Consider the following 55,843-nt stretch of genomic DNA (forward strand, 5'->3'; position numbering starts at 1 on the left):
AGGTCCGCATCGCGATCGTCTGTGACAACTTCTCCCCGCACCTGACCACGAAGAGGTGCCAGCGGGTCGGCACCTGGGCCACCACAAACAACGTCGAGATCGCCTACACCCCCACCAACAGCTCCTGGCTCAACCGCATCGAGGCCCAGTTCACCGCCCTGCGTTACTTCACCCTCGACGGCACCGACCACGCCAACCACAAGGAACAGGGCAGCATGATCCGCCGCTACATCATCTGGCGAAACCGCCACGCCGACGACCGGCACCTACGCGCCCTCGTGGACAGGGCAAACGTTGCCTGATGCGGCACTAGCTTCATGCGCGGCCAGCCAGTCATGCGCGCGCTGAACGCCTACGACCACTAAAACCACCATTAGACGAAGATCAACAGCCACCCTGTGTACGCGACCGCACGAAGTGGGCCAGAGCCCGTTGAGAGATACGCAGCCGGTGGGCGCCAGTTCGTCTCATCCACCGAAGGGGGGTCGCGGCTTCCCTCCGCGCATCTTGCGCGACGTGCGCACCCCCGCTTGGGCGTCCACCCGTGCAGCCCGGTCCGCCATTGCGGGAACGGCGTCGGGCGGCCGGCCTGATCAGGCGTCCGGTCGGCGGCCGACGAAAGTGCTCAGCACGAGGTCGATGAGTGCCTGGGCCGCAGCGGACGGACGGCGGTCGGCCGCCGTGATGAGCGAGATCACGAACGCTGGTTCCGGCTGCACCGGCCGAAGGGCGACCGCGCGGGAACCGACGGTCAGCGATTCGCTCAGAAACGCGAAGCCGAAACCCGCTCTGACCAGTTCCACGACCGTGGGGACGTCGGCCACTTCGACGGTGACCAGCCGTCGCACCCCGGATTCCAGGAACAGCCGGTCGACGCTGAGCCGGGTGCCCCATCCCGGCGGAAAGTCCACGAACGGCTCGCCGTCGAGTTCGGTGAGCGGGACGACGCGACGCCGGGCGAGCGGGTGGTCCTCCGGGCAGGCGAGCAGCATCGGCTCGGAGGCCAGCGGATGCACCGTCAGACCGGCTGGATAGTCGCTGGGGAAGGCGGCGAAGGCCAGATCGAGCCGGCCGTCGATCACCTGGTCGGCCAGCTCCGTGGATCCGCCCTGGGCAGCGCTCGGGACGATCTGCACCTGCGGTCGTTCCTGGTGATATCGCGTCAGTACGGCGGCCAGGTCGATCAGTGTCATCGAGTGCATGATGCCGACCCGAACGGTGCCGCGGAGTCCGCCGTGCGCGGCCGCGACGGCGTCCCGGGCGGCGTCCACCGCGGCCAGTGCGTTGCGCGCCTCGATGAGAAGCGCCCGACCGGCGTCGGTGAGTTCGACGTAGTGGGTGGTGCGATTGAACAGCCGGCCTCCGAGTTCGCGTTCCAGCGACCGGATCGAGACGGACAGCGCCGACTGCACAAGGTGCATGCGGGCCGCGGCGCGGGTGAAGCTGCGCTCCTCGGCCACGGCCACGAAGTGCTCCAGATGCCGCAGCTCCACGTCATGCCCCACATTCATGACTGTGATGAAGATTCTTCGTTGGACAGCATAACCGTGACGGACGGACGCTGAACGGGCCGGGCGTGGCAACCAGACCGCGCCCATTCATCGGGCAAGCGACAAGGAACCACTTCATGTCTTCCGCCATCACTGCCACACGCGAACAGGTCGGGCGCGCTCATACGCACGCGCGGCGACGCCGGCACCATTCGTTCGGATTCTGGGCCGCCACGGTGGCCTTCCTGGCGAACATGGGATTCTCGGCAGTGCCGACGCCGCTGTACGTGCTGTACCAGCAGCGCGATCATTTCTCCACGATCATGCTGACGGTCGTCTACGCGGTGTACGCGGTCGGAGTGATCGCCAGCCTGTTCTTCGGCGGCCACGTGTCCGACTGGGTGGGTCGCAAGTGGGTGTTCGTGCCCGCGCTGCTGGTCAACGTGGTCAGCGCGCTGATCTTCCTGTCGGCGCCGAGCCTGCCCGGACTCCTGGTGGCCCGGATCATCAGCGGGATATCCATCGGCCTGACGACCGCGACGGCCACCGCCTACCTTGCCGAACTGCACCTCGGAGCGTCAGGCGGCGAAGGGGGCTCGCCGCGCCGCGCCCAGGTGGTGGCCACCGCGGCCAATCTGGGTGGGATCGGCGTCGGGCCACTGGTCTCCGGAGTCCTGGCCCAGTACGCGCCCGGGCCGTTGCGGCTGCCCTACATCCTGTTCGGGGCCGTCCTGTTCGTGCTGGCCGTACTGGTCGCGGTCGCGCCGGAGACCGCCGACCGCCCGGTCCCCGCGCCGCGGTACCGGCCGCAGCGCGTCGCGGTGCCGGGGCACGCTCGCCGGATGTTCATCGCAGCCACCGCCGCGGGCATGGCCGCGTTCGCCGTCTACGGCGTGTTCAACTCCCTGGCTCCGACGTTCCTGGCCGGCACGATGCATCAGAGCTCGCACGCGGTAGCCGGCGCCGTGGCCTTCATCGCGTTCGCCGCGGGCGCTGTCGCCCAGATCGCGATGGGTCGAGCCGACTGGCACCGCACTCTCCGCGTCGGCCCGCTGATCCTCATCCCGGGCCTCGCCCTCCTCGCGGGCGGGATGTGGCTGCCCAGCCTGACGATGTTCGTGATCGGCGGACTCATCAGCGGCGCCGGTGGGGGCCTGGCCTTCCGCGGCGCGCTCACCGCCGCCGGGTCGAGCGCCCCACCGGAGTCCCGCGCCGAGGTGCTCGCCGGCTTCTTCCTCGGCGCGTACATCGGACTGTCGGTGCCCGTCATGGGCCTGGGAATCGCCACCCAGTACGTGGCCGCCCGCACGGTGATGCTGGTGTTCGTGGTGGTCGTGGCCATCGCCGTGGTGCTGTCCACCCGTGTAGTGAGCGCAGAGCATGCCCGGAGCGAGATGCCGGTTCGGCACGAATAGCCGTGGCCCTCTGAGTACATCCGCACCCGAAGGGCGTACGGCCATGGCCACCCGCAGGTTCGCCAAGGCCGGGGAACCCTCGGACGATTCCAACGGAAAGGAATACCGATGCCTCGGTCCACCATCTCTCGGATCACCACACGGAACAGGACGTCGACGGCAGATCTCGGCACGGGTCGACACCGTGGGCAACCCGCCGACGGCGATGCGCCCGTGTCCGCCGCAGATGCGATCGCCGGGCGCGGCCGTCATCGCCGCACCTCCCCCACTACCTTTTCTGGGGCCCCGCAACGGGGCTCCCGGCTTCCGGGTCCGGAATGACTGCTTCCCCCTGTTGACCATGACAATGCCGTTGCTTTTGGTGGTTACTGCCATCTGTGGTTCACGGTGATGACGGCTGGTGGGCGGCGGTGGCTAGCAGGTTCGTCGGGGGTCTTGCTGCTGAACGGGGTGATCGACGACTTCAATTTGCGGGGGCAGTCGCGTGAGCGTCGTCGGGGCAGGAGGGACCAGCGAATCTCGGCGAGGCCGAGAAGGCGGTCATGCTTTCGGGCCGAGGGGGGGAAAAGCCGCTCGGCGTGATCACCGAACGGCGGACAACATGCAGGGCCCGGGTAAACGATGTCCGCTCAGCGGAAGTCTGCGCGATCCGGGCCACATCGTTGAGCAGGTCGCGAGTCGCGTGGTGGACGATCAGGTGGGCATAGATCTCCTGCCTGACACCGTCCGGGGTCTGCGAGCGCAGGACCGGTCTGCCCCGCTGGTGAGTCTTGATCTCGTCGAAGACGATCTCGATCTCCCAGCGCCGGGCATACAAGGTGGCGAGTTCGGCGGCCGGACACTCCTCATGGTCCGTCAGACTGGTGACAAGCCGGATCACGTCCGCCTGACCGTCGACATCGAAGCGCTCGGCGTGGTAACGGGGCACTGGTACCACCGAATCCACGGTCGATCTGTACGCCGCGATCCACCGTGCCGTGCGGTTTCTCGAACGGGTCGATCCATTCGGGTTGCAGTGCCCGGTGTGCACAGGGGGCGTGCCGTGTTCATCAGCACGTTGCCGTTGTCCTTCCTCTGCCCACCCAGGGAACGGACCGGTGCGATCGCGGGTGTGCCGCCGCCTCGCTATCCTGATCAAGGATTCATACATATGTGCAAATGCTGCATCTGGCGTCGTTGTTGCCCCCACCCTGTAGGGAAAGGAAGGTCAGCATGACTGCAGTGCTTCCCCCTCCCACTCCAGTCCTGGAGCCCGCGGCGAAGGACCTTGCCGAGGCGACCTCGCCGCACCCGCGGATCTACGAGGTGCCGCCGGATCAGGGCCGTGACATCCTCTCCGGCCTGCAGACCGGAGAAGGTGTCGCGAAACCCGACGTCGAGGAGGAGTGGGTGACCGTCGACGCCGGCAGGTGGGGGCAGGTACGCACCCGCATCGTGCGCCCGCGCGGCATCTCTGGGACGCTTCCGGTCATCCTCTACATCCACGGAGCCGGGTGGGTGTTTGGCGACGAGAACACCCACGACCGCCTCGTACGCGAACTCGCCGTCGGCGCCGGCGCGGCTGCGGTCTTCCCCGTCTACGACCGGGCCCCCGAGGCCAAGTACCCCACTCAGATCGAGCAGAACTACGCCGTGGCCCAATGGTCGGTCAGCGAAGGCGCCCAGCACGGCCTAGACGCCTCGCGCCTCGCCGTGTGTGGCGACTCCGTGGGCGGAAACATGTCCGCGGCCCTCGCCCTGATGGCCAAGGACAGGGGCGATGATGTTCGGGTCGGCTGCCAGGTCCTGCTCTACCCCGTCACCAACGCCGACTTCGACACCCCGTCCTACCTGCAGTTCGCGGACGGGGACTACCTGACCCGGGACGGAATGATCTGGTTCTGGGACCAGTACACCACCAATGCCGCCCAGCGCGCCGAGCCCTACGCTTCGCCGCTGCGGGCCAGCATCGACCAGCTGCGCGGCCTGCCCCCGACCCTGGTCATCACCGACGAGGCCGACGTCCTGCGTGACGAGGGTGAGGCCTACGCGGCCAAGCTGCGTGAAGCCGGCGTCGACGTCACCGCGGTCCGCGTTCTGGGCATGGTCCACGACTTCCTGATGCTGGACCTCCTGCGTGACACCAACGCCACCAAGGTCGCTCGTCACCTCGCCATCGACGCACTCAAGACCGCCCTGCACGACTGACAGTGAGGATGTCCGTGGTGACGCCTCGGCGGTTCCTACTTCGCCGATGAGCGTGTCGCTCCCGAGATCCCGGCGGACAGGGGCAGACCGGTCCGTGTAAACACCACGGGCGGAGCGGCCCCTGTACGCCTCACACGTACCCCCGTCGCTGTACGAATCCCAGGGCGATCCCGCCCAGCGGAACGTTCAGCCAAAAGGTGAGCAGCCGGTAGACCAGGACCGCGGAGGTGGCCGGGCCGGCCGGAACACCGAGGGCGGTCAGGGCGGCGATGAGGCCGGCCTCGAAGGCTCCGAGGCCGCCGGGGACAGGGGCCGCATTGGCGAGCAGGCGGGCCGCCATGTAGGCGGCGCCCACCTGCACGAAGGGGAGGGCGCCGCCGAGCGCATGGAGGCTCAGCGCGAGGCCGACGATCTGGACGAGCGGCAGGCCGAGCGCGCCGACGACTCCAACGGCGAGTTTGGTGGGGTTGGTGGCGATGCCGGTCAGCGTGGAGGCGGCCGCGCGCAAAAACGGCCAGACCTTCTCACGCAGGAAGCGGCGGCCAGGCGGGGTGAGGCCGAGCAGCCCCCCGGCGGCCAGTACGAGTGCGATCACGGGCAGGGCGTATTTACCAGCGGGCACGTCCAGATGCACCCCACCGTGGTGCTGTCCGGCCGCAGCGAAGAATACGGCGGCGACCACGGTGTTGGAGACCGCCCCGGCCAGGCTCTGCACCCCGATGGAGGCTGTAGCCGCCCCGGTCTCGATCCCGGTCTTCTGCAGATAGCGCAGGTTCAGCGCCATGCCACCGACGTTGCCCGGGGTGATCCGGTTCAGGAAACTGCTCGCGAACTGCACCTGATACGTGGGCCGGAAGGGCAGCCGCCCGGGGACGCTGCCCAGCTGCACGCAGGTCGAGAACGCCTGCGAGATGAACGTGACGGGCACGACCGCAAGCAGCCACCACCAGTCGGCGCCGCGCAGTGCGCCGAGCGCAGCCGGGGCGTTGGCGAGCTGCGGCAGCACCAGGTGGAGCACCAGGAACGCGCCCACCAGCCCGAAGACGTTCTTCCAGGTGAATCGGGCGAGCTGGGCCGGCTTGGCCGCCGGGGCTTCGCACGCCGTGCGCACCTCGTCAGCGAGGTCGTGCATCAGGTTCGGTCGGCCGCCTGGACGCAGGGTGCGCCGCCGGGCGCCCTTCGCGGCCTCGCGGGCGCGGGCCTGGTCGTAGCGGGCCACCTCGCGTCTTGAGGGGCCGACCAGGGCGAGCGGTTGCAGATACGGCAGGGCTGTCGCCAGCGTCTTCGGGCCGAGGCCGGCCAGCGCGCAGGCCGTGGCGCGGCTCGGGCCAACCCGTACGGCGATCGTGGCGAGGAGTTCGGCCAGATCGGCCCCGAGGACCCCGGGCGGCGCATTGAGCTGCGCCCGCGCGAAGGCGGTCAGCCGGGGCTTGCCGTCCGGGTCGACCACAATGTGCTCGGGGCGCAACGCCCGGTGCGCCAGCCGATGTTCCTGCAGGCGTGCCACCGACGTCCACACCGCGCCGAGCAGCGCGTCGGTCCACTCCTCGTCGCGAAGTGCCGCCAGCGGGAGGGTGTCCTGCCCGACGGTCACCAGGAGCGCGCCCGAGCCGGTCACGGGATAGGCGATGACGGGTTCAGCGACCCGGGCGCCGGTGCGGCCGGCGAAGACCAGCATGAGCAGTTCGTGCTCGGCTGCGCCGACCGGCGTCTGCTCGCCGGGGTCGGCGGGGCGGCGCAGCAGCAGGCGCCGGGCGAGCCGGTGGAACAGGTCGCGGTTACGGTCCTCGGCGGCAAGGACGCGTACGGTGAGCCGCGCACCCTCGGTGGTCTCGGCGCCGTAGAGCATCCCCTCGCCCGCAAGCTGCCGCTCGGTCGGCAGTTCGCGCAGGGCGGCGAGCGGGATGCCGCAGGCGACGAGCGCGTCCGCGACGGCCTGGGGCGGCGGGCGGTCGGACGGGCCGCCGGCCATGAGCAAAACGGCCGATCCTGCGGTGCCGCCCACGGCGAGGGCACCGAACGCGTCCAGCGCGACGAGCGAGGCGGCCAGCACGCCGAGTGCGGCACAGCCGACGATCAGAGCCCACAGGGCCCGCCGCCATGGCCGTGCCAGCCAGGGCCCCGCGGCGACGACCGCCGAGGCGCAGGCCGCCAGGTACACCGCCGACGGCCAGCCCGCCTGCACTAGCCCGCCGCGGCCCACCAGGACCTCCGGCCACAGCTCGGGGCGGCTGCCGGCCAGCGCGAGCCGGGTGAGTGTCCAGGCGATCGCGGCGCCCAGTGCCGCGGCGGGCAGCACGCGCAGCACCGCGTCGATGCGCCGCCCCACGGCGAGGACGACCAAGGCGGCGACCGGCGCCAGCATGGCGATTGCCTGCACCGTGCCGACGAGGCCGTCACGCAGCCCCGGTGACAGCGCGGTGGCCGCGGAGAGCAGGCCCTGCTGGGCCTTGCGGGCGAAGTCACGGGTGGCGACCGCGAGCAGGACCGTTAGTCCGAGCGCGGTCAGGGACACCAGCAGGCGCAGCACGTCGACCGCCCGCCGCACGTCGTGCGTCGCGGGGGCATCGACATCGGGCGCGGCCCCGCCCTCCGGCGTGCCCACGAGGTCGGAGGAGAGCAGCGAGCCGTGGTGGTCGGTCATGTCGGGCCGCCGGCTGAGGTGCGAGAACGACCCATGCGCTCACTCCCTCGGTGCACAGGTCCGGCTCGACCGGACATACCTCCATGCTTCCACGCGGCGGCGGCCCGCGTACGGCGACGACACCGTGGGATCCCCGGCCTTCAGCCTCCCTGGGGAGGCCGGGCGGTCCCGTCCAGGCGGGCGCGGTTCTCCGCGAGCATCTCCTGGACGCGCCGCTCGACCTCCACTGGGTCGACGCCGAGGGCGCGGCCCATGTGGATCGACCACACCTCGGAGCGCACGTTGGTCTCGAAGTCCAGGTCGGCGCGGACGTTCTCACGGGCGGCCTGGCGGTTCTGGCTCACCATGACGAAGGTGGACAGAAAGATGGCCTCCAGGCTGACGATCATGGTGAGCAGTCCGAAAGGGAACGGATCCCAGATCGCCCCGTCACCGAAGACCCCTTCGTTGCACCCGATCCACACCATGAACCAGGCGGCGTGCAGATACACGAACGTCATGGTCCCGGAGAAGGCGGTGATCGCGTCCGCGATCCTGTCCTGGGTCCCGCGCATGCGCGCGAGAACGTCTTGTTCGTTGACGATCCGTACGCCCGGCCGCTTCGGTGCAGTGCCCATGGCCTCTCCCTGCCCGGTGTCCGACGAGGAATCGTCGTCAGCGTACGGCGGCGCAGGGGGTACTGCGCGGCATCGCGGTGTCGACAGCAACGGCATTGTTGACCACGATTTGGGGGGTGTCACCGACGACGAGCACCCCCTGCCGCCATCGGATAACCGACGAAATGCGCCTCGTGAGGTGAGGAAACGGTCGTCCGTCCGCCTTTCCACGCTGAACGCTGAGGTGGGGCTGGTCAGGAGCCTTCAACCACCGGGTAGGGCGCGATTGCCCGCAGGCCTCTCTCCGCGGTCGAGCCGGGGTAGGCGGCGGATGTGAGAACGGTGCGGAGGTCGATGACGGTATAGCCACGGGCAGTGATCGCAGCAAGGATCCGCGGCAGGGCCTGGGCGTCGATCACCTCGCTGTGGCCGTCAGGCACGCCAGCGTGCATCTGCAGGATCGCCCCTGGGCGCAGGGCGTCCAGCGCCCTGCGCACCGCGCCGTCCACGGTCATGCCGCCCTCGGCGCCCATCCACCCGTTGGTGTCGGTGGTGAATTCGATGTCCGCGAACCCCAGCCCGTTGACTTCCCTGATCTGGTCAGGACTGGTCTCGCTGTAGGGAAACCGGAAGAACGGGGTCAGGGCCTCTCCTGCTCCAGCCGCACGCAGGGCCTGGTCCGCTGCCCGGACCTCGCGGCGTCTTCCAGCTGCGGTCAGGTCCTTGAAGTAGGGGTGGCTGTATGAGTGATTGCCCAGCCCGTGTCCCGCTGCCGCGATCCTCTTCACCACCTGGGGATATCGGTCGGCGAAGTCGCCGGTCAGGAAGAACGTGGCAGGTTTACACCGCTGGGAGAGCTCACCGAGGATGCGGTCCAGGCCGGCGTCGTTCCAGGCCGCGTTGAACGTCACCGCGACCACTCGTTTGCGCGTACGGATCACACGGTTCTCCGATCCGAACAGCGCCCGCAAACCCTCGTCGTCCGCAGTCGCCGCCAGGCGCGGCGAAAACCCCTTGGCCGCCATGGTCAGGGGCCTGGGCACCACCGCCCAACGGACAGCGAACAGCCCGGCGGCCACCCCGAGCAGGCGGCGGAACACAAGACGGCGTGGGACGACGAGAGAACGCGTTTCCATGCCATCGCCATCGGCCGACCGGTGCCCTCCCTTGAGCCCGTACCGCAGCGACAACGGCGGGCCAGCTCCATATTTCCGCAGATCAGCGAGTTGCGTCGGTTCCCCCCATCCACTCAACCCGGCAGGCGCCCGAATGGTGACCCGGCCGTGGATTAAGAAACTCCGCTGATCGCCGCGTTCGCTTTCTTCTGTTGGACCGAAGGCCCCGGCCGGCGTGAGCATGGAGTGGCACCACAACATCACATGATGAGGAGTAACACGCCATGCGATCGGTCACGCTCGGTTCGACGGGGCTTCGGGTCTCCCGCATTGCCTTCGGTACCTGGCAACTGGGAGGGCAGTGGGGGACGTTCGACGAGGACGGGGCCATCAGGGCCATCCGCGAAGCCCGCGAGCTCGGGATCAACTTCTTCGACACCGCCCAGGCCTACGGGTTCGGTGCCTCGGAGCGTGTCCTGGGCAGGGCCTTGCGCAAGGAGATCGCCGGGGACAGGGACAGCGTGGTGATCGCCACCAAGGGCGGCGTCCTGCCGGAGGGCGGGCGTGACGCGTCCGCCGCCTACCTGCGCCAGGGCGTGGAGCAGAGCCTGCGCAGCCTGGGAGTGGAGACGATCGACCTCTACCAGGTGCACTGGCCGGACCCGGACGTGACCGCCGTCGAGACGGCCGGTGCGCTCCAGGAGCTGGTCGACGAAGGCAAGATCCGCTTTGTCGGCGTGTCCAACTACGACGCCCGGCAGATGGCCGAATTCGCCGCGGTCCGCCCGGTGCAGACCTTGCAGCCTCCGTATCACCTCTTCCGCCGCGGCATCGAGGCGGAGGTTTTGCCCTACACGATCGAGCACAACATCGGTGTTCTGGCGTACAGCCCCCTCGCCAGCGGTCTGCTCACCGGCCGGTTCGACGAGAGCACCTCGTTCGAGGAGAGCGACTGGCGCGCCAAGTCCAGTGCGTTCACCGGGGACACCTTGAAGCGCAACCTGGCCGTCGTACGGCGACTTGCGGACTTCGCCGAGAAGCGCGGGATCACGGTCAGTCAGCTGGCGATCGCGTGGGTGCTCGCACGGCCGGGCGTGCACGTGGCCATCGTCGGCGCGCGCAGCAGTGCCAATATCCGGGCCAGCGCCGCGGCCGCCGACGTGGAGCTGAGCGCCGAGGACCTCTCCCTCATCGACGAGCTCACGGCCGACGCCGTCTCCGTCGAGGGCGCGACGCCCGAGGGGGTGTTGTGATGCTCGGCGCTGACTCCTGAGGGCTAGGGACGCAGCGGTCCGCCTCCCGGAACGCTGTACTCCGGGCTCGGGGCGCGATCGAGGCCGGGCACCATGCTCAACAGCTGCCGCGCGGCCGGCGCAGTCCGTGCCAGATCCGGCAGGGCGACCGAAGACCGCCAGACAGCGGTGTCTGCGTCGGCCAGGCGCACGACGCTCAGAGTGTCTGCCTGGGGCTTGTCCGCAATGTGCCGGGGCACGAGGGCCACTCCGAGTCCGTGTCCGACCAGGTCCAGCAGACTGTGCACATCGTTGACCTGCAGAGCGACGACTCGATGGCACCCGGCCTCGGTGAAGGCGCGACTGGTGACGGCACGCGCACCCCAGTCGGGAGCGAAGTCCACGAAGGTCTCGCCGTCCAGTTCCTTCCACTCCACTTCTCCGCGTCCCGCCAAAGGATGAGCCGGGTGGCACACGAGGACCATCGGTTCCGTCGACAGCGGCAGGAGACGCACTCCGACCGGGGGCAGGCCGCTCAACGCGACGAACGCCAGGTCGAGTTGGCCGGCGGCGACATCCTCCGCCAGGGCCTGTGAGCCGTCCTGCCGCATGTGGATCTCCACACCGGGGTGCCGGCCACGGAAGCCGGCCAGCAGAGCAGACACATGAACCGCGCCGAGGCACTGCTCGGTGCCGATGGCCAAGGTGCCGCGCAGGAGCCCCTGCACGGCGGCGACCGCGTCCTTCGCGGCTCGCGCACCAGCGAGGGTGCGGCGGGCCTCGTCGAGCAGCGCCCGGCCCGCCTCGGTCAGATCGACGCTGCGGGTGTTGCGCCGGAAGAGCTGGGCGCCCAGTTCCTTTTCCAGGGAACGCACCGAGGCCGACAGACCCGACTGCGACACCAGCAGCCGCTCGGCGGCGCGGGTGAAATGCCGTTCCTCGGCGACGGCGACGAAGTACTCCAAATGACGAAGTTCCATGATTGACAACCTTATTCAATGAATGAAAGCAAATCCATCGATTTTGCAATTCAATTGAAGGAGTGATCCATCGTGCAGACCCGCCGCATCGGACCGTTCGAAGTGAGCGCCGTCGGGCTCGGGGCCATGCCCCTGTCCATCGAGGGAAGGCCCGACGTGGGTCGCGCGATCGCGACGGTCCACGCCGCTCTCGATGCCGGAATGACGCTGATCGACACCGCCGACGCGTATCACGTCGGCGCGGAGGAGATCGGTCACAACGAGACGCTGATCGCAAAGGCCCTGTCCCTCTACGGCTCTGCGTCCGAAGTGCTCGTCGCCACCAAGGGTGGCAGCCTACGGCCGGGCGACGGCTCGTGGACGGTCGACGGAAGACCTGAGTACATCAAACGCGCGTGCGAACAGTCCCTGGCCCGGCTGGGCGTGGAGGCGATCGGCCTTTACCAGTTCCACCGCCCGGACCCCCGGATTCCCTACGCGGAGTCGGTCGGAGCGCTCGCCGAGCTCCTCGACGAGGGAAAGATCGTTGCCGCGGGCATCTCCAATGCCGACCCGGAGCAGATCCGCACCGCTCAGGAGGTCCTGGGCGGCAGGCTGGCCAGCGTACAGAACCAGTTCTCACCGGCGTTCCGTTCCAGCCGTCCTGAACTCGACCTGTGCCATGAACTGGGCATCGCATTCCTGCCCTGGAGCCCGCTCGGCGGCATCTCTCGGGCCCGGCGCCTCGGCACCCGCCATCTCCCGTTGACCTACGTGGCCCAGCAGCTGGACGCGACACCCCAGCAAGTGTGCCTCGCGTGGATGCTCGCTCTGTCGCCGGTGGTGGTTCCCATTCCGGGCTCCAGCCGTCCGGAGACCGCCCGCAGTTCGGCGGCAGCCACCGAACTGCAGATCCCCGCGGGCGAGTTGGACCTGCTGGACGCTTCTCGGCCTGTCACCGTCTGAGGAAACTCCCATGCCGGCCGACGCCGGCATGAGGACAGGTCTCGTCAGCGGGATCGGTCGCGGTTACCGCCGCCGCGCCCGTCGGTCACAAGCTCTTCCGCAGCCCGCACGGATTCAGCGAGCAGACCGACGAACACCTCACGGCTCCACAGGGACAACCCCAGAGCCGCTGTGCAGGCGGCCAGTGCGTCGAGGGTTCCGAGCGTGTCCGCCGGGATCACCTGACGCCCCGCGGGTTCGCCCCCGAGGGCCCAGCCGCGCACCGCTTCGGATACCGCGAACTCGTAGTGCGGGAGAGCCACCGAGCTCACCCCGTCGACCAGATGCACGAGTCGGTCGGCGGGAACGCGCCGACCCGCGATGCCCGCGATGGCCGGCGTGGAGCGCATCAGCCCGTCGACGATGACGCACATGTCCGCCAGAGCCGGCTCGTCCGCCTCATCCACCGCCGCCTTCACCGCGGGAGCATGGTGAATCGCATATCCCCGCACGATGGCCATGGCCCGCTGCTGGGTCGTGCTGTGGCCTGCTTGATGTGAACAATCCCGAGACCACCCGGACCACCTATCTGTTGGCGGCCGCGCAGCCGACACGGTGCTCGGGAGGAGTACTCGCCGGATCCGGACCCCGACGCGGCACCGGATGACCTGGACGGCGGTGACACACAAGCCCGCTCACGCAGAACCGCTTTCCATCTGACGGGCGTTCGCGCCAACACAAGCGCCCCCGGGCCAATCCGCGCGCCCAGTCCCAACCGCCTTGCACACGCCGCCCGCCTTCGGTGCCATGCCGTGATGCACTGAGCGCCCTCGGCGGTCAGGGAAGGTGGCACACCTCGAGGAGGGTGTCAGCCATCGCCATCGCGGCCGGGGGCACCGGGAGTTGGGCCGTGGTGGCGAGCGCCAGCGTCCACGTGATGGTGGGGATGATCGGAACGGCGCGGAGGTCCGGATACCGGCCGGCCGGCGTGGCGGGCATCAGGGTGATGCCGAGCCGGTTACGGACGAGACCGGCGGCGGTGTCGTAGTCGGCCACCTCGTAAGGGGCGTCCGGGGTGATGCCGGCGACGGCGAGGGCGTCGTCGGTCTGGCGGCGAATACCCCAGCCTGCGGCGAACCGCACGAATGTTTCCTCGGCAAGGTCGACGACGTTCATCTGGCTGTGGGTGGTGAGTCGGTGGTCGGATCGGCAGAGCAGAACCATGGGTTCGCGGGCGATCGGTTGAAGGGTGACCTGTTTCGGTGCCTTGGCCGCCGCGACCAGGGCGAGGTCGAGCGAACCGTCCGCGACGGCGGCGAGGTGCCCGGCAGTGCCGGCGACGCTCTGGTGCAGCCGGATCGACACCAAGGGATATCGGGTGTGGAACTGGCCCAGTGCCGCCGGCAGGTCGAGCGGCCCGGAGGACATCAGCGTCCCGAGGTCAACACTGCCGGAGAGCTGCTCCCGGTACCGGGTCACTGAGTCCTTCGCGCGCCGGGCCGCGGCGAGGGTGCTGCGGGCCTCGGAGAGGAATGCGGCACCTGCCGGGCTCAGCCTGATCCGGTATCTGGTGCGGTCGAGAAGCTGGATGTCGAGCTCGCGTTCGAGCTTCGCGACTGCTGTGGACACCGCTGACTGCACGACATGGACCCGCTCGGCACCGCGAGAGAAGCTGCGTTCCTCGGCTACGGCGACAAAGTACTCCAGCTGACGTAGATCCACCCGATGACTATCTCACATCGAGATGACCTGCATCTAGATGTTTCGTTAGACGAGATGGACTGGACGCGCCATGCTCGTCAGTACCGGCCGCGGAACCTGTCGCGAACGAAGGAGACGAGCGATGTCGACCGATCTGACCGAGGAAACGATCACAGCCGCCGTCCAGCAGACCTTCGACGGGTCCACGAACGAGCGCATGCGTGAGGTCTTCGTGGCGCTTGTCCAGCATCTGCACGACTTCGCCCGCGAGGTCCGCCTCACCAGTGAGGAATGGTTCACTGCCGTGGACTTCCTGGAGCGGGTCGGTCACATCTGCAGTCCCACCCGACAGGAGTTCGTGCTGCTCTCGGACATCCTTGGGCTGAGCGTGCTGGTCGACCAGATCAATCACGGCAACGGCTCCGCCACCGACTCCACCCTGCTCGGACCGTTCTACGTGGAAGGCCGACCCCGCGCCGAGAACGGCGCCGACATCTCCGGCGATGTCACGGGCATGCCCCTGTTCTTCAGCGGCACGGTCGTGGACCCCGAGGGACGGCCCGTGGCCGGTGCGGACGTGGACACCTGGCACAGCGACGGTGACGGCTTCTACGACGTGCAGCAGGCGGACAAGCTGAACGGCGAACCGGCCATGCGGGCTCTCCTGGCCACGGGCGACAACGGTCGGTTCTCGTACCGCTCGATCGTGCCGCGCTACTACCCGGTGCCGACCGACGGACCCTGCGGCGAGATCCTCCGCGCCGCCGGCCGCTCCCCGATGCGGCCCGAGCACATCCACTTCTGGCTCCACGCCAAGGGCTACGAACCGCTCGTCACGATGCTGTTCCGCGGCGACGACCCCTATCTGGAGCGGGACGCGGTGTTCGGCGCCAAGCGTTCGCTGATCGCCGACTTCGTCCAGCACGGGGCCGGTGAGACCGCGCCCGACGGCACCAGGATGACCGAGCCGTTCCAGACCGTCGAGTGGACCTTCATCCTGGCCCCGGCCCGACGGTGACGACACCGCGCCGGACATGCCTGCCCCACTGAGCATCAGCCCAGCCCCAGAAAGGACACCAACGTGCGCGCGCTACGTTTCGACCAGTACGGCGGTCCCGAGGTCCTGCGGGTCGCCGAACTGCCCGACCCCCTCGCCACCGAGAACACAGCCGTGGTCGCCGTCCGCGCCGCCTCGGTCAACCCCTCCGATCTGAAGAACGTCGCCGGCATCATGGAAGGCACCGTGCTGCCCCGCGTGCCCGGCCGTGACTTCGCCGGCGTCGTCGTCGACGGTCCACGGCAGTGGCGCGGCGCGGAGGTGTGGGGCACCGGCGGCGACGTCGGCTTCACCCTGGACGGCTCCCACGCGGAGTACATCCGCGTGCCGGTCACCGCGCTCGCCCGCAAACCGGCCCAGTTGAGCTTCGAGGAGGCCTCGGCGGTCGGGGTCAACTTCGTGATCGGCTGGCTCGGTGCCGTCGAGATCGCACACCTGAAGCAGGGTGAGACCGTCGTGGTGTTCGGCATTTCCGGCGGGGTGGGCGGCGCCGTCGCCCAGATCGCCCGGGCTCACGGGGCCCGGGTGCTCGGCGTCGACCTGGTCGCCCCCGCAGATGGCACCCCGGCGGCGGAGATCATCGACGCGTTCGTTCCCTTCACCGCCGGCTCGCCCTTCAGCCCCGACTCGGCCGAGGTGGCCGACGCCTTGCTGGCGCACACCGGCGGCCGGGGAGCCGAAGTCGTCTACGACGCCGTCGGCGGGGTCACCACCGCGGCGGCCCTCGCCTCGCTGGCCCAGCGGGGCAGGCTGGTGGTGATCAGCGCGGTCGGCACGAAAACAGTGGAGATCAACCTGCCGGACTTCTACCACCGCGAGGCTCGGATGCTGGGTGCCGACAGCCGCAAGCTCGACGTCTCCGAGTCCGCCGAGCGCCTGACCCTGCTCACCCCCTACTTCGAACGAGGCGACTTCCGGCCGCTGCCGGTCGCGCACCAATTCGGCCTCGACGAGGGCCACAAGGCCTATTCCGCGGTGGCGGACCAGGTGTCCGGTCGCGTCGTCATCGTTCCAGAAGGCCGTCCCTGACCACCGAGAAAGGCGACACCATGACACGCTGCGCAGGCGCCCGTATCACCGTTCTCGACGAGAACTTCATCGACATCCTCCTGCCCTCGACCCCACGGGTGCGCCGTTACAACATGGATCAGCACTTCAACGCCCGGTACGGCGAACTGCTCGCCGAGAACGGGCTGTGCTACCTGGTAGAGACGTTCACCGAGGGCGGCTCCACGACGATTCTGTTCGACGCCGGACTGACCGCCGAAGTGGTTCTGCACAACGCACAACGGCTCGGTGTGGACCTGCACGACGTGGAGGCGGTGGTGCTCAGCCACGGCCACCCCGACCACTTCGGCGGCATCAATGGAGTGGTCGAGGCGATCGGCCATCCGACCCCGGTGATCGCACACCCCGACGCGTTCGACCCGCGGATGATCGTCAAGCCGCACACCACCCTCCCGATGATCAATATCGGGCTGACCCGGGAGGGAATTCGGGGAGCGGGCGGGCACCTCATGGAAGCGCGCGACTCCGTCCCGCTCGGTCCTGGCCTGTTCACCTCGGGCGAGATGCAGACCACCGCCGACTTCGAGTTCGAAGCCCCCTCGGGGCGGCTCTGCGTCCACGCGGACGGCCGCGTCGAGGCGGACGACATCAACGACCACCAGGTACTCGGCATCGACGTCGAGGGCCACGGGCTGATCGTGATCGACCCGTGCGGGCACCGCGGCGTCGTCAGTTCGATCGACCACATGCGGGCCCTCAGCGGCACCGACACGCTCTACGGCGTCCTCGGCGGGTTCCACACCGGCCACCCCGGCATCAGCGCCAACCGGATCGACAACACCGCGAAAGCACTCGCCGCCTACGAGCCGCGGCTGGTTGCTCCCATGCACTGCAGCGGATTCCCGCTCAAGAAGGCCGTCGCCGATCTCATCCCGGACGCCTTCGAAATCGTCACCGCAGGCACCGTACTCACGATCGGCGACGTGCCACCCGACACCCGCACCTGGCGATGACGCCACAGCCGTACGAGCAACGAACACCAGAGGTCAACGATGACACACAAAACCCTCATCAAGGGTGGCACCGTCTACAGCGTCGACCCCGGCATCGGGGAACTCCCGTGCGGTGACGTGCTGGTGGAGGGCGACACGATCCTGGCCGTCGACGAGCACATTCCCGCGGCGGACGCGCGCGTCATCGACGCCACCGGCCGCATCGTGCTGCCAGGGCTGATCGACACTCACCGGCATCTGTGGCAGGCGGCGTTGCGGCAGATCGCGGCGGACTGGACCCTCGGCCAGTACATCGACCACATGCTGCTGGAACTCGGCCCGAAGTTCTCCCCGGAGGACGTGCACGTGGCCGAACTGCTCGGCGCGATCGAGGCCATCGACGCCGGCGTCACCACCGTCATGGACTGGGCACACATCATGCGCAGCCCGGATCACGCCGACGAGGCGGTGCGCGGGCTGCAGGAGTCCGGCGTCCGGGCGGTGTTCGGCTACGGAAACCCCGGAGGACCCCCCGCCGACTGGTACGCCCGCGACGTGATCCGGGTGGGCGAGCGCTATTTCTCCTCCGACGCCGGGCTGGTCACGTTCGCGCTGGCCAGCATGGGTCCGGAGTTCGGACCGGTCGAGGACACGCTGGCCGACCTCGAACTGGCCCGCAAACTGGGCATCCGCGCCTCGATGCATGTGGGCGTCGGCGCGCTCGGCGCCCAGCGCTCGATCACCGAACTGCACCGACGCGGCCTGCTCGGCCCCGATTTGATCTATGTCCACTGCAATACCTGCACGGACGCCGAACTGCGGCTGATCGCCGACACCGGAGGACATGCCGCCATCTCGCCGCGGGTGGAGATGCAGATGGGGCACGGCTATCCGGCAACGGGGCGGCTCTGCGCGGCCGGGGTGGTGCCGAGCTTGAGCATCGATGTCGTCTCCGGGGTGGGTGGCAGCCTGTTCGCCGAGATGCGTGGCACGCTCGAGGCCGAGCGCGGCTGGCAGCACCATGCCGCGCTCTCCCGGGGCGAGACGCTGCCGGAGCTGACGATCAGCACCCGGGACGTGGTCCGCATGGCCACGATCGAAGGCGCGCGCACGCTCGGCCTGGACGGCAGGATCGGGTCGCTGACCCCGGGCAAGCAGGCCGACATCATCCTCCTCGACACCGACCGGCCGAACCTGTCACCCGTGAACAACCTGTCCGCGGCGATCACCCTCGCGGACAACGAGAACGTCGACACGGTGCTGATCGCAGGCCGGGTGGTCAAACAAGGCGGACGGATAGCAGGGCACGACCTGCGGGCCCTCCGGGAGCGCGCCCGCCATTCCCGGGACCGACTGCTTGAGTCCTGGTCCGGTCCCGGCGCCACCACGGCCCGGCCTCGCGCCTGACCCGTACCCAGGCGACACACGAACGACAACAACGAGGTTGTTTTGATGGGCACTTCACCCGGCACCGCACACGCCGACCACATCTTCCTCAACGGACTGGTCTGGCCGGGCGGTGTGCGACGAGACGGACCCGAACCAACCGCACTGGCGGTGCGCGACGGCAGAGTAGTGGCGTACGGCAGCGACGCCGAGATCCGCGCGGCGGCCGGCCGGCGTTCGACCGTGGTCGACCTCCACGGCGCCCGGGTGATACCGGGCCTGATCGACGGTCACATGCACGCCGTGCGCGGGGGCGCGACCTGGGCGAGCGAAGTCCGATGGACGGACCTGCCCGACCTCGGGACGGCGCTGGCAACGATTCGCGCCGCGATCGAGGGGGCACGCCCGGGGGAATGGATCCGGGTCGTCGGCGGGTGGCATCCCTGCCAGTTCGCCGAATCGCGAGAGCCCACCCGAGCCGAACTGGACGCACTCGCGCCGGACCATCCGGTGTACGTGCAGGCGCTCTACGAGGTCGCGGTGCTCAACTCGGCGGCGCTGCGCGCGGTCGGTATCGACGCCACCACCCCCGATCCGTCCGGCGGACACCTCGAGCGGAACCCGGCGACCGGCGAGCTCACCGGCCGGGTGTTCGGTATGGGCGCGTTCAACCGGATCCTGGGCGCGATTCCACCCCTCTCACCGGACCGGGAACGACGCTCCACCGCGGCGATGCTCGCCGACCTGCACGCGCTCGGGCTGACCGGAATCGTCGACGCCGGCGGATTCGGCATGCCGCCGGAACGGTACGAACCGCTGTTCGCTCTCTGGCGCGACGGCCGTCTGTCGATGCGCATGCGGCTGCAGTTGTCCGCAGCAGACCCCGGGCAGGAATACCAGCAGTTGGAGGAGTGGATGCGGCACACTCCGCCCCGGTTCGGGGACCCGCTGCTGCGGTTCCTCGGCATCGGTGAGGTGGTGCACTACGGCTGCCACGACTTCGAAGGGCTCGAGGAGTTCTCGATCTCCGACGACGCTGCCAAGGAGCTCCAGCGGATCTCCTTCCGCGCTGCCGAACAGGGTTGGCCGGTGAACATCCATGCGGTGCTCGACGAGTCGATCGACCGGATCCTCACCTGCTGGGAAGCGGTGAACGAGCGGATCCCGCTGAACGGGCTGCGGTTCTCGCTGTCCCACGCCGACCGCGTCAGCCCGCGCAACCTGCGCCGGCTCGCCGCATTGGGCGTGGGCGTGGTGCTGGACGACCACCAGGTGTTCAAGGCCGGCTTTTCGGAGGCGGCCTGGGGCGACGGCTCGATGAGTGAAACCCCGCGCCTCGCGGACATGATCGCCGCGGGGATTCCCCTGGCGGCCGGGACAGACGCCACCCGCGCCTCCTCCCACAATCCCTGGTTGTCGCTGTGGTGGCTGATCGCCGGGAAGTCCGCGGACGGCGTCGTACGGCGCGCCGCCCGCCACCGGATGTCCCGGGAGCGTGCGCTGGAGTGCTACACCGCGGGCAGTGCGTGGCTCAGCTTCGAGGAAAACAGCCGCGGGCGTCTCCTACCAGGCGCGCACGCCGACTTCGCCGTGCTCAGTGAGGACTACTTCGCCGTGCCGGAGGACCGCATTCCGTGGATCCGCTCCGAGCTCACCGTGGTGGGGGGCGAGATCGTGCACACCACCGGAACCGTCGCCTGACGGCCCTCTTCACGGCATGTGGCATCGGGACATGGACTGCTGGATCTGCTCGAACTCGACGGCGCATCCATCTCGGCTCCCGCTGCATCGTCGCCGAACAGGTCACGCTGACCGCCGGTCGCCGCCACGCGTGATCGAACCTTCGAGGAAGGCCGGACCATCGCGACGTGGTCCTCAACAGCCCGGCCTGGGACCAGGCGGATCGGGACCAGGCAGGAACGGTCGACGAGACGCCCTCCTGGCGCAGCACCCAGGCGATGACCAACTGGGCCATCGACAGCCCTGACCGATCGGCGACCGGGCACAACTGCTGGAGACGCTCCAGGTGTTGGCCGCCCATGACCCGGCTGATGAACCGTGCTCGGCGTTGGCGTGCTCGACGCAGATCCGCGCGGAAGACTGGTGGCGCCGTTGCTCACGCCACGCGTACTGCTCGCCGAGTACCGCGCCGTCCTTCGGCCTCTTCGGCGGCGCGGTGACCTGGCCGGGCAACTCGTTGTCCAGACCCCGGTAGCCTTCGTCGACCTCGGCTTCGACGTCTGGACAGAGGCGGAGTTGCTCGGCGGTGCCCTCGGTCCGCATGGCAGTCTGATCGTGCATCCGGCCGGGCGGGTCGTCCCCGGACCACAGAGTGCGGCCCTGGCCGTCGCCAATCGTGATGGTCTTCATGGTGGTGTGCCTCTCCTTCCCGGACGCGAACGCGCACCGCCCGGGCTGGTGGGTCTTCGGCGCCGGACCTGGGTCTCGGTGCCGTCGATCCGAAGCTTCAGGTCCTCGGCGTTGGCGTGGGCGAAGTCGTCAGCCGGCGTCCGCAGCCGCAGACCGGGCCGGTCCGGGACGGCCAAGCCGCGGTTGGCGAGCAGCGAGCGGACCTCTCCGATGGCCTCGGTGACCCTGGAGCGATCCGCCCAGTACGACTCGGCGAGCGCGGCATGCGGCAGCCGGGTGCGTCCAGGAACCGGAGCACATCGGCCCGCATGAGTTCGAAGGAGTAGTTCCCCGGCCAATCGCTTCGGCCGTGACCGCGAAGATCGAGGGCGTACACGCGTCGGCTGCGGGTGAAGACGGGCGCCACCGCGTCCCAGCCGGTGGCGTCCTCGCCCAACGCGTGCAACAGGACGAGCGGTGGAGCATCCAGCGGACCCGACGCCTGATAGGCCAGCAGGACCCCTCCCACGTCGAGCGAACGGTGCTCAACCATGTCCGGAGTATGCGGAAAGGCCCTGCCGGAGACCGGCGTTCACCAGCGGCCGAACCACCATCCCCAGTCAGCACCCCGGATCCTCCAGCCACACGGCCCTCACCCCGATCAGCCGACCACGTCGTTGGTGCCCTGCGACTGTGATGGGCTACTGCCCCTCGGTCGTGCGGCCGCTGTTCAGCGTTGACTCGATTGCGGACGGGTAGGACCGCGAGACCGAGAAGGACGGTCTGGCGCAGGACCGACTGCACCGGTACATGAGATTGGGAGGCGTCGACGGCGCGTCGTGTTCGATGTTCATGAGAAACGACATCGCCCCCCAGCACGCCCCGCCGTCGCAGGGCCTAGGCACGAGAAGCCGCGATGAGGCCCCAAGGAGCTCTGCGTTGTGTTTCGACTCCTTGGCATCCGGCCACGGACCTCGCGCAAAAACCCGTTTGGCGGACCATCGTGACCACTGCTACGTTTCCGGAGGCCGTGCGAGAGATTGAGGAGGTGGTACCCGTGAACGCAGTATCGACATGGGTGCTCCCCTCCGGGGTCACGGTCGGGCGGTAGGTCGTCCGGGAGCGCCGTTCAGTGCACTCCCGAAAGGCACGACCATGCGTTTCACTTCTGAACAGCGTCTCGACGACGGTGTCCTCGAGCGCGAATTCACCCTCGGCGAGATCCCCGGCACCCTGTGGACGCCCGCGTCCGCGTCGGCACCGGCGCCGCTGATCCTGCTCGGCCACCCCGGCGGACTGCACAAGATGTACCCCCGGCTGGCGGGGCGGGCCCGGCACTCTGCGACGGAGGGCTTCGCCTCGGCCACCATCGAGCTCCCCGGCAGCGGTGAACGGCCCCGTTGGGCCGCCGCCGAGCAGGCCCGCGCCGACCTGCGCCGGGCGCTGGAGGCCGGCGAGCCGGTCGACGACGAGATCATCGACGCCCTCATCCTCCCGCTCGTCGAAAAGGCGGTCCCGGAATGGCAGGCCGCCCTGGACGCCCTCCTTTCGCTGCCCGAGATCGGCGGCCCGGTCGGGTACTCGGGGGGAGTGATCTCCATCGGGATCCGGCTGGCGGTGGTCGAGCCGCGCATCTCGGCCGCCGTTCTGTTCGCCGGGAGTTTCGTACCTCGCGCCATGTTCGAGGAGGCCCGCCAGGTCACCATTCCGCTGCACGTCCTGCTGCAGTGGGACGACGAAGGGAACGACCGGCAGGCGGCCCTGGACCTGTTCGACGCCTTCGGCACCAAGGAGAAAACCCTGCACGCCAATCTCGGCGGGCACACCGGCGTCCCGCAGTTCGCAGGGGACGCCGCGGCCCAGTTCTTCACCCGGCACCTGAAGTGAAGCCGGGCCGTCAGGCCACCAGCAGACGGTAAGCCGCGCTGACCAGAATGCTGCTCGTCGAGGGAAGGTCCCGGCGCTCCTCTGCTGTGTGTACCGTGGGCCCCTGTCAACTCGGCAGGGGCCCACGCTGCCCGAAGCCATGAACAGTTCGATTTCTGCAGTGCTTCGAGTGCTCTCGTGTCCATGTGCTGCCGGTTCTCGTGAACAAAGCCATTTGATCCCCTTGTGCATGCTGTGCGGACGCATCAGGGCTTCGTCGCGGTGCCCGGCCGATGCCTTGTCTTCATCGGCGTGCTCCCGCACGTTGAACGAGACACGGCGAAATCGTTGCGTCCGACCGCAGTCGGTGATGTGGGGAGACGTCGACGCGCAGGCACGGCGAGCCCCGCGCGCACCCGGCTGCCGACGACCAGTCGGCTCAGTCTCTCTGCGCCGAGGGCGGACCAAGACGGGGCACACCCAATCCTCCTGCTCGCTCAGGGCGGTTCACCATCACTCCCGTCACTCCGCAGCCGCCGGTCTCGCTAAGTACCCCAGCACGTATGAGCTGTTCAAGCGGCTCGCCAGTCGTGCGGGGTTCCGCGCCCGGCCGCACATGCTGCGGCACTCGGCGATCACGCGGTGGGTCCGCTCCTGTGTGGCCCGCGATGTGGCGGCAGGTCGTTCAGCGTGGAGTCCTCGTGTCAGTCGTCTCCTGACGGCATCGGGTCTTCCCCGAAGCCGAGTATGGCGGTGGACTCAGCGCCAGTCGTCGATCACGTAGGCGTCTGGGTGGCTGTAGCCAGGTTCGTTGGGCTTGTGCATGGTCACGCCTTGCAGCCAGGTACGGAAACCGCGGTCGACCATGCGCCGGTAGGCATCCTGGCGGGCCAGGTTCATTCCGGCGTCCAGTTGCCCCAGTCCCTTCTCAGTGGCCAGCTGCTCGCACGCATTCAGCAGTCGTTCGAACCGGTCCGCGGCGTCCGGGCCAGGGCGTACGGCGCCGAATTTGACGAAGCACACGTCCTCACCGGCCTCCGACCCCGCTCCGCAGTGGCAGACAGCCAGACCGTCGAGGTCGGAGTCGGCGCCCTCGAGGAGGATGGTGTCACCGAGCCCCTGCGCCTGTGTGGCCATGATCTCGCGCTCCAAGCTCAGGCCCTCGTACACGGCCCCCGTCAGTACGCGACTGAGGCTCAGTGCGTCGGGCCGCTCAGCGGCGGTCAGCTCGCCATACAGCACTCGGCCGGGGACTGCGGCACTGACGGCGACCTGTTTCTTCATGATGGCTGTAAGGAATCGGGGCCAGAAACCGTACCGGCGGTAGAGCTCGAGGTGCTTGGGACTGTGCGAGAAGGTGAACAGGCCGAGGTGGCGGTTCTCCCAGGTGTCGAAGCAGGCCATGACCGGTTCCATGAGGCGCCTGCCGATGCCCTGGTCCCACAGATCCGGACGTACGGTCAGCGGGCCGAAGAACCCGACGCTGCCCCAGTTGGCGGCGAAGTTCGATCCGACGACCTCGCCCTCGACGGTCGCTGCGAAGGCCGCGTGTGGATCTGCCGCCCAGCGGGTGCGGACATAGTCGGCGGTCCCGAAGAACGTCTCCGGCTCAGGGGCCCCGAGGAAGGTTCCGAAGGCGACCCTGAAGATCTCGTCGGCCCGATCCAGGTCCGGCTCAACCAGCGGGCGGACCGACACCGAGGCGGCGACACTCGTTCGCTTCACTGCGGGCATGATCGCTCTCCTTTCCGCCCCCAGTTCCATCGCACCACGGACGTGCGCTGCGGGCGAAGCGACAGGTCCGGCGGTACCTCAAGGATCGAGCGGCCGCGTTCCCCGACGACCGGGCGGCCCCGTCTTCCTGCCGATCGACGACCCGCTGGGCCCCGGTCCGCCGGGCGCCTCCGAGGAGCCGGAGGAGCGCCGACTGTGCCGGCTCTACCGCCTCGCCCCGCCATGGTTATCACCGCCGTCGACAAGTTCGCCCAGCGAACTATCGAAGCCCGCCATGGCTACTGACCTTAAATGCGTGATGTCGTCATGGTGGCTGGCGTCGGAGGCCGGTGCCGGTGAGGCAGCCGTCGAGGACGTCGTGGCGGTACTGGAGCTGGCGGAGGCCGCGTCGTACGGCAGTGATCAAGTCATCGGGGTCGGCGAAGGCACGATTGGCCACGGTGTGCGTCGCAGGACGGACCAGATGCCCTCGACCGGGTCGTCTGGGACGGCTACAAGGTCCACCTCACCGAGACCTGCGAGCCGGACAGCCCGAACCTGATCACACACGTCGCCACGACCGACTCCACTGTCCAGGACGTGCGGGTGGTCGCCCCGATCCATGCCCACCTCGCCGAGCGCGACCTCCTGCCCGACCGCCACCTGGTCGAGGCGGGCTACGCCACAGCCAGGGATGTGGTCACCGCCCGCAGGAATCACAAAGTCAACTTGGTGGCCCGATTCTCGCGTCCACGAGCTGGCAGACCAATGACGGCGGCTTCTCCCAGGCGGACTTCGCCATCGACTGGGAGAACCGGCAGGTGACCTGTCCCAACGGCGCGACCAGCAGCCGTTGGGCCGAAGACCGCTGCCAGGAAGGGGCAGCGGTGGTCCGGGCACGGTTTCCGACGGCTGCCTGCCGTCCCTGCAAGACCCGAGAGCAGTGCACCCGCCCCAACAACAAGTCGGACATGGGCCGTCGGATCACCTTCCGCCCGCAAGCGGAGTATGAGGTGATTCAGCGGGCACGGACCCAGGAAGAAACCAAGGAGTGGAAGGAACAGCACGCACACCGGGCCGGTGTCGAAGGCACGATCTCCCAAGGTGTTCGAGCCTTCGGCCTGCGGCGATGCCGCTATCACGGTCTGGCCAAGGCCCGACTGCAACACCAACTCACGGCCACCGCTATGAATTTCCACCGCCTCAACGCCTGGTGGATCAACACTCCGCGGGCCCGGACGCGCGTTTGTCATCTGGCAGCCCTCCGGCCCACTGCGCAGAACTCCTGCTCGTAGGCGTTCGCCCCAGCGGCGACGGTTCAGGCATAGCGGCTGAAAAGGGACTCAATGTATCCCTCCAGCCTTTGAGCCAGGACACTGGCTGTCAGATCGACGCGGCCCAGTTCACGCCAGGGGACAGCGACCTTCTCCGCGTCCGGAGCGAATCCCAGCGCGTCCAGCAGCCGCCAGTAGAGATGGGCGGTGCCCTCTTCGGCCAAGGTTCCTCCCGCAGCGACGTAGCGATCGGCGAAGCGCATGCCTGCGGGAATCCCGTGCAGCAGGGCGAGGGCCGTCGAGCAATGGGCCACGTCCAAGTCAGCCGGCCCCCAGGATGTCTCCACCCAGTCGACGACACCACTGATCTGAAGATCATCGTCGGTGCCTGTGAAGAGGACGTTGCCGGGATGGAAGTCCCGGTGCAGGAAGCAACCCTGATAGGCCGGGGGCTCCCGGCGGATGACGTCGACGGCCCGCCGCCAGAGCTCAGGCCGCTCGGTGGCTGCGGGCAGAGTCACTCGCTCGGGAGAGGCCCAGGCCTGGTAGGTGCGAGGCCGTTGTTGCGTGGTCACCGGCAGCTGATGGACACGCACCAGTTGCCGGGCCAGCTGTTCAGCGCGGTCATCAGCACCCTGATCGCCCAGGCGCACGGTCCCCGGCAGCAGGGACATCAGCAAGGAGGGGTGATCGCAGTACTGCGCCGTCGCATCCACCGCCGCGAGTGTGGCCGCGGGCACGTCCGTGTCACCGAGCAGGCGCAGGATAGTCGCCTCACGGGTCAGCAGGCCCTCCGCGTGCCGAACGAAGAAAGGCTTGACGAAGGACCGCAGGACGAGTGAGCGCCGACCACCCGGACCACAGAGGTCCAGGCGGCGCATCTCCGACGTCCAGCCGCCGCGCAGTCGCACAACCTTTTCGATGCGCTCCGCCTCGGATAGCCCTTTCTCCACCCAGGAGCGCGTGGCACCCCAGCCCTGACTGTCAAGATCCGCGCCGATGCCATCGGCCCCCTCGCACGAAACCATTGAGGCAGGCTATCCGTCTCCCGGCGAACGCATCGCGTGAACTGAATCCGCCAACAGTGTCGTTCGAATGCCGAGGACGGGCCGCTGTTGCTTTCAGGGTGAGTCAGCCAAGCCACGACGTCCACGACGTACAGGCATCCAGCCGAGCGGTTGATCCAGTAGACCGCGGTGAGCTGTCCGACCGAGGCGGCGCGGACGTGCTCGCCTTCGGGGTCGCGGGCGTCGAAGGGCGGGGAAGGACCACGGGTCGCGCCCGGCGATGTCCAGGACGTTCCGGAGCATCTCGCGGGCATGGTCGGACAACTCGCCAACGGTGCCTGCTGCCTGGGCCGACAGGCGTGCAGTCCAGGGCGGCAGATCGCTCACGTACGGGCCCCGAGGACCTGGTCCAGGTCGATGCCGTCGGAGTCGTCGCAGCCGCCGGCGAGGAACGCGTCGACGGCCGGAGGGGCAGCGAGCCGGGCCCGCCAAGTACGGACGACGTCGTGGACCGGGGCGAGGCTGTAGCTGTGCCGGGCGTCGTCCAGGGCGCGCGCCCAGTCCTGCTCGAACGCGGGCACCCACGTGTCGGCGCGGCGGTCGGCGCGGAGTTGGGCGAGCAGCTGGGCGGCGGCGGCCGGGGCCGGCGCAGTGGGGGCTTCTTCGGGCTGCGCGCTCATCGGCTCCTCCAGGGTCGTATCGCCACCGTACGCGCGGTGCGGGGTGGTGAGGACGGACATGGGGTGATCCCTTTCCAGTGGGCGTCAGCCGACGCCGGTCTGTGTGTTGGCCCTCGGTGCTGGCGTTCCTCACGGCGGAGTTCACCAACCCAGAGGGCCGACATCACGCGAAGGGCCAGAAGCTCCTGGAGCGGGTAGGAGAGGGCCATCGCCCCTTTCACGGTTTCGAGTCCTACGATCTCCCGGCGGATGAGGGCGTAGCGCGGGTCCTGGCGAGCAAGGTGCCAGTCCGCTACGGGCGCGGGCAGCCCGCCTCCTCGTCCGCCTCACCACGTAGGACACGGTCTTACTGCGGCAGCTCACTGTCCGGGATGCACTGCGTGCATCGTCGCCGCTTTCGATTGGTCGTTCACTAAAACGAATGGACAGATCACTGCCTGTTGCGGCCTTCGGCAGGGTGATTGTGACATTCGCGAGCCGCCGCTCGTCACCAGGGCCGTAGGCTCCCTGGTCATGCGCATACCAAGACCCGCATGGTTCGCCCAGCGCCGCCTAGTAGCCGCCGCCGTCCTGGCTGCCGTATTCGCAACCGGCTGGTATCTGGGACAGCCCGTCGTGCCCTCACGGTGCGAGGTGTCGGCGGTGCCCGTGCGGTACAGCGACTACCTGGCGGCCGACAGACTTCAGGGCTGTGCCGACAGGTCGCGCCTCCTGGCTTGGCTCGCAGGAGACTTCCGCTAGGAGCGGGACGGGCCGAGGCCATGGCGGCGCCGGCTGTGGCAACGCCCTGACCGGCGCACTTAACGTTTAATGAGACGAACTGGCGAGGAACGTACTAGTAGATAAAGGGCAATCCACCTACATCAAACGCCCACTAAGGGGCGGCGGAGTGAGGGCGGTCAGAGGCCCAGGAGGCGAGGATGCGCAGGCGGTCGTGGGTGACGCTGTTTGCGGGGGCCGCCCAGCTGACGACCTGTTGGTCGGGGGCGGTGCTGGCGGTGAGGGTGTCCCAGTCGAGTGAGAGTCCTGATCGTGCACTGACGCCCGGCCCGAGAAGGCCAATGCGCCAGCGAGGCCGGTGCGGTGGCCATGTTTCGCTGGAAGCTGCCCCGAGGCGATGCCCCGCCGGAGGCCACGGCCGTCGACGCAGCGGTGTTGGGCGGGGCCGTGGCGGCCGAGAGCAGTGTCCCTCGCGCTGGTCGACATGACGTCGGCCGTCTGATGCGCTCGGCATGGCCTATGTCAGCGTCGGCGTTGGTCGGCGCGCAGTTCGAAGTCGCCGTAGCTGTTGTCGGCGCGGTTGACGGTCACCCCGGGTGCCACGATCTCGTCGATGCGGTCAAGGACGTCGGCCGCGAGGGTGACATCGGCGGCAGGCAGGAATGCCTCCAGTTGCTCCATGGTGCGCGGGCCGATGATCGCGGAGGTGACGCCCGGATGGTTGATGACGAAGGCGACGGCCAGCTCGATCAGGGTGAGGCCGGCCTTCTCCGCCAGGACCGCAAGCTGTTCGACAGCGTCGAGCTTGCGCTGGTTGGCGGGGCTGGTCATGTCGAAGCGGGCCGCGGGGCGCGCCGTGGAGGCCGGGGCGGGGGTGTTGTCCTTGCGATAGCGGCCCGAAAGCCAGCCTCCGGCGAGCGGGCTGTAGGTGAGGGTGCCCATGCCGTGGCGGCGCACGGTGGGCAGCACGTCTTCCTCGATGCCGCGGACCAGGATCGAGTACGGCGGCTGCTCGGTCACGAACCGCTCCAGACGCCGCTCCCGGGAAGCCCACTGGGCCTCGACGATCTGGGAGCCTGAGTAGGACGAGGAGCCGATGTAGCGGACCTTGCCCTGCTGTACGAGGTCGGAGAGGGCGCCGAGGGTCTCGTCGACGTCGGTGTCCGGACTGGGGCGGTGAACCTGGTAGAGGTCGATGTGATCGGTGTCCAGGCGCCGCAGGGAGTCCTCGATCGCGCGCATGATCCAGCGCCGCGACCCTCCGCGCTGGTTGGGGTCGTCCTGGCTCATCGGCATGAAGAACTTGGTGGCCAGGAAGACGTGCTCGCGGCGGCCCTTGAGCGCCTTGCCGACGATCTCCTCTGAAACGCCGGCGGAGTACACGTCGGCGGTGTCGATGAAGTTGATGCCCGCATCAAGGGCTCGGTGGATGATCCGGATCGAGTCGGCCTCGTCTTCGTTGCCCCAGGGGCCGAACATCATCGCGCCCAGGCAGAGGGGGCTGACCTGCACACCGGTGCGGCCGAGCGGTCGGTACTGCATGAAGCTGTTCTCCTCGTTCGTGTCCGTTTGTTTAATCGTTCCCTGGCCGGTCGTTGCTGGAGGAAACGGCTGTTCCGGTGCTCGCCCAACTGGCGAGGAGACCGAGTGCCTCCCGCTCTCGCGAGTCCGGTTCAGGGGTATAGAAGTTGAGCCGGAGGCCGGGGTCGGCCGGCAGCTCCATCGCCTCGTAGGGCAGGGCGAGAGCGCCGACCAGCGGGTGGTGCAGGTGTTTCACGCCGGAGCGGTGGAACTTCACGTCGTGGCGGGCCCACCGGCGGGCGAAGTCGCTGCTCCTCGTGGTCAGCTCTCCGATCAGATCGGTCAGCGCCTTGTCGTGCGGTGCCCGGCCCGTCTCGGTCCGCAGGAAGGCCACCGCGTCGTCGGCGCCCTTGTCCCAGTCGACCCAGAAGTCCGTGCTCGCGGGGTCCAGGAACATGAAACGGGCGCTGTTGACCGGACCGCGCTGCGCGAACAGCGGTGAGTCGAAAACGGGTGCGTACAGCGCGCGGCCCAGCCCGTTGGTGGCCAGGATGTCGAACCGGGCGTTGCGGACGTACGCCGGTACGTCCGTCATGGAGTCGAGCAGCCGCAGGATCGTGGGCCGCACCCGGGAAGCGGTCACTGTGGGCCGCTGGCCTGAGGGAGTGGCCGCGCGGGCCAGGTCGTAGAGGTGGGTGCGCTCGGCCTCGTCGAGTTGCAAAGCGTGCGCAAGGGCTTCGAGGACCGAGTCGGAGGCTCCACTGAGGTTTCCGCGCTCCAGCCGGACGTAGTAGTCCACGCTCATGCCCGCCAGCAGAGCGACCTCTTCACGGCGCAGACCTGCGACCCGGCGTTTCCCGCCGAAGACTGGCAGCCCGGCCTGCTCCGGAGGGATCCGAGCGCGCCGGGTGCTCAGGAACTCGCGGACCTCGGCGGCCAGGTTCTTCTTCTTGTCACGCTCAGTCATGGTCGGACCTAGGAAGCTTGATGGGCGATGCGTCATCGGGCGTGTCCCCGGGCCGGTCGGCGTCGAACGTGGGATGAGTGAAGGCTTCGGCGTGGGCAGCCAAGTGCACTGGGACCTCCTCTTGCTCGGGCGGTGTGGATCTGGCCTGCACCCTCACGGTAGGTCCGTCGGTGAGCGCCTGCGAGGTACTGCCATTACCTGGAAAAGGAGTGACTCCCACCTGCGCGTCCGCCCGCGGTTTCCTGGAGAAAGCCAAGGGCTGCGAGTCCTGAGTGGGCCCGATGAAACCGACCTCAAGGAACACCGTGCGCGCAGCACTCATGTACACAGTCGGCGATGCCCGCGTCAGGCATGGCGCCGACCCGCGCCTGAAGGAAGCGCAAGGCCCTCAAGGTGCTGGTGCGGCTGTGAACAGGCAGCCTGTGGTCAGCACGGTGGACGCCTCTGCCCGCCTCGGCGGCGCATCGTCCGCCGCCTGGACAATCACCGGAACCGACGGCAGAACGACGCTGACGATGGGGCTGGTGACGCGATGACCACCACCGCACTGCGCGCGTCGGCACCTGCGTCGGAGGGGCGACCCGAGGGGACTCCGGTCCACGCGACGCTGATCCTTACGATCATCTGCGTCAGCTACCTCATGGTGATCCTCGACAATTCGATCGTCTTCACCGGGCTGCCGCAGATTCGCTCCGACATGGGGTTCTCCGAGACCGGCCTGTCCTGGATCACCAATGCCTACGTCCTGGTCTTCGGCGGGCTGCTGTTGCTGGGAGCCCGGGCTGGTGACCTGTTCGGACACCGCAGGGTGTTCCTGTTCTCCCTGGTCGTCTTCTCGCTGACCTCGCTCCTGGTGGGCGCCGCGCAGACCCAGTGGTGGCTGATCGGCGCCCGCGCGATCCAGGGCATCAGCGCCGCGGTCCTGGCCCCCTCCGCGCTCTCGCTGCTCACGCGCAGTTTCGCCGAGGGCCGGGCCCGTAACCGGGCGATGGCCGCCTACAGCGCTGTCGCCGGTCTCGGCGCCGCTTTCGGGCTGGTCGTCGGAGGTCTCGTCGCCGACCTGATCTCCTGGCGGGCGGGGTTCTTCCTCAACGTCCCGGTCGGCGTCGTGATGATGGTGCTGGCCCTGCGGTTCCTGCCCGGGACCGAACGCCGGCAAGGCCGCTTCGACATCGCCGGGGCAGTGCTGGCGACACTGGGTTCGACCGCACTGGTCCTCGGCATCGTAGAGGCCGCCGACTTCGGCTGGACCGCTGTCTTGACCCTGGTGCCGCTGGTGGCTGGCGTGGTGATGCTCGGGCTGTTCGTCCAGGTGGAGCGGCGGGCCGCGCAACCGCTCGTGCCGCTGCGGCTGTTCGCCAGCCGGGAGCGCTCCGGCGCCTACCTCGCCCGGATGCTCTACATGGGCGCGATGATGGGGTTCTTCTTCACCGCCCAGTTCGTGCAGAGCGTCTACCACTGGACACCGCTGCAGGCCGGCCTCGCGTTCCTGCCGATGACGCTGGTCAACTTCGTCTTCGCCGTCCAGGTTCCCCGGCTGCTGGAACGGGTCGCCAGGCCGCCCGTGCTCCTGACCGGGGTTGTCCTGACCACGCTGGGCATGGCGTGGCTCAGCCGCCTCGACCTGCAACCCCCCTACCTGACCGGCGTGGCCCTACCGATGGTGCTCATCGGCGCCGGCCAGGGCCTGACGCTGGCCCCGCGGACGCCGGGGCCGGATCGGGCCTGGTCAACACCGTGCACCAGATCGGCAGCGCACTGAGCCTGAGCATCCTGACCGCCGTGGCCGCCTCCGTCTCCACCGGGCACGCGGCCGCGGATATCGCGGCCCGCTCGGGAACGGCCCTGACCGGCTCCGCCGTCCTGCTCGCGTTGGCGGCCGTGACCGTCCTCGCCCTCATCGTGCCCGCACGGGCTACTCACAACGAAAGGACTATGTGATGCAGACCCTCACCCTCAACAACGGCGTCAAGATGCCCGCCCTGGGACTCGGTGTCTTCCAGACTCCGCCCGACGAGACCCAGGCCGCCGTCAGGGCAGCGCTCGACCTCGGCTACCGGCACATCGACACCGCCGCCGCCTACGGCAACGAACGCGAAGTCGGCCAGGCACTGCGCGACGCCGGTGTGCCCCGCGACGAGATCTTCATCGAGACCAAGATCTGGATCAGTGACTACGGCTACAACGAGACCCTGCACGGCTTCGAGAAGAGCGCTGCAAAGCTCGGTGTCGACGGGATCGACCTGCTGATCCTGCACCAGGCTCTGCCGTCCGAGTTCGACAAGACCCTCGCCGCCTACCGCGCCCTGGAGAAGCTGCTGGCTGACGGCAAGGTCCGCGCGATCGGTGTCAGCAACTTCATGGTCGACCACCTGACCACGCTGCTCGACGCCACCTCCGTCGTCCCGGCGGTCAACCAGCTGGAGATCCACCCCTACTTCCAGCAGCGCGCCGTGCTCGACTTCGACGACCAGCACAACATCCTCAACCAGGCGTGGTCCCCGATCGGAGGGATCACCTTCTACCCGGGCTATGGCGAGGACCGCACGAGCGTCCTCGAGGACCCCGCCGTCACGCGCATCGCCGAGGCGCACGGCAAGAGCCCCGCCCAGGTGCTGCTGCGCTGGGGTCTGCAGCGGGGCCGCTCGGTCATCCCCAAGTCCACCAAGCGCGCCCGCATCGCCGAGAACATCGACGTCTTCGACTTCGAGCTCACCGCAGACGAGCTCGCCGCCCTGGACGCGTTGGAGACCGGTCGGCGTGGCGGCCCCGAGCCCGAGAACGTCACCCTCGCCGCCTACGGCCGCGCCATCCCCGAAGCCTGACTCGCCCCCTCAGCACAGCTCCGCTCGAAGGATTCACCGTGTCCACCACCGTCAAGGCGTTCGGCGCCCCCGACGTACGTCAGCCGCTCGTCCCCCTCACCATCGAGCGGCGCGACGTCGGCCCGCACGACGTCAAGCTCGACATCCTGTACTGCGGCATCTGCCATTCCGACATGAACTTCGTCGGCGGCGAGTTCGGCCCGCTGCCGACCAGCCCGCTCGTTCCCGGCCACGAGATCGTCGGCCGTGTCACCGAGACCGGGTCCGACGTCACCCGCCACCAGGTCGGTGACCTCGTCGGCATCGGCTGCATGGTCAACTCCTGCCGCGAGTGCGCGAACTGCCGAGCCGGTCAGGAGCAGTACTGCCTCAACGGCCACACGCTGGTCTTCGGCAGCCCCGACCCGGCCGAGCCCGGCGTTCACACCCAAGGCGGCTACTCCGAGGCGATCGTCGCACCCGAGGACTTCGTCGTCCGCGTCCCCGACAGCCTCGACCCGGCCGCCGCGGCACCGCTGCTGTGCGCGGGCATCACCGTCTACCCAGACATCAACACCGCCTACGAGCGGATCCTCGCCTCCGACGTCCGCTACCGGTTCGTCATCGACGGAGCGACCTTCGCCGAACTGAAGGCCTGAGCCACCGTCCTCAGGGCGCCCGACCACGGACGCCGGCCCCACACCGTCCTCGGAGACCCGTCCCCGAGGCCCGTGACCAGCTGGGAGGAATGACCATGACGCACTGGAGCGACCCCGACCTGGCCAAGGTCAGTGCGGCAGAAGAACTGGACCTGGAGTCCGAGCGCGCCGACGGCACCCTGCGCGACCGCGTGACCATGTGGGTCGTCCGCGCCGGCGACCACCTCTACGTCCGCTCGGTCAAGGGCACCGACGGCCCCTGGTACCGGGGCACCCAGTCCCGCCACCAGGGCCACATCGATGCCGGCGGCGTACGGCGGAACGTCACCTTCCGCGAGGCCGATCCCGCAGAGTACGCGGCCGTGGACGCCGCCTACCGGGAGAAGTACGGCCGGTACCCGAGCATCGTCGAGCACGTGCTGACCGACCGCGCCCGCGAGTCCACCCTCCGCCTCGAACCCCGCTGACACCAGCTCCCCCCTTCCCCTGTCAGACGAGATCCGCTCATGCGAGCCACCCTGATGTACACGGCCCAAGACGTACGCGTCGAGGACGTCGCCGACCCCACGATCCAGCAGCCGACCGACGCTGTCGTGCGGATCGTGCTGTCCTGCGTCTGCGGCAGCGACCTGTGGCCCTACAAGTCCCTGGCATCCACAGACAATCCCCGCCACATGGGTCACGAGTTCATCGGTGTCGTCGAGGAAGTGGGTTCCGAGGTACGCACCCTCAAGCCCGGCGACGTGGTCGTGGCCCCTTTCGTCTGGGCCGACAACACCTGTGCGTACTGCCGCGAGGGCCTGCAGACCTCCTGCCCGCACGGCGGACAGTGGGGCGTGAACGGGGTCGACGGCGGACAGGGCCAGGCCGCCCGCGTTCCGCAGGCCGACGGCACCCTGGTCAAGATGCCCGTCAGCGAGGATTCCGAACTGCTGCCGGACCTGCTGACCCTCTCCGATGTCCTGTGCACCGGCTACCACGCCGCCCACACCGCAGGCGTACAGCGCGGCGACAACGTCACCGTCATCGGCGACGGCGCCGTGGGACTGTCCGCCGTCATCTCCGCCCGGCTGCTGGGCGCCGAGCAGATCATTCTCATGGGCCGTCACCGCGCCCGCACGGACCTGGGCCGCGACTTCGGCGCCACCGACGTGGTCGCCGAGCGCGGCGACGAAGGCGTCGCCAGGGTCCGCGAGCTGACCGGCGGCGAAGGCACCCGCAAGGTCCTCGAATGCGCCGGGCTGAAGGGCGCACTCGCGCAGAATTTCGGCGTTGTACGCGACGGCGGCACCGTCAGCCGGGTCGGGGCTCCCCAGTTCACCGACGTTCCGTTCGGGTTCGCCGACTTCATGCGCAACATCACCCTCACCGGCGGCGTCGCACCTGCCCGCGCCTACATCGAGGAACTGATGCCCCACATCCTCGACGGTACGATCCGGCCTGGCCGCGTCTTCGACCGCAACGTCAGCCTGGAGGACATCGCCGACGGCTACCGGGCGATGAACGACCGCGAGGCCCTGAAGGCGCTGGTGCGCCCGTGACCGCCCGCAAGCCGAACACCGAACCGGCTGCAGCCGCCGATCACTCCGGAGGAGTCTTGGCGTACCGCGCCTATCTCCAGGCGATGACCGACGGGGACAGCGAAGCCCTCGACGCCCTGCTCGACGACGAATTCACTTTGACGCATATGACGGGCTACGTGCAGTCCAAGACCGAGTGGCTCTCCCAGATGCGCGCCGGGCAGTTGTCTACCACAACATCAAGGAGAAGGGCCTCGATGTGCACACCGACGCCGCCGGCGCGGTCCGGCTGGTCGGCCGCACGCTGATCGGCGCAACGGTCTACGGCACACGCGCCGAGTGGCGCCTGCGTCTGACCGTGGACTTCACGCGACACGACGCCACCTGGACTGCTGTGCGGACCGTCGCCACCACCTGGTGACCGCACCTCCCCCTCCGTACCCACCGGCTCTGCCACCTGCGGCAGTGGTCCAACTGCACCCCTGCAACAAGCTGGGTGAAATGGCGCACCCGTCGCCTCCTCACCGACACGGCAGCCACAGGCAGAGGATCACGTCCGGAAACCAAACCGGCAAGCACTGGGTCTGGGGCAAGAATGGGTCGATCAGCAGCGGCAAGGCCGGTGTCTTCTACTCCAAGTAGGCGCGGCCGGCTGATCGCCGGAACGGCGCTGCTGATCGCGGCGGCGGCCCTGGTGGCCTGGCTGGTCCGGCAGGGACGAGATGGCGCAGGTACACGGGACGGTCACGCGCTCGACGGAGGCACGGCCTCCCAGAGTGATGTGGGGTACGAGCATCTGCGGATCGGCAAGCAGTACTGGCTGAACCTGCCACAGGCGACCAACGTCAGCGGTGAACCGGTGACCATACTCAGGGCCCGGTTCGTCAGCCTGCCGAAAGGATTGGAGCTGATCGGCTAAGACGACGCCGTCGGCTACCTGAAGAACAAGGCCGCCTACCTGCGCTACGACCTCGCGCTGGACGAAGGCTCCCCGATCGCCACCGGGATCATCGAAGGGGCGTGCCGTCACCTGGTCAAAGACCGGCTCGACAACACCGGTGCCCGCTGGGGCCTGGCCGGCGCCGAGGCAGTCCTGAAACTCCGCGCCCTGCGCAGCAACGGCGACTTCGACACCTACTGGGCCTGGCACGAGCAGCAGGAGTTCACCCGCAACCACCAGGCCCGCTACCGCGACACGCTCATACCCGCACCTTGATCGCCACCCTCAGCTGAGGGTGGCGACGATCGGAGAACGACCGGAGAATATAGAGAGAGGTGTGCCTTCTGGAAGGAGCTTCCGATGGCATGGCAAATTGAAGGGACGTATTTCGAGAACTGCAATTGCGATATGGTCTGCCCCTGCTCCACCTCCGGCCTTTCCGCCCCGGCGGACAACGACCGCTGTCATGTGGCGTTGGCATTCCACGTCGGATCCGGCCAGGTTGACGACGTCGATGTGAGCGGATTGACGATCGCCGTGGTGGGCGATGCCCCGCAGCTGATGAGCGAGGGCGGTTGGCGGATGGGCCTGTTCGTGGACGCCGCCGCCTCGCCCGAGCAGGCCGAGGCGCTGGGAGCGGTGTTCTCCGGTCAGCGAGGCGGACCGATGGAGGGCCTGGCCCCGCTGATCGGCGAGATGCTGGGAACGGAGACCGCCCGGATCGACTACAGCGATGACGGCCGGAGCCACCGAGTGAAGATCGGAGACGCGATCGACATCGCCGTCGAGGACTTCGTCTCGCCCCTGGATTCGACCGGAAAGGGTGTGAGGGTCAGCGGAATCGGCTTCCCGGCGGACACCCTGGCGGCGGGAACCGCGACCAGGTCGCGGGTGAACGCCTTCGGGCTCACCTGGGACAACGAAGGGAAGAACGCCTTCTCGGCGCCGTTCGCCTGGTCGGGCTGAGTGTCGACCTCGTCGGCCCGACGGGCCGTCGCCCCCGCCGCCTGGGCCGCGCTGCTCGTGGCGGCGGCGCTCGCCTGGGTGCTGACCGTCCGCAGCTCGTCCGGTATGTCGGCGGGACCGGGCACCATGGGCCGGGACCTGTGGGAGTTCCTCGCCCTGTGGGCGCTGATGATGGCGGCGATGATGCTCCCGGCGGTCGCGCCCGTCGTCTCCCTGTATCTGCGTACGCTGCGCGCCCGCTCGAACGGCTGGACGCGCGGCTTCCGCAGCGCAAGCCTGGTCGCAGGCTACCTCCTTGCCTGGCAGGCCTTCGGCCTCGCGGCGTTCGCCGCGGCCTGGGCGGGCGGCGAACTCGCGGTCCGGGCGCCGCATGTCGCCCCCTGGATCGGCGCCGTCGTGCTGGCCGCCGCCGGCCTGTACCAGGTGACCCCGCTGAAGGACCGCTGCCTGCGCCACTGCCGCTCCCCGCTCGGCTTCCTGGTCCACTTCGGCGGCTACTGCGGCCGCTGGCGCGACCTGCGGGTCGGCCTCTACCACGGTGGTTACTGCGTCGGCTGCTGCTGGGGCCTGATGGTCGTGCTGGTCGCGGTCGGCGTGATGAACCTCGCCTGGATGGCCGGGGTCGCCGCCGCCGTGTTCCTGGAGAAGACCTGGCGCCACGGCAAGGCACTCAGTGTCCTGATCGGCCTCGGCCTGATCGTCTATGCCTGCTTCGTGCCCTGGTACCCGGATCTGGCCCCCGGGCTGCACATGGCCCAGATGTCCTAGGGCCCGATCGGCGCCACCCACCGCCGCGTGTACGGCCACGCCAAGCAGGGTGCCGAGGTCGGCCGCTTGAAGGGGCAGCGCACCTTGCACCCAATCCTGGCCACCTTCTCGACCCCGCCGGCCCGACCCGTGATCGGCGCCGTGCGCCTGCGTCGCGGCAAGGCCCCCGACGTCCGCGGCGCGGCGGGCTTCGTGGCCGAGGCCCTGGCCACCGGGAAAGACACGGGCGGCACCGGAATCCGCCTGGCCCACGCGGACCGCAAGTTCTACACGGCCGATGTGGCCGCCCCGGCCGCCGCGCCGACGCACGCTTCTCCCTGGCCACCGGCATGAACCCCTCCATCGCCGCCTCAATCGGCCGCATCGGCGAGAACACATGGAGGCCGATCCGCTACCCAGACGCCTTCGTCGACCCGGGCACCGGCACGCACTCTCCCTGGCCTCCAACGCGGCCATCAACGACGGCACCACGCCACCCCGCCCTCAACCGGCACCCGCCCCGCGGCGGGCTCACCCCGCCGACGCTAAGAACTTCGTCCTGCGTGGCGATCCGCCCAGCACTGCTCCCACGCTCGAGAAGGTGGAATGGGCAAACGGGAAAGCTCTCACCCGCCCACTGATCGGGGCGAAGAAGACGTATCAGTCGTTCACCCTCAACCGCAGTGACGGACCCCGGCTGACCGCGACTGGGCCCGCGTACCGGGGCCATGCAGTGGACGCCTGAGGACGCGATGCTCGTGAACCGCGCCCAGTTCGACAATTCCCACGAGACGCGCGACCGGATCCGGGAGCGCACCCCGGCCGTCCGGAAGATCCAGCACACCATCGAGTACCTCCACCTGGTCGGCCGTTGCCACGGGTTCGTGGCCACCCTGGGCAGGCTGGTCCCGCAGCTGTGCGGGCAGGAATTCCCCGAAGACGAGCGCGAGACAGTCCGCAGGCAGATCGGCCGGGTCCGCGCGGCGGCCGACTGGCTCGAAGGCGCCCTCGACAACGGCGAGTTCACCCTGGACGAGCAGCTCGTGCAGTTCCTCAAAGGCGAGGAGTAGCCGTGCCACGGCGCCGGGAGGCCCGGCCGCCGGCCGAGCACTACGGCGACCTGGTCCGCGTCGCCCTGATGGAAGCACGCCCCGCGGGCCTGCACACCTACCAGCTCATCGCCGCAACCCGCCTCACCCCCTCACAGGTCGGCCGCGGCATCCGACACGTCCGCGACGTCGTCGCCACGGAGAACCTGACGCCGATCACGTGGACCCGCCAGGACGGCTACCTGTTCTCCGACGACCCCGCCGACTGGATCGAGTACGACAAACGGCAGTGCCGTCAGATCCTCGGCCGGCTCACCCGGTGATCACGGGCACCTTTGGTGAGTCTGCGGTAGCAGATGAGGGTGCAGGCGATGCTGGTGAAGGCGAGGAAGCGGTCAGCCTTGCGCTCGTAGTAGACGGTCTCCCACAGGGTCCGCGGGCATAGCCCTCATGCCACCGGGCTGAGTGCCGCGTATTCCGCCGCGCTGAGACCACTTCGGCCGCGTGGGACCCGACATGATCCGGGCCGGATCGCCACCGATCTGGCCGTGATGCTGGCCGACGGCGGCGAGGCCATAGCGGATTTGGCCGTAGTGCGTGACCAGGCAGGAGTGTTCGGCCCCGTCGCCTCGACGCCGAACGGTTGCTGGTGCTCAGCCCCGAACTGGCCGACGTGCTCAGCGCGATCATCTGCCGGATCCGCGACGTTGGCGGCGCTGTCCCGCTAGTCCGCGCCCGGGACACCACGAACACGTCTGGATGCCGCCGGCCCGGCTGCTGTTCCAGCGCTGCGTCGCCGCCGAACCGCAGCGCATCGCCCGCGAGCGTGTCAGCGCATTGCTGGACAATGCCCTGTCTCGCACCGGCCTGGTCGCTCAGGCCGACGGCACCCCGCTGCACTACACCCCGCACGACTTCCGTCGAATCTTCATCACCGACGCCATCCTCAACGGCCTGCCCCGGCACATCGCCCAGGTAATCGCCGGGCATCAGGTCATATCCGTGACGATCGAATACAAGGCTGTCTATCCGGAGGAGACCCCAGGGCCCACCTGGCCTTCCTCGCCCGCCGCAGATCCTTGCGTCCCAGCAAGGAATACCGGACCCCCACCGACTCCGAGTGGCAGGAGTTCCTCAGCCACTTCGAGCGCCGAAAGGTCGCCACCGGGCTCTGCGGACGCGCTTTCTCGACCCCGTGTATTCATATGAGCACGCCTGCCTGCGATGTTCGATGCACTGGCCAGACCCTGACCAGCGCTGCCGCATCGAGGAGATCCGCGACAACCTCATCGCGCGCATCGCCGAGGCCGAGCGCGAGGGCTGGCTCGGCGAGGTCGAAGGCTTGCGCACCGGCCTGGCTGGCGCCAACGACAAGCTCGCCCAGGTCGACGCACTCGCCAAGAGAACAGTCGACCGCCGTCCAGCTCGGCATGCCGGGCTTCGGCCAGTCCGCAGGAACCGCAGAGGCGAGGAGACCGACGCCGTGACCGAAATCAGTGGCGAACGAAGATCAAAATGGAACCGAAAGTCCGGCCTCACGCAGCTTGGCCAGAGCGGCGGACATGCACTGCTGCACAGTTCTCCCATCAGCACGCATGCCATGCTCCAAGGGACCCCCACTGGCGGCGAACGTCCACGCTGGCGCATTGTCAGCCACCCTCTCGGCGTCCACCCTGACCACGGCGTTCACGCCCTGCTCGCCCAGCCATTACAGGATGAGTAGCGTCACGTCCTCGATGCCACGATCCTGGTCGATCTTTGGCCATCGGCCCCGGTTTCCTGTCATCGCCGCGACTCTACCGAGGTCCCCGCAGCAGTCGGGGGCGCCCAGCGGTCAAGCTCAGGTGATCAGTCCCCGTCTTCCCGAGCGACGATGAGCAGACGGAGCCCTTTCGAGGGTGTGTGGGAGGTATTGCGCGTCCTGCCCGTGAGCCCCACCGGTCACGGACGGGACGCGCCTGCCGTCCGGTGCACGCCCGCCGGTGCACGGCCCGCAGCCAAGCGAGGCAGGCGGATCACTACCAGTCCTGTCCTTGGGCCTTACAGGTGGCGTTGACTCGGAGAGCGCAGTCGGGCGTTTCACGCGCGGGCGCCCTCCGAGCCCTGATGTGTTCGGGGAACGCCGCGTCGGGTCAGTGTCTCGGTCGGTAGCGGGCCCGCGTTGCGTTCTAGGGGATGCCGTTGACCGTCTCGCATCTCCTGGCGATGTCGCCGTTGCCTGCTTCGCCATCGCAGTCGTCGGCGTTCGGTCCTCCATCGAGGCGGTCGTTGGCCGGGCCCGCCTGGAGCGTGTCGTCCCCCTTGCCGCCGTTGAGTCGGTCCCTGCCGCCCACGGTGCCAACGGTTTCGGTGACATCGAAGTCGGTGTTGTCGCCGAAGAGCGTGTCGTTGCCCCCACGGCCTTCGATCAGGTCGTGGCCAGCGGACGTGACGGTCGGGGCCGCAACGGCACTGTCACCGACAAGGGCTTCGTCCGCACTGCCGCCGATGATCCGGTCGTTCCCGGCACCGGTCGCACTCCCACCCGCGGGTTCGAGAATGTTGTGGTCCCCGATCGCGGCGAACCCGCCATCCGGACCCAGGTCGATCCGGTCGTCCCCACCGCTTCCGCGCGCGTCCCGGGTGGCCTCACTGTCGCCGACGATGAATTCGATCCCCGGGCCGCCACGAAGGACGTCGTCCCCGGCGCCGGTGGCGGATCCTTCGAGAGCCAGCGAATCACCGGTGAGGTGGTCGTCGTCTTCGCCCCCGTCCATGCGGTCGCAGCCTCCGCCGCTGGCGTTGCCGCCCGCGAAGCTGACACTGTCGCCGTACAAGCCGTCGTTGCCGTTGCCGCCGAAGATCTCGTCGTGCCCTCCGCCCGTGGCGCTCCCCCCATCCGTACTGGAGTCGCCCACGAGGTTGTCGTCGCCCTCGCCCCCGAACAAGCGATCATTGCCGCCGCCCACGACGTTGCCGCTGTCGGCCCTGAGGTCGCCACGGATGATGTCGTTGTCCGGGCCGCCGCCGATCTGATCGTTGCCGAGTCCGCCTAGCAGACGATCCTCTCCGGCGAGCCCGCAGATGCGGTCGTTGCCGCCCTTGCCGTCGATCCTGTCGGCGCCCGGTGAGCCGACGATGACGTCGTCACCCGGTGTCCCATTGATCGTCCCAGAACCCGTGATGGTTGCCGAGCGGCCAAAGCACGTGGGCAGGTCGGCTCCCCTGGCGCTCGTGGGGAGCCCCAGCGTGAGCAGTGCCGCGGTGACGAGGCCGGCAGTGAGCACCTGCCGGGATGCCGGACGAGGGGGTCTACGTCTCAGCGGTGGGTGGGGGCCGGGCGGCAAAGGCATGGGAACCTCCGACTGTTGGCTTGAGCGTCCAGTGCGGCGCTGTGGTGATGGATGGATCGAGCGCCCCCCGTGCCCTCAGGAGCGGTGTCGGTGACGGCTCTTCATGACCCATTTCGGACCGCATACAGCGGCTTGAGTGGGAACGACCCGCCCGCGTTCGAGTGAGAGAGCGGCGCGGCGCGGCGCGCGACCCAGTCGGTCTGCCCGACCGCGCCTTATCCGACGGCATCCCGATGCTGCCCCGGCCAGAACCTTGGTGCTTTCAAAACTTGGGTTCTGGCTCAGATTCCGTGACGTCGCCACGGTGAGTGGCGGTTGACCGTCGTGTCGGCCTTCGGAAAGTTGCCCGAAATTGATTAGTGGCGATCTCGAGTGGCTGACAGTTCGGGTCCCTGGAAGAGATTGGTGCTCCGGCTGGAGGAGCTGCTGTTCCCGTCGACAGCGGACGTGTCGGTGCTGGCGGTGGGCGTGAAGAACAAGACGGTACGGATCGAGGCCCGCAGTAGGGCGGGCGGCTCGGCCTGTCCGGGTTGCGGAAGCTGGTCCACCCGGGTCCACAGCTCTTACCCGCGGTTTCCGGCAGACGTGCCTAGCGCAGGACTGCGGGTGCTGTTCTGTCTGCGGGTCCGTCGGTTGATATGCCGGGTTGCTTCGTGCGGGCGGCGGACGTTCGTTGAGCAGGTGCCGGGCCTGACCGGCCGCTACAGCCGGTGGACCGAGCGCCTGCGATCGACGCGGCCAGCGGTGGGCCTCGCGCTCGCCGGCCCGGCGGGTGCACGGATGGCCGGCGTCTTCGGGGTGTCCGTCAGCCGCAGCACCGTGCTGCGGCTGGTCGAGGCACTGCCCGAACCGGACTTACCAGCACCCGGGTGGTCGGCGTCGATGAGTACGCGACTCGCAAGGGCCGTCATTACGGCACGGTGCTGGTCGACGTCGAGACGCGACGGCCCGTGGACCTGCTGCCGGACCGGGAGGCGTCGAGCCTGGCGGCTTGGCTGGCCGAGCGGCCAGGCATCGAGGTGGTCTGTCGGGACCGGGCGCCGTTCTTCGCCGAGGGCGCCACCGTTGGGGCGCCCCAAGGCGGTGCAGGTCGCTGATCGCTGGCACCTGTGGCACAACCTTGGCGAAGCCGCCGAGCGGTGCGTTGCAGACCACCGCGGCTGTTTACTGAACAGGGCGCCCGAGCCACCCGGGCAGGTCCAGGAGCCCGAAGAACCCACGGATACTCCTGGCTCCCCGTGGCCTACCGGCCACCGGTTCGCGGACCGGACACGAGCCAATCACGCCGCCGTTCACGCGCTGCTGGCCGTCGGCCACAGCCGCCGCGCAATCCAACGCCAGCTCGGCATGACCTACCGCACCGTCAAGCTCCTCGCTGACGCTGCCACCCCGAGAAGACCTCTTCCACGGCCAGTGGCAGGGTCGACCCTCGGTCTTGGATGAGTTCAAGCCCTATCTGGACGACCGCTGGAACCAGGGCTGCACCAACGCCTGGAAGGTATGGGAGGAGATCGTGCCACTCGGCTACACCGGCAGCTACCAGCGAGTTCGCGCCTACTTTCGCACCAAGCGCCTCTCGGCCGACCCGCTCCCCGCGTCCCCGCCATCGCTCCGCACTGTCGCCGACTGGATACTGCGGCACCCCGACTCCCTCACCGAGGCGGAACAGCTCCGCCTCAAGGCCGTCTTGGCCCACTGTCCCGAGCTGGATGCGTCACCGGACATGTCCGGTCCTTCCCGCCCAGATCCTCACCGAGCGCCAGGGCCACCGGCTCCCTGAGTGGCTCGACGTGGTCCGCCGAGACGACCTGCCCGGCCTCCACACCCTCGCCGCAGGCATCGACCGAGACCGCGACGCCGTCATCGCCGGCCTCACCCTGCCCTGGAACTCCGGCGTCGTCGAGGGACACGTCAACCGAATCAAGATGTTCAAGCGCCAGATGTTCGGACGCGCCGGCTTCCAACTCCTTCGGAAAAGGGTTCTCCTGGCGTGACTGGTGAGTGAGGCCGACAGGCGTTTCTCAGAGAGACAGTTCTACGATCTCAGTTCATGACGACTCCCGACTGCTACGCATGCAGCAAGGAAGCAGAGTTCGACGACCTTCCACCACGCGAGTGCGTGGTACATGACCAGCACTGGCGGGTGGCCCACGCCTTCAACACCGCAGTGCCTGGCTGGCTGGTGCTGCTGCCTCGGCGCCACGTTGCCGCGGTTCATGACCTCACCAACGCTGAGGCATCTGCCCTAGGAGTGTGGCAGGTCAAGCTCTCCCGGGCTCTCCGGAGCATGACTGGTTGCGCCAAGACCTACGTCGTCCAATTTGCCGAAGCCGAAGGCTTCGCGCACGTGCACTTCCACATCGTTCCGCGCATGGCAGATCTGCAACCAGAGCATCGTGGGCCGGGCATTTTCGAGCTGCTTCGGCGGCCAGAGCAGGAGCGAGTAATGGCTGACCAGGCAGACCAAATAGCCCACTCTCTCCGAGCTCAACTTCATGGGCACCCGAACGCTCAGTAAGCAGATCACGGAATCTGAGCCAGAACGAAAACTTGTGAACATCGCCCGACCGGGGATCGGGGGGCCTCCCAAATTCGTGAAGTTGTACGAGAGGAACAACAGGAGCTTGGCGACCCGTGACAGGGGGGACCGCCTGCTCGCTCCGTACACCGTCTCCGCAGCGTGCAGGCGGTCCATGCTCATTCGTCCGAGTGCGTAGGCGACTTGGAAGTGGGCTGCGGCGATTTGAGCGATGTCCGGGGTGATGAGTACCAGCCCGGCGCTGTTGTCCGCCAGGACGGTTACCCGCGTTTGCGCGGACACCCTTGCACCGGTCCAGTCACCGATCAGCGTGCCGGGCGCCCCACAGCCGCGCCGTGCCGTCCGGGAAGTCATCTCGCACGCACCCACGCTCCAGGAGGAACACCCTTCCCGTGGTGCTGCGGAAACACTCTTCCCCTCGCTTGTAGTGACTCAGCCTTGCTCGGTGCGCGATCTCACGGATGGCGACTTCCGGCAGGTCATGCTCTCCGAAGAGGGCCTCTGTGGACGTACGTACCGCCAGACGTACGCCACGACGGGTCGGGACGCGCACCACCCGGCGTCCGGCCTGTTCGGCGGACACTTCATACGCGCCCACCGTCATCACCGACCGGTCGGCGTCGACGCCGCGGTCGACGCCAACGACGGCGCTGCGGGCTGCTCCGAGGCAGATGCCGACGCGGCGGGCGGCATGGCAGGAGCCACGGTCTCGACCGGCGTGCGCTGCGGCTCGCTGAGCAGGGACACCATCGGGTTCAGCGCGCCGACCAAGGTCGCCAGGGCCACGAGCACGGCGACGACCCGGGCCGGCGTGCTGGACAGGCGACGGATCGCATAGCAGGCCGCGGTCAGCACCGCGAGGAAGATGAGCAGGATCGCGAGGTTCGCTTCCCTCGCGCGACACCATCCATTTCTGAGACAGGTCGTTGATCGCGGAGGGCTTCGGGTGGTAAGTCCGAAACCCCTGCCGCGTACACGGAATTGGGCACAGCCGCGCATCGCCAAAAGGGGCCGTACTTCACCGATTGCGCGCGTGATGGTGGAGCGGTCGACGCCGAACCAGCAGGCCAGTACGTCGTGAGTGGCACCGTGGCGAAGGTGCACGAGCGTGGCCAACAGGCGGTCGACGAACACCAGTTTGTGCTTCGCTCCGGCACCCACGGCTCGCTGCCGGGTCCGCGCCGCGAGTACGGCATGGTGCCGCTCGTGCCACAACGGGCCGATCTCAGCGACGAGTTCAGCGATCATCCCGGGCGTCAGCCCTGTGATCCGCCGGCTTCGGATGTTTACTGCACGCGCCCGATTTCCCACCACACAGACCAAGATCAACGATCACGGTCTCGATGCGCCACCGCCAACCATGCACGAACTCGTTAGGGCTCGCAGAGAATCAACATGCGGGTTTTGATCTTCTTCGGGGGGCGGCTGCCGTACTGGTCGAGGTGGGCCGCGGCCACGTCAGTCGGGGTGCGGAACCTGGCAGTTGAGGGGTGCCGTCAGGTGCTAGCTCAACCAATTCCACTGAATAGCCGGGGCTAACTCTGCGGGACGTCCTTGACGAACACGATGCCGTCGCTGTCCGCCAGGTGGGCCGGGTCAAGCGGGGCGTAGCCGAACCAGGGGGATACGCGGGGCGCGGGCCGCGTGTCGCCGAGGGCTGTGGCCAGCCGCGGGGCGTCGATGACGCAGCGGTCCTCCGGGAGCGCGTACAAGAGTCCTTCGACGGTGTTCGGCGGCGGCGTGTCCACTCCGCGGTGTCGGATTGTGCCGAGGGCCGTGGCCACGAAGGCGTAGTCGTCGCCGAGTTGGGCGTTCACCAGTGCACCGGCGCTCCACCACTCCACCGGTCCCTGCCACATCTGCATCGTGCTCTTCTCCCGTTGGAGATGGGAGTTGTGGGCGTGGATGAGTGCCCGGCCCTCAGCGGCGACGGCAAGGAGGTTGTGGGCCATGATCAAACCCCGCAGCGCGCACAGCCGCGTCATGCGGGCCGGTGAGGTGTCGGCCATCCAGTGGTGGTAGCGCAGCAGGCCGGTCGCGGTGCGCCCGTACAAGCGCGCCCGGTCCCAGTCGTCGCGCGGGGTCGTCGCGAGCAGGTGCGGCACCTGCTGGTCCAGCAGCGCCACCAGCTCGTCGGCGAGCAGCCGCAGCCGGGCGGCCTCGGCCGACTCCCCGACGGACTCGGATGGGTCCATCATCGCGGCGGGGTTGGTCCACTGGTCGTCGGTGCCGAGCAGGCGGTCGAGCGTTTCCGCGGTGCACGGGAGCAAGCCCGCGTCCACCCGGGCCGCGAGATAGCCGTGGAGTGCGGTGAGGGCCTGCCGGGGGCTCGCGGCGTGGGTGATCTCCAGCGGACCGTCGAAACCGGCGAAACGGAGCCGCTCGGACGCAGGACGGCCGTCGTTGTCGGCGCGGACGTTGTAGGCGCGCATCCCCCCGTGGGTGCGGTGGTAGGTCGCGGGGTGCCGCTCCGGCCGGCCCTGCTCAGCCCAGCAGGACCCGGCGGTCAGTCTGGGAATAGGCGTCGGTCGTGCCCACGTAGGTCTGACCGTTCTCCACGCCTGCCAGCCCTGCCAGCGCCCGAGCCTGGTGTGGTGTGTGACGGCCAGTCGGACGGCGGTCGCGATCGACCGGATTGACCTGGCAGTGTCCTGTTACGGCCGCGGACCGCGCGTCCGACCGCTCACGAGGGCGCTTCCGTCCCGGCCTGCTCGCTCACCACGTACCGCGCGTACCAGTCCGGCCAGTCCGGGTCCTCCGCGCCGATCCGCGCCTCGTGCTCACCGTGCGCCGCCGCGGCCCGCCGCAGGGCGCCCGCCAGGGCCTCGGCCGAGGCGAACGAGGTGGTCGCAGGATCCAGCCGTCCCGGAAGCCGTGTGGTGACCTCCTGCAGCAGCCAGCCGTTGCCGTCCGGGTCACTGAACGACAGGAAGGATCCATAACTGCCGCGTTGCGGATCAGGACCGGGCACCCGGGCGTCAGCGCCGGCGTGGTGGAACACGCCGCCGGCGTCGTGAAACACATCGCTCGGGTCGGCGCCGCGCCGTATCAGCTCGTCATGGGCGGCCTCGATGTCGTCGACGACCATGTGCAGGCCTCGAGCCGAGCCCGGGGCCTGATCGGTGACCGATCTGCCGAAGATGACCGACGCCGGGGAACCCGGAGGCGTCACCTGCACCACCCGGAAGTCCCCGTCAGGGGCGACGTCCGCGTCGAGCCTCCAGCCCAGCGCCGTGTAGAAGTCCTTGGCCCGGTCGACGTCGGTCACCGGCACCACGACGACCTCGAGTTTCATGTCCATGGCTTTCGCCTCCCGTCTCGGAGGGGATACCGGCGACGACCGGTTCCGCGGTGGCGCCGGGCTTGGAGGGCGCATCCCACGGCTCTCGAAACGCGTTGCGAGCGCCTCGCCTCACGCCCGGCGCGGCGGCGCCCTGTCACCCTGCCGAACGGGCTGTGCCGTGTTCCAGCGTAGACACGCGTTCGATCAGGCCGCATGTGGACACTCGCCCGCTTCTGCGCCGGCGGATCACGAAAGGCGCCGGACGAGGCGGTGCTGCCTGCGGAGCCCGCGCGCTCGACGGCCGATTGCGGCCCGGGCCGAGGGCAGTGGGCGGTCAGTGTGTGACGAGCTGCTGGCCGCCGTCGATGTCGTACGTGGCGCCAGTGAGGGCGCCGTTGGCCATGATGTGCGGTGCGAGGGCGGCGACATCCGCCGGTCCGACCACCTGCCCAATGGGCAGCGTCTTCCTCAACTCCTCGTGTTGTGGCTCGAGTTGGTCACCAAGGAGGGAGGCCGACAGCAGTGTGTCCACGAACCCGGCCGCGATGAGGTTGACCCGGACAGGGGCGACCTCCAGTGCCATGTTGGCGGTCAGCGCCGGCAGCGCCGCGGTGAGGACGCCCATCACGGCCGTCCCGGCCGCGGGCCGCCGGTGCCGCCGGTGCCGCCGGTGAACAGCAGCGTTCCCCCGGCCCTGACTTTGGCGGGTCGTTGTCGACCACGACCGCTTCCATCTGCAGGGCCGGCATAGACTGCCGGGCCAGGGCGTCCAGCAGGTTCCGCACGCTCTGAGTGTTGCCGCTGGCACTGACGACTACGGACATCAGCGGCGGTTCCCGGTCAGACATGGGCACTTCCTTCTCACTCGGGGGTGGGGATCGGGATGCCATTCATGTCACCGCCGACACCCCCTGGCCGGGAAGGAAAAGGCTGTTGCGGAGGTGTTGCGGACCGCGCGCCGAAGCTCTGCACAGCGGGCGCTCGACTGGCTACCGTGACGGAGCATCAGGGAGATCGCGTGCGGAGGGGCACCCGCGATGTCCGACCAGCTGTTACCTCACCCGCTGGCCGCTCTGCGCGCCGAACTCGGGCTGACCGGCGAGCAGTACCTGGACCGCCTCGCGACGTGCCCTTCGCCATCGGCCACGGCCGGATGGCCAAGGGCCGGCAGAAGGTCTCCCGCTGGGAGAACGACGTCAACTCCCCCGAGATGCCCGCGCCTCTTTATGCCGTCCGGGCGGGTGAGCTCGCGGCTCGAGCTGACGTTGGTTGGATGTTCAGGGCTTCCAGGTGCGGAGGAAGGCTGCGACCCGCGTAGCAGTGCAGCGGGGGTTGTTCAGCTCGTGCGCGAGTGCGGTGAGCTGCTCGCGGGTGGGGCTGACGGGGATATTGCTGGCCTCGAGGTACATGACGGCGACCGCGCACGCGACGGTGAGGTTGGAGCGCTCCAGCCAGCGGCAGCGGCCCAGGGTGTGCACGAGGGCGGCGGCGCGCGCGTAGGGCCCGTCATATACAGGTGTGTCGAGGAGCTCGCCGCGGTGGCGGGCGACGGCGGCAATGGGGACGCCGTAGTCGTCGGCTGCCGGGTCGCGGTGGCCAGCCCGTTCGGCGACTTCGAGGATCCAGGAATCGTCGATGTGCAGGATCACGCGGCGGCGCCCGGCTGCGGCTGGGTGTACGGCTGGTCGAGCTGCTGCTCCAGGTCGTCGAGGAAGGCGCCGTGCTGGTTGATGAGGCGCTGCGCGGCATCCATGCCGGCGGCGCGGGCACCGGTGGTGTCCTCGATGATCAACCGCTCGACGTACTTGTTGAAGTCCAATCGGCGGGCGGCCGCGGCAGCCTTGCCGGCCGCGAGCACGTCCTCGTCCAGCCGGACTTGTGTCTGCTTCTTCGTGGAAACCATACCCATAAGGTAGCAGGGTGGTAGGAGGAGGTTGGAGAAAACTGACGGACCGCGCTCATGCGGCCTGCGGGCCACGCACCCGTGTCTCCCGCGCAAGGCCGCGTGGCCCAGTGCCGCCACGGCCTCCCTACCTCTCGCCCACCGGCCGGCCAGCGGTCGGGCAAGGCGGTGGCGGCCGACCGGAAGGCAGCGATCATTCCTGCTCCTGGCCCCGCGCCGAGCGCACCACCCTCGCGCACCGCCACAAGCCATGGACGAACGATCTCGCCCGGGGCATCGCGGCCTGCACCACGAATCAGGAGCGCGCCCGCCTGGTCGCCAAGTCTCTGCACGCCCGTGGCTCTCAGGCGCTGGACTTCACGGGGGCGTCCACGAAGTACACCGACCGGCCCGCTGCCCAGCGCAAGACCGACCTGGCCCAGGGTTCACGCCCAGTCCTGGGCGACGTCAGCGGCGCCTTCCGGATCGCGCTGCGGCGGCTGTACCGCACCAGGAACATCATCTTGCACGGCGGAGCCACCCAAGGGGTGGCTCCGGAGGCCTCGCTGCGCACCGCCGCACCGCCGCACCGCTGGTCGGCGCGGGCCTGGACCGCATCGTGCACGCCGAGTACGCCGAGACCTCGACCCTCTCGATCTCGCTGCTCGTGCCGAAGTCGCTCTCGGCCTCGTCAACGGCGAAACCGGGCTCTCCGTCGTCGACCTACTGGAACCCGTCTGACCGACAGGCACTGGCGGTGGTGCGCTGCAGCATCCCCGTGTGCTGCTACTACGAGCCCTCGCTTTTGCTCAACGGTGAGGTCGCGTCGGAGAACGGTGACGGCCGCTCGTGGCGTACGGCCACGGGATGCCGTACGCCCATCCGGCCGTAGGCTGCCCCTAGGAAGAAGCGTGAGGGCATCCGGCGAACTCCCGGGTGAGAGGCCTAGCTACTGAACTTGGCTCTGCGGTTTGGGCGAGGACCCGAGCCTGGAGGGCCCCGAGGAGGAGAGGTGGGCGGCCAGGGCGACGCGGAGATGGAGCATGGTGGCCAGAACCTGTTCGGGGAAGGCGAGCCGGGGCGGGCGGCCGCGCCGGGCGTCGCCGGCGAGGCCGCCCTCTCCCGGCGCGATCAGCGGGCCGCATCAAGCGGCGGGTTCCGCGATGCCGGGAGGAGCGACCCCATCAGGTCACGTGTGCGTCACTGTGACTCCGTACAGGGCGACCTCTCCGTAGTTCGAGTTGTCGCACGGCGAGGAGTTGGTGCAGTTCGCCTGGGTGTAGTCGCCCGCCTTGAAGTAGCCGCTGCTGAAGGCGGCGTTGACGGTCGCCTTGAGAGCGCCGTTGTAGTAGACGTCGACCTTCCCGTCGTGGGCCACGAACTTGCCCTGGAAGCGGGTGCCGAGCTGGTAGCTGGAGGTCACCAGCTTGTAGTGCGTGGTGTTGTACGAGGTGACGTACAGCGAGGTCCCTTCGAGACGGAACGAGGTGACGTCGCTCGTCGAGTCATGTATCTGCCCCGCCATCACGTGTGGTTTGGTCTTGGGGAGGTGGGTGATCGCCTGGTCGACGACCATGGTGTGGGTGCCCGACGTGGACGGCCAGCTCTTGGTCGCCGAGCCGTTCGCGGTCATCTCGCGCAGTTCTGACCGCGGGTATCCGGTGTTGCTGGTGGTGGCGCCGTTGACCGCGGCCCGCAGCAGGATCGCGTTGCAGCTCGAAGTGGTCGTGAACCAGGGAGTGTTGTTGTAGGTCTTCAGAGCGGGCTGCGTGATCTCCACGGGAGAGCCGGAGCTGGTGGGGGTGGGCAGCTGCAGCTTCCAGCCGGTGCTCAGGCCGATGGCCGCCGCCGGTGCGGGGCAGGCGGCGGCCCCTGTCGAATCGGCCGACGCACTCTGTACCGAAGCCAGCACGCCGACGGCGAGCGCGGGCGCTGCGAGCAGGTGGAGAGCCCGGCGGTGAGAACTGTGCGAGGGCGATTGACTGTTCATGAACGGCTCCTTCATGTCTGGACCACGACGGGCCCGTGGGGGGACTTGAACGGTCGGACATGCCCGCCGCGGCTCAGCAGGCGAGTTCTCGTACGATCCCTTCGTCGATGCCGATACCGAGGCCGGGGCCGGCGGGCACCTCGGCCACCCCTGCGCGCACCTGGATGACGGAGCCGGTGGCGTAGGGAGACTGCAGGAACTGCCGGCCGTTGAGGTCGGCGGGGGCGATGAGGTCGTGGGCCGCGAACAGGTGCAATGACGCGGCGAGGCCGATGTCGGATTCGGTCAGCCCCGACCCCATCAGCGACACACCGCAGTCCTCGGCCAGCTGGCACTGGCGCAGCGCGAGGGTGAGCCCGGCGCAGCGCTGCACCTTGGCCACGGCGATGCCGATGGCGCCCCTGCGGACGAACGATGCCAGGTCGGTGGGGTGCCGCAGGCTCTCGTCCACGGCGATCGGGACCGGGCTGAGGTCGCGCAGTCGGCGGAGTCCTTCGATGTCGTTGGCGGGTAGGGGTTGTTCCAGCGCCGCGATGTCGAGCGGTGCGAGCCGGCGGGCGAGGAGTAGGACGGAGTCCTGGGTGCCGGCCTGGTTGGCGTCGACGATCAGGCGGGCGTCGGGGGCGGCCTCACGTACGGCCGCCACTCGGGCGACTTCCCCGGCCTCTTCCTGTCCGGGCGTGAGCCCCGTTTTGATCTTGAAGTGGCGATACCCGTGGGCCTGTCCCTCGGCGACGGATTCGGCGAGGGCGCCCGCATCGGCTCCGGTGGCGATCCAGCAGAGTTCGACCGTGTCGTGGCGGCGCCTGCCCCACAGCTCGCCGAGGCTCACGCCGCGGGAGCGCGCGAGTGCGTCGTGCCACGCGACGTCCAGGGCGGCGCGGGCCAGCGGCATCCCGGTGGACCAGCCGCGCCGGATCACGCGATCGCAGGCCCGCACCAGCCCGTCGAGGTCCCACAACGGCAGGCCGGTCGCGGCGGGCGCAAGGTAGTGCGTCAGGGTCGACACGATGGACTCGGTGGTCTCATACGTCCAGGAAGGGATCGGTGTCGCCTCGCCCCACCCGATGCTTCCGTCCGACGCCGTGACCTTGACGAGTACGCGGATGGCGGGTCGCCCCCGGGTGGTCACGCCGCCGCCCGCGACCGCGAAGTCCCGCAACGTCGGCAGGGCGACCGTGAACGTCTCCACGCGCTCGACGGTCACTGCCGCCGAGGTGTCGGGGGATGCCGTCAGAACCATAGCGACTTGTCCACCACGTTGATCAACGGCCGCCCGTCGGCGAACCGCTGTGCGTTCTCCGCGAGCACCTCGAACCGGCGCTCCGCGGCGTGCGGTCCTGCCCCGGCCACATGCGGGGTGATCAGTGCTCTGGGATGGCGCCAGAGCGGATGGTCCGGCGGCAACGGCTCCAGTTCCATGACGTCGAGGGCGGCGCCCCGCAGGCGCCCGGCGTCCAGGGCCGCGACGAGGTCGTCGAGGCGGATGGTGGGGCCGCGGCCCACGTTGACGAGACAGGCTCCGTCTTTCATCGCCGCCAGACGGCCGGCGTCCATCAACCCCTGCGTCTCAGGGGTGTGAGGCACGGTCAGGATCACGATGTCCGCCTGGGGAAGTGCGCGATCCAGATGACCGGTCGGAAGCACCCGGAGGAAACCGGGCGGTGCCGCGGTGACCCGGGGATCGACGCCTTCCACACGGGTGCCGAACGCGGCGAGCAGTCGTCCGGTCTCGGCGCCGATCGCACCCGTACCGACGATGAGCGCGCGCGCCTCGCTGAGGGGAACGACCGCTCCGTCCGACCAGTCCGGTGCCCAGTTGCCGGCGGCCTGCTCGCGCACATAGCGGGGCAGTTGCCTGGCGAGGGCCAGGACCAACGCCATCGTGTGCGCGGCGACATGATCGGTGTAGGTGTCCCGCATGTTCGTCACCTCGACCGGATGACGTACGAGCGCGGGGTGGTAGAAACCCGGAGGAGGGCCCGCCTGCGGAGCTTGCAGCCAGCGCAACCGGTCTGCTGAGCCGAGGAGTTCGGGCGTGAGCGTGCCGTACGCGGCATCGGCGCGGACCAGCGCGGCATCGACGTCCTCCGGACCCTGGGGGCAGAGCACCTCGATCCCCGGTACGGCCTCGACGAGCCGGTCGGGCCAGGGTCCGGTTTCCCCCGGCAGGGGCGGGACCATGACGAGTGTGAAGGCGGCTGTGGTCATGCGGCATGCTCCATCGACGCGGCGGCCACCTCGTGACGCAGCGGGCGCCCGGCGACGTACCTGGCCAGGTCCTCGGCCATGGCCCGGCCCAGTAGGCGCCGTTCCGGGCCGAGGCTGCCGGCCAGATGCGGGGTGACCACCACGTTGTCCAGTTCGAACAGCGGTGAGCCGGGGTGGGGCGGCTCGGGATCGGTGACGTCGAGCACGGCGAACAGGTCGGATCGTTCTCCGAGCACGGTCACCAGCGCGGACTCGTCGACAAGGCCGCCACGCGCGGTGTTGACCAGCGTGGCGTCGGGGCGCATGGAGCGCAGCAGCCGTGCGTCGACCATGGCGCGGGTGTCGTCCAGCAGCGGGGCGTGCAGGCTCACGACATCGCTCTGGGCGAATACGCCGTCCAGCGTGGTCAGTTCGACGCCCAGTGCACGGGCGTCGGCGTCGGACACATAGGGGTCGTGGGCCAGCACGCGCACGCCGTGCCTGGTCAGGAGCCGTGCGGTGGCACGCCCGGTGGCGCCGAGTGAGACCAGGCCGACGGTTGCCCCCGCGGTGCCGAGCTCGCCTCGGCGGACAGCCGCCGTCCGGGCACGCCGCGCGGTCAGGACATAGCGCCAGCCGTGCTTGAGCGCGTAGAGGATCTGGGAGAGCGCGAAGTCCGCCACCTTGTCGGCGATCAGCGAGCCGGCGGAGGTGACCTGCACTCCGCGCGCCCAGGACTCCTCGGTCACCAGGGGGCGTACCGACCCGGCGGCGTACAGAACGAGAGCGAGCCGCGGCGCGCTGTCAAGCAACTCGGCCGTGAGCCGAGGCGCGCCCCAACCGGTGACGAGCACATCGACTCCTGCCAGCGTGTCCGCGGACAGGTCCGCCGCGGCACACAGGGGCTGCTTGATGGTCAAGTGGCTCTCGATCGCGGTGCGTTCAGCTGTTCCGTAGACGTCGTCGAAGCGCGCCGGATCCATCACGTACAGTCCGGTGAGTGGCTCGTTCGTCATGCTGCTCCCTCCGTTGTCCGGGTATCTGCTGCCGTAATGGCTCGCACTGCTTCCTGCGCGTTGGCCATCCGCAGTGCCCGTAGTCGCGCAGGTGAGGACAGG

55 protein-coding genes and 11 pseudogenes (1 of these 66 cut by a window edge) are annotated in these 55,843 nt (G+C 68.9%); 36 read left to right on the top strand and 30 right to left on the bottom strand.

The features are described from left to right. Positions 1–302 (top strand): annotated as a pseudogene (locus AB0D27_RS25840) (IS630 family transposase); the annotation flags it as partial. Between the two features lie 291 nt (positions 303–593). On the opposite strand, the gene AB0D27_RS25845 reads toward AB0D27_RS25840, so the two are convergent. Then, a complete protein-coding gene (locus AB0D27_RS25845) occupies positions 594–1,505 on the bottom strand; it encodes a LysR family transcriptional regulator (RefSeq protein WP_362513185.1) in 912 nt (303 codons plus the stop codon). A gap of 122 nt (positions 1,506–1,627) precedes the next feature. Between AB0D27_RS25845 and AB0D27_RS25850 the strand changes: the two genes are divergently transcribed. Then, entirely contained in the window at positions 1,628–2,905 is a 1,278-nt protein-coding gene (locus AB0D27_RS25850) for an MFS transporter (RefSeq protein ID WP_362513188.1), read from the top strand. A gap of 463 nt (positions 2,906–3,368) precedes the next feature. Here AB0D27_RS25850 and AB0D27_RS25855 read toward each other — a convergent pair whose 3' ends face one another. Beyond that, complete coding sequence (locus AB0D27_RS25855; RefSeq protein ID WP_362513190.1) at positions 3,369–4,055, bottom strand: transposase; 687 nt, start codon at positions 4,053–4,055, stop codon at positions 3,369–3,371. A 62-nt stretch (positions 4,056–4,117) separates the two neighbouring features. Between AB0D27_RS25855 and AB0D27_RS25860 the strand changes: the two genes are divergently transcribed. After that, the gene (locus AB0D27_RS25860) at positions 4,118–5,092 is read left to right on the top strand and encodes an alpha/beta hydrolase (RefSeq protein ID WP_362513193.1); all 975 of its coding nucleotides are present in this window, start codon (positions 4,118–4,120) and stop codon (positions 5,090–5,092) included. 130 nt (positions 5,093–5,222) lie between these two features. Here AB0D27_RS25860 and AB0D27_RS25865 read toward each other — a convergent pair whose 3' ends face one another. The 3 genes from AB0D27_RS25865 to AB0D27_RS25875 form a co-directional block, all read right to left on the bottom strand. After that, complete coding sequence (locus tag AB0D27_RS25865; protein ID WP_362513196.1) at positions 5,223–7,736, bottom strand: lysylphosphatidylglycerol synthase transmembrane domain-containing protein; 2,514 nt, start codon at positions 7,734–7,736, stop codon at positions 5,223–5,225. A 140-nt stretch (positions 7,737–7,876) separates the two neighbouring features. Beyond that, the gene (locus AB0D27_RS25870; protein ID WP_362513199.1) at positions 7,877–8,353 is read right to left on the bottom strand and encodes a DUF1003 domain-containing protein; all 477 of its coding nucleotides are present in this window, start codon (positions 8,351–8,353) and stop codon (positions 7,877–7,879) included. A gap of 233 nt (positions 8,354–8,586) precedes the next feature. Next, the gene (locus AB0D27_RS25875; RefSeq protein WP_362513202.1) at positions 8,587–9,522 is read right to left on the bottom strand and encodes a polysaccharide deacetylase family protein; all 936 of its coding nucleotides are present in this window, start codon (positions 9,520–9,522) and stop codon (positions 8,587–8,589) included. 209 nt (positions 9,523–9,731) lie between these two features. Between AB0D27_RS25875 and AB0D27_RS25880 the strand changes: the two genes are divergently transcribed. Next, positions 9,732–10,700 (top strand): aldo/keto reductase, encoded by a 969-nt coding sequence (locus AB0D27_RS25880; protein WP_362513205.1) that lies wholly within the window; start codon positions 9,732–9,734, stop codon positions 10,698–10,700. Positions 10,701–10,723: 23 nt separating this feature from the next. Here the strand turns inward: AB0D27_RS25880 and AB0D27_RS25885 are convergent, their stop codons facing one another. Then, on the bottom strand, positions 10,724–11,659 hold the full coding sequence (locus tag AB0D27_RS25885; RefSeq protein WP_362513208.1) for a LysR family transcriptional regulator: 936 nt from the start codon (positions 11,657–11,659) through the stop codon (positions 10,724–10,726). Positions 11,660–11,731: 72 nt separating this feature from the next. Between AB0D27_RS25885 and AB0D27_RS25890 the strand changes: the two genes are divergently transcribed. After that, positions 11,732–12,604 (top strand): aldo/keto reductase, encoded by an 873-nt coding sequence (locus AB0D27_RS25890; protein ID WP_362513211.1) that lies wholly within the window; start codon positions 11,732–11,734, stop codon positions 12,602–12,604. 44 nt (positions 12,605–12,648) lie between these two features. On the opposite strand, the gene AB0D27_RS25895 is transcribed toward AB0D27_RS25890, so the two are convergent. Together AB0D27_RS25895 and AB0D27_RS25900 are read right to left on the bottom strand one after the other, a co-directional pair. Beyond that, positions 12,649–13,104 (bottom strand): hypothetical protein, encoded by a 456-nt coding sequence (locus tag AB0D27_RS25895; protein ID WP_362513214.1) that lies wholly within the window; start codon positions 13,102–13,104, stop codon positions 12,649–12,651. A 316-nt stretch (positions 13,105–13,420) separates the two neighbouring features. After that, complete coding sequence (locus tag AB0D27_RS25900; protein ID WP_362513217.1) at positions 13,421–14,305, bottom strand: LysR family transcriptional regulator; 885 nt, start codon at positions 14,303–14,305, stop codon at positions 13,421–13,423. 121 nt (positions 14,306–14,426) lie between these two features. Here AB0D27_RS25900 and AB0D27_RS25905 point away from each other — a divergent pair, with 121 nt between their 5' ends. The 5 genes from AB0D27_RS25905 (at position 14,427) to AB0D27_RS25925 (ending at position 20,428) form a co-directional block, all read left to right on the top strand. Then, positions 14,427–15,302: a dioxygenase gene (locus AB0D27_RS25905; RefSeq protein WP_362513220.1), complete on the top strand. Its 876-nt coding sequence runs from the start codon at positions 14,427–14,429 to the stop codon at positions 15,300–15,302. A gap of 63 nt (positions 15,303–15,365) precedes the next feature. After that, the gene (locus AB0D27_RS25910; RefSeq protein ID WP_362513222.1) at positions 15,366–16,370 is read left to right on the top strand and encodes a zinc-binding alcohol dehydrogenase family protein; all 1,005 of its coding nucleotides are present in this window, start codon (positions 15,366–15,368) and stop codon (positions 16,368–16,370) included. Positions 16,371–16,390: 20 nt separating this feature from the next. Further along, complete coding sequence (locus AB0D27_RS25915) at positions 16,391–17,362, top strand: MBL fold metallo-hydrolase (RefSeq protein WP_362513225.1); 972 nt, start codon at positions 16,391–16,393, stop codon at positions 17,360–17,362. A gap of 39 nt (positions 17,363–17,401) precedes the next feature. After that, on the top strand, positions 17,402–18,748 hold the full coding sequence (locus tag AB0D27_RS25920; RefSeq protein ID WP_362513228.1) for an amidohydrolase family protein: 1,347 nt from the start codon (positions 17,402–17,404) through the stop codon (positions 18,746–18,748). A gap of 45 nt (positions 18,749–18,793) precedes the next feature. Further along, on the top strand, positions 18,794–20,428 hold the full coding sequence (locus tag AB0D27_RS25925) for an amidohydrolase (RefSeq protein ID WP_362513231.1): 1,635 nt from the start codon (positions 18,794–18,796) through the stop codon (positions 20,426–20,428). A gap of 174 nt (positions 20,429–20,602) precedes the next feature. Here the strand turns inward: AB0D27_RS25925 and AB0D27_RS25930 are convergent. Both AB0D27_RS25930 and AB0D27_RS25935 read right to left on the bottom strand, forming a co-directional pair. Then, positions 20,603–21,124: pseudogene (locus AB0D27_RS25930) on the bottom strand (transposase family protein); the annotation flags it as partial. Positions 21,125–21,194: 70 nt separating this feature from the next. Continuing rightward, a complete protein-coding gene (locus tag AB0D27_RS25935) occupies positions 21,195–21,629 on the bottom strand; it encodes an alpha/beta fold hydrolase (protein ID WP_362513234.1) in 435 nt (144 codons plus the stop codon). A 602-nt stretch (positions 21,630–22,231) separates the two neighbouring features. Between AB0D27_RS25935 and AB0D27_RS25940 the strand changes: the two genes are divergently transcribed. Then, positions 22,232–22,963, top strand: a complete 732-nt coding sequence (locus AB0D27_RS25940; protein ID WP_362513237.1) for an alpha/beta hydrolase — start codon at positions 22,232–22,234, stop codon at positions 22,961–22,963. A 738-nt stretch (positions 22,964–23,701) separates the two neighbouring features. On the opposite strand, the gene AB0D27_RS25945 is transcribed toward AB0D27_RS25940, so the two are convergent. Both AB0D27_RS25945 and AB0D27_RS25950 read right to left on the bottom strand, forming a co-directional pair. Then, positions 23,702–24,676, bottom strand: coding sequence for a GNAT family N-acetyltransferase (locus tag AB0D27_RS25945; RefSeq protein WP_362513240.1), 975 nt, complete (start codon positions 24,674–24,676; stop codon positions 23,702–23,704). A gap of 304 nt (positions 24,677–24,980) precedes the next feature. Further along, positions 24,981–25,162: pseudogene (locus tag AB0D27_RS25950) on the bottom strand (DDE endonuclease); the annotation flags it as partial. 314 nt (positions 25,163–25,476) lie between these two features. Between AB0D27_RS25950 and AB0D27_RS25955 the strand changes: the two are divergent. Continuing rightward, on the top strand, positions 25,477–25,950 hold the full coding sequence (locus tag AB0D27_RS25955) for a transposase (protein WP_362513243.1): 474 nt from the start codon (positions 25,477–25,479) through the stop codon (positions 25,948–25,950). A 23-nt stretch (positions 25,951–25,973) separates the two neighbouring features. Here AB0D27_RS25955 and AB0D27_RS25960 read toward each other — a convergent pair whose 3' ends face one another. From AB0D27_RS25960 to AB0D27_RS25980, 5 genes and pseudogenes are all read right to left on the bottom strand, one after another. After that, positions 25,974–26,957, bottom strand: coding sequence for a phosphotransferase (locus AB0D27_RS25960; protein WP_362513246.1), 984 nt, complete (start codon positions 26,955–26,957; stop codon positions 25,974–25,976). A gap of 362 nt (positions 26,958–27,319) precedes the next feature. Next, positions 27,320–27,676 carry a DUF6247 family protein gene (locus AB0D27_RS25965; protein WP_362513249.1) on the bottom strand — a complete coding sequence of 119 codons (357 nt, stop codon included), beginning with the start codon at positions 27,674–27,676 and terminating at the stop codon, positions 27,320–27,322. Positions 27,677–28,490: 814 nt separating this feature from the next. Continuing rightward, positions 28,491–28,640 (bottom strand): annotated as a pseudogene (locus AB0D27_RS25970) (transcriptional regulator); the annotation flags it as partial. A 218-nt stretch (positions 28,641–28,858) separates the two neighbouring features. Continuing rightward, positions 28,859–29,878, bottom strand: coding sequence for an aldo/keto reductase (locus AB0D27_RS25975; RefSeq protein ID WP_362513252.1), 1,020 nt, complete (start codon positions 29,876–29,878; stop codon positions 28,859–28,861). A 31-nt stretch (positions 29,879–29,909) separates the two neighbouring features. Next, on the bottom strand, positions 29,910–30,824 hold the full coding sequence (locus AB0D27_RS25980) for a helix-turn-helix transcriptional regulator (protein ID WP_362513255.1): 915 nt from the start codon (positions 30,822–30,824) through the stop codon (positions 29,910–29,912). A gap of 532 nt (positions 30,825–31,356) precedes the next feature. On the opposite strand from AB0D27_RS25980, the gene AB0D27_RS25985 reads away from it, so the two are divergent. From AB0D27_RS25985 to AB0D27_RS26070, 18 genes and pseudogenes are all read left to right on the top strand, one after another. Continuing rightward, the gene (locus tag AB0D27_RS25985) at positions 31,357–32,586 is read left to right on the top strand and encodes an MFS transporter (RefSeq protein WP_362513258.1); all 1,230 of its coding nucleotides are present in this window, start codon (positions 31,357–31,359) and stop codon (positions 32,584–32,586) included. Beyond that, a complete protein-coding gene (locus tag AB0D27_RS25990) occupies positions 32,562–32,765 on the top strand; it encodes a hypothetical protein (protein ID WP_362513261.1) in 204 nt (67 codons plus the stop codon). The genes AB0D27_RS25985 and AB0D27_RS25990 overlap by 25 nt, the downstream gene beginning before the upstream one ends. Then, positions 32,765–33,649 carry an aldo/keto reductase gene (locus AB0D27_RS25995; RefSeq protein ID WP_362513264.1) on the top strand — a complete coding sequence of 295 codons (885 nt, stop codon included), beginning with the start codon at positions 32,765–32,767 and terminating at the stop codon, positions 33,647–33,649. Before AB0D27_RS25990 ends, AB0D27_RS25995 begins: the two co-directional genes overlap by 1 nt. 38 nt (positions 33,650–33,687) lie before the next feature. Next, on the top strand, positions 33,688–34,287 hold the full coding sequence (locus AB0D27_RS26000) for an alcohol dehydrogenase catalytic domain-containing protein (RefSeq protein ID WP_362513267.1): 600 nt from the start codon (positions 33,688–33,690) through the stop codon (positions 34,285–34,287). Positions 34,288–34,382: 95 nt separating this feature from the next. Further along, positions 34,383–34,754: a DUF2255 family protein gene (locus tag AB0D27_RS26005; protein WP_362513270.1), complete on the top strand. Its 372-nt coding sequence runs from the start codon at positions 34,383–34,385 to the stop codon at positions 34,752–34,754. Between the two features lie 39 nt (positions 34,755–34,793). Further along, positions 34,794–35,828 (top strand): zinc-dependent alcohol dehydrogenase family protein, encoded by a 1,035-nt coding sequence (locus tag AB0D27_RS26010; RefSeq protein WP_362513273.1) that lies wholly within the window; start codon positions 34,794–34,796, stop codon positions 35,826–35,828. A gap of 83 nt (positions 35,829–35,911) precedes the next feature. After that, a pseudogene (locus AB0D27_RS26015) lies at positions 35,912–35,989 on the top strand (hypothetical protein); the annotation flags it as partial. 14 nt (positions 35,990–36,003) lie between these two features. Beyond that, a complete protein-coding gene (locus tag AB0D27_RS26020; protein ID WP_362513374.1) occupies positions 36,004–36,228 on the top strand; it encodes a hypothetical protein in 225 nt (74 codons plus the stop codon). A gap of 201 nt (positions 36,229–36,429) precedes the next feature. Beyond that, entirely contained in the window at positions 36,430–36,726 is a 297-nt protein-coding gene (locus AB0D27_RS26025) for a hypothetical protein (RefSeq protein WP_362513276.1), read from the top strand. Positions 36,727–36,741: 15 nt separating this feature from the next. Then, positions 36,742–37,023 (top strand): annotated as a pseudogene (locus AB0D27_RS26030) (ISKra4 family transposase); the annotation flags it as partial. 84 nt (positions 37,024–37,107) lie between these two features. Beyond that, positions 37,108–37,713: a DUF1326 domain-containing protein gene (locus AB0D27_RS26035; RefSeq protein ID WP_362513279.1), complete on the top strand. Its 606-nt coding sequence runs from the start codon at positions 37,108–37,110 to the stop codon at positions 37,711–37,713. Next, the gene (locus AB0D27_RS26040; RefSeq protein ID WP_362513282.1) at positions 37,714–38,481 is read left to right on the top strand and encodes a DUF2182 domain-containing protein; all 768 of its coding nucleotides are present in this window, start codon (positions 37,714–37,716) and stop codon (positions 38,479–38,481) included. A 27-nt stretch (positions 38,482–38,508) separates the two neighbouring features. Continuing rightward, positions 38,509–38,814 carry a hypothetical protein gene (locus AB0D27_RS26045; protein ID WP_362513285.1) on the top strand — a complete coding sequence of 102 codons (306 nt, stop codon included), beginning with the start codon at positions 38,509–38,511 and terminating at the stop codon, positions 38,812–38,814. A gap of 374 nt (positions 38,815–39,188) precedes the next feature. Then, positions 39,189–39,530 carry a DUF6192 family protein gene (locus AB0D27_RS26050; protein ID WP_362513288.1) on the top strand — a complete coding sequence of 114 codons (342 nt, stop codon included), beginning with the start codon at positions 39,189–39,191 and terminating at the stop codon, positions 39,528–39,530. A 2-nt stretch (positions 39,531–39,532) separates the two neighbouring features. Further along, positions 39,533–39,832, top strand: a complete 300-nt coding sequence (locus AB0D27_RS26055; RefSeq protein WP_362513291.1) for a hypothetical protein — start codon at positions 39,533–39,535, stop codon at positions 39,830–39,832. Between the two features lie 129 nt (positions 39,833–39,961). After that, a pseudogene (locus AB0D27_RS26060) lies at positions 39,962–40,147 on the top strand (IS1380 family transposase); the annotation flags it as partial. 121 nt (positions 40,148–40,268) lie between these two features. Then, a complete protein-coding gene (locus AB0D27_RS26065) occupies positions 40,269–40,718 on the top strand; it encodes a tyrosine-type recombinase/integrase (protein ID WP_362513293.1) in 450 nt (149 codons plus the stop codon). A gap of 22 nt (positions 40,719–40,740) precedes the next feature. Further along, positions 40,741–41,232 carry a hypothetical protein gene (locus AB0D27_RS26070; RefSeq protein ID WP_362513296.1) on the top strand — a complete coding sequence of 164 codons (492 nt, stop codon included), beginning with the start codon at positions 40,741–40,743 and terminating at the stop codon, positions 41,230–41,232. A gap of 445 nt (positions 41,233–41,677) precedes the next feature. On the opposite strand, the gene AB0D27_RS26075 is transcribed toward AB0D27_RS26070, so the two are convergent. Beyond that, positions 41,678–42,775 (bottom strand): calcium-binding protein, encoded by a 1,098-nt coding sequence (locus AB0D27_RS26075; protein WP_362513298.1) that lies wholly within the window; start codon positions 42,773–42,775, stop codon positions 41,678–41,680. A 534-nt stretch (positions 42,776–43,309) separates the two neighbouring features. On the opposite strand from AB0D27_RS26075, the pseudogene AB0D27_RS26080 reads away from it, so the two are divergent. From AB0D27_RS26080 to AB0D27_RS26100, 5 genes and pseudogenes are all read left to right on the top strand, one after another. Next, positions 43,310–43,426, top strand: a pseudogene (locus AB0D27_RS26080) (hypothetical protein); the annotation flags it as partial. Between the two features lie 284 nt (positions 43,427–43,710). After that, positions 43,711–43,938 carry a transposase gene (locus AB0D27_RS26085; protein WP_362513301.1) on the top strand — a complete coding sequence of 76 codons (228 nt, stop codon included), beginning with the start codon at positions 43,711–43,713 and terminating at the stop codon, positions 43,936–43,938. 338 nt (positions 43,939–44,276) lie between these two features. Then, positions 44,277–44,621, top strand: coding sequence for a hypothetical protein (locus tag AB0D27_RS26090; RefSeq protein ID WP_362513377.1), 345 nt, complete (start codon positions 44,277–44,279; stop codon positions 44,619–44,621). After that, a complete protein-coding gene (locus AB0D27_RS26095) occupies positions 44,551–44,835 on the top strand; it encodes a transposase (protein ID WP_362513304.1) in 285 nt (94 codons plus the stop codon). Before AB0D27_RS26090 ends, AB0D27_RS26095 begins: the two co-directional genes overlap by 71 nt. A 56-nt stretch (positions 44,836–44,891) precedes the next feature. Beyond that, the gene (locus AB0D27_RS26100; protein ID WP_362513307.1) at positions 44,892–45,359 is read left to right on the top strand and encodes an HIT domain-containing protein; all 468 of its coding nucleotides are present in this window, start codon (positions 44,892–44,894) and stop codon (positions 45,357–45,359) included. Between the two features lie 1,005 nt (positions 45,360–46,364). Here the strand turns inward: AB0D27_RS26100 and AB0D27_RS26105 are convergent. The 6 genes and pseudogenes from AB0D27_RS26105 to AB0D27_RS26130 all read right to left on the bottom strand — a co-directional run. After that, positions 46,365–46,628, bottom strand: a pseudogene (locus tag AB0D27_RS26105) (transposase family protein); the annotation flags it as partial. Positions 46,629–46,915: 287 nt separating this feature from the next. After that, positions 46,916–47,797: pseudogene (locus AB0D27_RS26110) on the bottom strand (erythromycin esterase family protein); the annotation flags it as partial. Positions 47,798–48,063: 266 nt separating this feature from the next. Further along, a complete protein-coding gene (locus tag AB0D27_RS26115) occupies positions 48,064–48,681 on the bottom strand; it encodes a VOC family protein (protein ID WP_362513310.1) in 618 nt (205 codons plus the stop codon). A gap of 316 nt (positions 48,682–48,997) precedes the next feature. Next, positions 48,998–49,288, bottom strand: coding sequence for an SDR family oxidoreductase (locus tag AB0D27_RS26120; RefSeq protein WP_362513313.1), 291 nt, complete (start codon positions 49,286–49,288; stop codon positions 48,998–49,000). 652 nt (positions 49,289–49,940) lie between these two features. Beyond that, on the bottom strand, positions 49,941–50,312 hold the full coding sequence (locus AB0D27_RS26125; RefSeq protein WP_362513316.1) for a fic family toxin-antitoxin system, toxin component: 372 nt from the start codon (positions 50,310–50,312) through the stop codon (positions 49,941–49,943). Further along, positions 50,309–50,566 (bottom strand): hypothetical protein, encoded by a 258-nt coding sequence (locus tag AB0D27_RS26130; protein WP_362513319.1) that lies wholly within the window; start codon positions 50,564–50,566, stop codon positions 50,309–50,311. Before AB0D27_RS26130 ends, AB0D27_RS26125 begins: the two co-directional genes overlap by 4 nt. A 598-nt stretch (positions 50,567–51,164) precedes the next feature. Here AB0D27_RS26130 and AB0D27_RS26135 point away from each other — a divergent pair. Next, positions 51,165–51,437, top strand: coding sequence for a hypothetical protein (locus AB0D27_RS26135; protein ID WP_362513322.1), 273 nt, complete (start codon positions 51,165–51,167; stop codon positions 51,435–51,437). Between the two features lie 7 nt (positions 51,438–51,444). Here AB0D27_RS26135 and AB0D27_RS26140 read toward each other — a convergent pair. From AB0D27_RS26140 to AB0D27_RS26165, 6 genes and pseudogenes are all read right to left on the bottom strand, one after another. Next, a pseudogene (locus tag AB0D27_RS26140) lies at positions 51,445–51,650 on the bottom strand (hypothetical protein); the annotation flags it as partial. Positions 51,651–51,734: 84 nt separating this feature from the next. Continuing rightward, entirely contained in the window at positions 51,735–52,535 is an 801-nt protein-coding gene (locus tag AB0D27_RS26145) for a polysaccharide lyase family 7 protein (protein WP_362513325.1), read from the bottom strand. 73 nt (positions 52,536–52,608) lie between these two features. Then, the gene (locus AB0D27_RS26150; RefSeq protein WP_362513326.1) at positions 52,609–53,778 is read right to left on the bottom strand and encodes an enolase C-terminal domain-like protein; all 1,170 of its coding nucleotides are present in this window, start codon (positions 53,776–53,778) and stop codon (positions 52,609–52,611) included. Beyond that, entirely contained in the window at positions 53,769–54,746 is a 978-nt protein-coding gene (locus AB0D27_RS26155; protein ID WP_362513329.1) for a D-2-hydroxyacid dehydrogenase, read from the bottom strand. Before AB0D27_RS26155 ends, AB0D27_RS26150 begins: the two co-directional genes overlap by 10 nt. Continuing rightward, positions 54,743–55,741 carry a hydroxyacid dehydrogenase gene (locus AB0D27_RS26160; protein WP_362513332.1) on the bottom strand — a complete coding sequence of 333 codons (999 nt, stop codon included), beginning with the start codon at positions 55,739–55,741 and terminating at the stop codon, positions 54,743–54,745. Before AB0D27_RS26160 ends, AB0D27_RS26155 begins: the two co-directional genes overlap by 4 nt. Next, a protein-coding gene (locus AB0D27_RS26165; RefSeq protein ID WP_362513335.1) for a hypothetical protein crosses the window boundary here: on the bottom strand, positions 55,738–55,843 show its end. Its footprint extends 1,127 nt past the window's final position; the window shows 106 of its 1,233 coding nt (coding positions 1,128–1,233); the start codon falls outside the window, past its right edge; the stop codon is at positions 55,738–55,740. Before AB0D27_RS26165 ends, AB0D27_RS26160 begins: the two co-directional genes overlap by 4 nt.

Source organism: Streptomyces sp. NPDC048415 (assembly GCF_040651675.1).
Lineage (GTDB): Bacteria > Actinomycetota > Actinomycetes > Streptomycetales > Streptomycetaceae > Streptomyces.

Coding starts and splice junctions, on each gene's coding strand:
- AB0D27_RS25850 (WP_362513188.1), top strand. CDS start 1,628: ATGTCTTCCGCCATCACTGCCACACGCGAACAGGTCGGGCGCGCTCAT.
- AB0D27_RS25855 (WP_362513190.1), bottom strand. CDS start 4,055: ATGTATGAATCCTTGATCAGGATAGCGAGGCGGCGGCACACCCGCGAT.
- AB0D27_RS25860 (WP_362513193.1), top strand. CDS start 4,118: ATGACTGCAGTGCTTCCCCCTCCCACTCCAGTCCTGGAGCCCGCGGCG.
- AB0D27_RS25865 (WP_362513196.1), bottom strand. CDS start 7,736: ATGACCGACCACCACGGCTCGCTGCTCTCCTCCGACCTCGTGGGCACG.
- AB0D27_RS25870 (WP_362513199.1), bottom strand. CDS start 8,353: ATGGGCACTGCACCGAAGCGGCCGGGCGTACGGATCGTCAACGAACAA.
- AB0D27_RS25880 (WP_362513205.1), top strand. CDS start 9,732: ATGCGATCGGTCACGCTCGGTTCGACGGGGCTTCGGGTCTCCCGCATT.
- AB0D27_RS25885 (WP_362513208.1), bottom strand. CDS start 11,659: ATGGAACTTCGTCATTTGGAGTACTTCGTCGCCGTCGCCGAGGAACGG.
- AB0D27_RS25895 (WP_362513214.1), bottom strand. CDS start 13,104: ATGGCCATCGTGCGGGGATATGCGATTCACCATGCTCCCGCGGTGAAG.
- AB0D27_RS25905 (WP_362513220.1), top strand. CDS start 14,427: ATGTCGACCGATCTGACCGAGGAAACGATCACAGCCGCCGTCCAGCAG.
- AB0D27_RS25915 (WP_362513225.1), top strand. CDS start 16,391: ATGACACGCTGCGCAGGCGCCCGTATCACCGTTCTCGACGAGAACTTC.
- AB0D27_RS25920 (WP_362513228.1), top strand. CDS start 17,402: ATGACACACAAAACCCTCATCAAGGGTGGCACCGTCTACAGCGTCGAC.
- AB0D27_RS25925 (WP_362513231.1), top strand. CDS start 18,794: ATGGGCACTTCACCCGGCACCGCACACGCCGACCACATCTTCCTCAAC.
- AB0D27_RS25935 (WP_362513234.1), bottom strand. CDS start 21,629: ATGGTTGAGCACCGTTCGCTCGACGTGGGAGGGGTCCTGCTGGCCTAT.
- AB0D27_RS25940 (WP_362513237.1), top strand. CDS start 22,232: ATGCGTTTCACTTCTGAACAGCGTCTCGACGACGGTGTCCTCGAGCGC.
- AB0D27_RS25945 (WP_362513240.1), bottom strand. CDS start 24,676: ATGCCCGCAGTGAAGCGAACGAGTGTCGCCGCCTCGGTGTCGGTCCGC.
- AB0D27_RS25960 (WP_362513246.1), bottom strand. CDS start 26,957: ATGGTTTCGTGCGAGGGGGCCGATGGCATCGGCGCGGATCTTGACAGT.
- AB0D27_RS25965 (WP_362513249.1), bottom strand. CDS start 27,676: ATGTCCGTCCTCACCACCCCGCACCGCGCGTACGGTGGCGATACGACC.
- AB0D27_RS25975 (WP_362513252.1), bottom strand. CDS start 29,878: ATGCAGTACCGACCGCTCGGCCGCACCGGTGTGCAGGTCAGCCCCCTC.
- AB0D27_RS25980 (WP_362513255.1), bottom strand. CDS start 30,824: ATGACTGAGCGTGACAAGAAGAAGAACCTGGCCGCCGAGGTCCGCGAG.
- AB0D27_RS25985 (WP_362513258.1), top strand. CDS start 31,357: ATGACCACCACCGCACTGCGCGCGTCGGCACCTGCGTCGGAGGGGCGA.
- AB0D27_RS25995 (WP_362513264.1), top strand. CDS start 32,765: ATGCAGACCCTCACCCTCAACAACGGCGTCAAGATGCCCGCCCTGGGA.
- AB0D27_RS26005 (WP_362513270.1), top strand. CDS start 34,383: ATGACGCACTGGAGCGACCCCGACCTGGCCAAGGTCAGTGCGGCAGAA.
- AB0D27_RS26010 (WP_362513273.1), top strand. CDS start 34,794: ATGCGAGCCACCCTGATGTACACGGCCCAAGACGTACGCGTCGAGGAC.
- AB0D27_RS26035 (WP_362513279.1), top strand. CDS start 37,108: ATGGCATGGCAAATTGAAGGGACGTATTTCGAGAACTGCAATTGCGAT.
- AB0D27_RS26050 (WP_362513288.1), top strand. CDS start 39,189: ATGCAGTGGACGCCTGAGGACGCGATGCTCGTGAACCGCGCCCAGTTC.
- AB0D27_RS26065 (WP_362513293.1), top strand. CDS start 40,269: ATGCCGCCGGCCCGGCTGCTGTTCCAGCGCTGCGTCGCCGCCGAACCG.
- AB0D27_RS26070 (WP_362513296.1), top strand. CDS start 40,741: ATGCACTGGCCAGACCCTGACCAGCGCTGCCGCATCGAGGAGATCCGC.
- AB0D27_RS26095 (WP_362513304.1), top strand. CDS start 44,551: ATGCGTCACCGGACATGTCCGGTCCTTCCCGCCCAGATCCTCACCGAG.
- AB0D27_RS26100 (WP_362513307.1), top strand. CDS start 44,892: ATGACGACTCCCGACTGCTACGCATGCAGCAAGGAAGCAGAGTTCGAC.
- AB0D27_RS26115 (WP_362513310.1), bottom strand. CDS start 48,681: ATGGACATGAAACTCGAGGTCGTCGTGGTGCCGGTGACCGACGTCGAC.
- AB0D27_RS26120 (WP_362513313.1), bottom strand. CDS start 49,288: ATGGGCGTCCTCACCGCGGCGCTGCCGGCGCTGACCGCCAACATGGCA.
- AB0D27_RS26130 (WP_362513319.1), bottom strand. CDS start 50,566: ATGGTTTCCACGAAGAAGCAGACACAAGTCCGGCTGGACGAGGACGTG.
- AB0D27_RS26145 (WP_362513325.1), bottom strand. CDS start 52,535: ATGAACAGTCAATCGCCCTCGCACAGTTCTCACCGCCGGGCTCTCCAC.
- AB0D27_RS26150 (WP_362513326.1), bottom strand. CDS start 53,778: ATGGTTCTGACGGCATCCCCCGACACCTCGGCGGCAGTGACCGTCGAG.
- AB0D27_RS26155 (WP_362513329.1), bottom strand. CDS start 54,746: ATGACCACAGCCGCCTTCACACTCGTCATGGTCCCGCCCCTGCCGGGG.
- AB0D27_RS26160 (WP_362513332.1), bottom strand. CDS start 55,741: ATGACGAACGAGCCACTCACCGGACTGTACGTGATGGATCCGGCGCGC.